Below are 55318 nucleotides of genomic sequence, written 5' to 3' on the forward strand. Positions count from 1 at the left end.
CGGGGTCGCGGCGCTCTCGGGCCCCTACCGGACGACGGCGACCACGGTGGAGTCCCGCGGCGCCCGCGCCGGGGTGACCCTGCGCGCGGCCCCGGTGGAGCCACCGCAGACCGGGCGGCCGCTCGTCGGTACGGGCACCTGGCTCACCGCGCCGGACGAAGGCTCGGGCCCGGCCCCTGGCACCACCCCCGGCTCGGGACCGACCTCCGGCTCGGGACCGGCCTCGGGCGTCGGCTCCGTCGTGCTGGAGACCTCGGTCGCGCGGGCCCTCTGGGCGGAGCCCGGCGACACCGTACGCGTCACCGGGCCGGACGGCGCCCCGCACCTGCTGCGGGTGAGCGGGACGGCCGACGCGGCCGAGCCCCGCTACCAGCCGGGCGGCGCGGCGGGCATCGGCTGGGTGCTCCCCGCCACCCTCGAGGAGATCGCCCGGGGAGACACCGGACAGAGCGTGGGGCTGCGCCTGGAGGACCCGGACGACACGGACTTCATCGTCCAGCGGGCGGTCACCGTACTCGGCGCCGACCGGGTCGCCGAGGTCACCAAGTGGCAGCAGGCCCGCGCCGACGCGGGCGGCGACGACCGGCTCCTGGGCGCGATGTTCGCCGTCTTCGGCCTCGGCGCCCTGCTCGCGGCGGCACTGGCCGCGTCCGGGGCGATCGGAGCCCGCGTCCGGGGCCAGCTGCGGGACATCGCCGTCCTCAAAGCGATCGGCTTCACCCCCGGTCAGGTCGCCCGCGGCTTCCTCGTCCAGCACCTGGCCTTCGCCCTCCTCGGCGTGGCCCTCGGCACCACGGCGATCGCCCTGCTCGGCGCCCGGATACCCGGGCGGATCGGGGAGGCCGCCGCCGTCTGGGAGGACCTGCCCGGCCACACCGCCCTGATGATCGGCATCCCCGTCGGCGCGGTGCTGCTGATCGCTGCCTCCACCGGACTCTCGGCCTGGCGGGCCGGACGGGTGCCCCCGGTGCCCGTGGCCCGGGCGGCGCTGCCGACCGCCGCGCCGATGACCGCGCTCGGGAAGCGGGCGCTCGGCGTGCGGGTGCCGCCCGCCCTCGTCCTGGGATGGCGCGCGGCGTTCCCCCGGCGCGGCCGCACACTGGTGCCGGTGGCCCGGCTCGCGCTGCCGCTGGTCCTCATCACGGTCGCCCTCGTCTCCTGGTCGACCCTGGACCAGTTCCGCAGCCGTCCCGCGCAGATGGGGCTGGCCGCGGCCCTGACCGTACGCGCCGAGCAGCCCACCGGGCGGTCGGACGAGGAGCTGGAGAAGACCCTCGCGGCGGTCCCGGACGTCGAGGCCGTCCATCCGGGCGCCGAGATGGCGGCCCTCGTCCCCGGACAGACCGGCACCATCACGCTGCGCGGACTGGGCACCGCCGGCCGGCCCTACCCCTCCGCCGTGGTGGAAGGGCGCGCGGTCGCCGGCCCCGACGAGGCGGTGGCTGGCCAGGGGCTGCTGGACCTGCTCGGCGTACGGGTCGGAGACTGGGTGCGGATGACGGTCGGCGGACGGCCGCAGATCCTGCACCTCGTCGGCCGCACCATCGAGCCCGAGTCCGGCGGCCGGGTGATCACCACGACCCTCGACGCACTGCGCGAACGGGACCCGCAGGTGCGACCCGCCTACCACGCCCTGGTGTTGCGCGAGGGAGCCGATCCCCGGGCCGTGAGCGGCGCCCTCGCCGCGGCCACCGGCGGAAGCCTCGAAATCCGAGAGACACCCAACCCGGCCGACCGGCTGGAGCCCGCGCGCGGGGTGATCGGCGCCCTGATCGCGGTACTGGGCCTCATCGGGCTGATCGAACTGCTGACCCTGATCGGCACCGGCGTACGCGACCGGGGCCGCGACCTGCTCGCCCTGAAGGCGATCGGGCTCACGCCCCGGCAGATCGGCGCGATGATCGTGACGGCCGCCGGCCTGACCGCGCTCGCAGCAGCGCTGGTGGGCACCGCGGTGGGCCTCTTGTCCGGCACCTGGCTGGTGGACACCCAGGGCGCGTCCAGCGGCATCGGCGCGGGCATCGCCCAACCGCCTCCGCTGCCGGTCCTGTTGACGATGATCGTTGCGGCGGTGCTGGGTGCGGTCGCGGCAGCGGCCCTGCCGGCGACGCGGACGGCCCGCCGCCGCCTCGCGGACTCGCTCAGCGAAACCCTCTGAGGTCCCCGGGAGGGACCGTCCGTCCGGCGCGGCCGCAGCCGCGCCGGACGGACCGGGACCCCGGGGGACTACAGCCGCCCTCCGGTCGTCCACAGGCGGGACATCGCATCCGCCAGGGCGGGGTACCGGGCAGCCTCGCAGAGCATTTCCGAGAGCACGAGCATGCCGTAGGCGGTGCTCCGAGGATCGTCGTTGCGGTGCAGTCGGATGACGGCGAGGCTCAAGTGCCGTCGCCCCAGCATGATTCCGGCGCGCCGGACGGCGGCGGCCGTTTCGAGGGAGGCGCGGTCCCCGCCGAACGGCAGGGTCTCCGTCCGGTCGATGCCCTGCGGCGCGACCGCGTCCCGCACGTGGTGCACGGAGGCCTCCGGCCGGGCCAGGCCGTCCTCGACGAGGTTCCGGAATCCGGCGATGCGCAGGCTCGTGTTGCGGGGACGGAGTTCTATGAACAGCTCGACGAACAGCCCCCGGAGTTTGATGTGCAGGGGAAGATGGGGCATCTCCCCCTCCTTGCGCCCCGCTCCGCCGAAGAATCCCTGCGCGTCCTCCGCCTTCGCGCGGATGGTCGACGTCAGGGACCGGTACTCGTGCGCCGTGGCCTGCGCCGGGGAGAACAGGATGGGCATCAGCATGGCCGGACCGCCGGGGGAGAGGGCCAGGACCCGGACTCGTCGTCAGTGGTCCGACCGCAAGGGACTGGGCTGGACTCACACATACGCTCACCACCTTCGCCATCGTTGCGACCACCGAGGGACTCCACACCCTCATCGGGGGTCGGGTTCGGTCCGATGCGGACCTTTGTAGTCGTCGGGATCCGGGTGGCGAGAATTGTTGGCTGCCACTGCTAAGAATTCGGCGCGCGGAACTCGCCCGCCGGATGCTGTCGGTCTTTCATGAATGCCGGTGACAAGCCTTGTTGGCAATGCGCCGGCCGTCGTCGACGAGGACCGGCAGGAAGACGTCGGTGAACGTGTCCGCGCCGTGGACGAGCGTCTTCGGCTCTGCGCGACGCGCATGCCTCCTGCTCGCCGCGCACGTCTCCTTCCGGGGCGGCGGGCCGGCGGATCAGCCTCGTCCGCTCTTCAGCCGCCGGAGCACCTCGTCGCCCAAGCGGCGCTGCAGATCTGCCAGTTGGTCGTCCGTCAGGCCCTGGAGGTCGCCCGGTGCGCCCGCGCCGCCTCCCGCGCCCTTCGCGGCCTCCTCCTGTTGCTTCTGCTGCTCCCTGCGTTTGAGCTCCTGTTCCTCGGGGGAGCCGGGCGCCGCGTAGGCACATCGGATGAGGGCGCCGTCGGCGGCCTTGAGGCAGGTGGCCTCGCGCCCGTCGACCGGGCCCCTGCCCTCCACCCGGTAGCGGATGTTCTGCTCGCTGCCGACGGTGGCCGTCCACGTGCTGCCCCCGGTGGGGACGACCTCGAACACCTGGTCGTCGTTGTAGCAGCAGACGTCCCGGTACTCGGCCTTGATGAGCGCCACGAGCGCCTTCGGCGACGACCAGGCCGGATCGAGGCGGTGCACCGTCATCGGCGCGAGGGAGCCGCCCCGGTGACGGGTGGGCACCGTGGAGACGGCCACCACCGAGCTGGCCTCGCCCTGGGGGGTGAGGGGGGTGACGTACGCACTGCCGGCGGCGTCGCCCGCGCCCGCGGCGCCGTACCGCAGGGTGAACTCGGACTCGTTGCCCTCGTTGGCGCCGTCCTCGGACGCGTCCCAGCCGCTGCGCTCGAACCACCAGTCGCTGAAGCTGCCCACCGCCGCCGTGCCCTCCCGCTGGCGGGCGGAGAGACTCAACGGGTAGGAGGGGCCCGGGACCGCGGACGTGTCCGTGGTGACCGTGAGTTTCCCGGTCCTGCCGTCGTAGAGGGCCACGCCGGCGGGGCGTTCGGTCACGACGAGGACGCCGGTCTGGCGCTTGAGGGGGACCACCACGACCGGCGTGCCGTTCGAGCACGTCACGTAGGCGTCGTCGGCATCGAAGCGGACCCACCGCTTCACGGCGGAGATCTTCCGGCCGAGGTTGTGGCCGAACCAGCCGCTGATACGGGCGTCGGCCTTCGCCGTGTCGAAGGGACAGCGCACCTGGCTGCGACCGCTGCCGCCCAGCGGAACCTCCTGCACGAGGCCCACCTCGTACCCGGCGAGCCAGCCGCGCCGCTCGACGAGCGTGCCGAAGCGGTCGGAGTCGGGCAGATAGGTGATGTCGGAGATCTCACCGGTGACGTCGCCGAGGTGCGGGGCGGCCTGCGCCTTGCCGACCAGGTACGGGGAACGGGCGGAGAGCGCGGGGACCGGGTCGGTCACGATCTGCGCGGTGGCCATGTACGCGCGGTCCTGGAGGTAGGCCCCGTACACCAGCCAGCCGACGGCGAGCGCGAGTCCGAGGACACCACCGAGCCACGCCAGGACGGCGGTCGTGCCCGCCCCGCCGAGGGAACGCCCCGTACGCCGCCGGATCTGCCGCACCACCAGGGCGGTCGCGACGCAGCACGCCACCGCCAGCAGGGGCAGGGCGAACCACGAGAGGAGCTTGCGCAGCTCCCAGACCGCGATCGTCGTGTAGTAGGAGGCGTACCACAGCACGAACCCCGCCACCAGCAGGGTCAGTCCCCATCGCCATACCCGGCCCATCGGCCCACCCCCGCCCCCGGACCGGGCCCCCGCCCGGTGTCGCAGGCTCGATTCTGCACCCGGGGCCGGGGTTCTGTCACCGGCCGGGCGCCACCGGCGGGTTCAGCAGTGCTGCGGCCGCGGCGATGAAGGCGACGGAGGCTTCCTTGGCCGCGTGCCGCCGTACGTCCAGCTCGGTCCGGTCGGCCGCCCTGCGCAGCGCGTACGTGGCGTCCGCGGCCCGCTGGGCGGCGACGGCCAGTTCGGGGACGAGGACCTGGAGGCGGATGTGGGGCGCGGTGACCGCCGCCCGGGTGTCGTGGGACCTCGTCTCGGCCTCCAGTTGGTGCTCGGCCCCGGTGGTCCCGGCCAGCGCCAGGCGCTCCCGGTGGAACATCGCCGAGCGGTGCGCGTCCAGGGCGGCCGCGAACTCGGTGACGGCGCCGAGCATGTCCTGACGGTGGCCGACGGCGCGCTCCTCGGCCCGTGCGCTGCGCGCCGAACGGTGCTGGAGGAGTCCGGCGGTCAGCGCGCCGGCGAGGGTTCCGAGTACGGCGACGATCGAGGGCCATATGGACATCACGGGGCGGGTCCTCTCGGGCGGGGGCACACTCCATGATCACTTGCCCAGGGCGGCCGCCCGGCACACGTGAGCCGGACCCGGGCGGGGGCCTCCCGGTCATGACGGAAGGCCCCGGGTCGCGGGGCCTTCCGTGTGCCCGTGGCGCCTTCGCGCCGCAGCGTGTTGCGGCCGGGGTCAGCGCGCCAGGGTGTAGGAGGCCGGGGCGGACTTGTAGGGCGCGAAGCCGGCGTTGTCCTTGCAGCCGAGTTGTTCCCAGGTCTTCTCGTTGGTGACCGGGTCGGTGCCGGTCAGCCGGTACTTGCACGCGCCCTTGATGAAGTTGCCCCCGACGCCGCCGGGGAAGTCGATCTCCTTGTTCCACAGGTAGGGCGACTGGTAGTTGTTCACCCGCGCCGTCGCGTTCACGTCGATGCCGCCGGGCGCGTAGATCTCGTACACCCAGCCGGTCTGCGCCGCACCGTACGTGGCGAACCTCTTCGCCACCGACACGTCGCAGCTGGTGCTGAGGTGGGCGCTGAGCTGGCCCCCGCCCTTGACGATGTACTCCGCCAGCGGGGTGAGCTGGTCACCGCGGGGGGTGAATCCGGTCCGGAAGATCTCCTCGACGGTCTCCCGGGTGTCGCCGCGCCACAGGGTGTTGACGTCGTTGCGCCACTGCCAGCGCTCGCCGGCGGCCTGGGCCGCGACCGAGCGGGCGATCTGCGGGATCGTGGTGGTGCGCCACCAGTCGATGGCACGGTATTCGACGACCGGTCCACAGGGGGCGGTGGTCTCGTCCTCCGCCGCGGGCGCTGCCGCGGCGGACGGGGTGATGGCGGCGGAGAGCAGGAACGAGGCGGCGAGGACTCGGAGAGCGACCTTCAGCATGGCATGACGACCCATCAGTCAAACGGTGGGGGTGAGCGACATCCCCTGTATATAGAGGGGGTACGGGCCGCCGGGCACGGTCGGGCGGATGATCCACTCGCATGGGGGGATCAGTCATATCGGGTGCCCCGTCCACCCTCTCGGCCGACACCGACGTGGGGCAGGGGCCCGAAGCCGGGTAGGCGCCATCCATGAACAAGACAACCCTCGACCCCACGAAGGTCGCCCCCGCCCTGAACGCCGCCTCCGGGTGGTGGCTGAGGACGCTGGGCCGCATCGAACGCACCACGGTGGCCGATCCGGCCGTCCGCGTCCTCCAGCGGGGGATCCGCTCGCTCCCGCTGGGCGACGTGAGGGACCTGCTGAAGGGGAGGCCGCTGGGCCATCCCCTCCATCCCGTCCTCGTCCAGGTGCCCGTCGGCTGCTGGCTCTCCGCCGCGGTGCTGGACCTCGTACCCGGCGAGCGCCGCGGGGCCACGACCCTGACGGCCGTCGGCCTGGCGGGTGTGGCCCCCGCCGCGATCGCAGGCTGGGCGGACTGGGCCGACCAGCCGCCCGAGCAGGCCCGGGTCGGCCTCGCCCATGCCGCCTCCAACGCGGCGGCCGTCGGCTGCTACGCGGTCTCCCTCGCGGCGCGCCTCGGCGGACACCCGGTGAAGGGGCGGATGTGGGGATGGGCCGGGCTGGCGGCGGTGGCCGTGACCGGGGCTCTCGGCGGCCACATCGCCCACCGGCAGGACACGTTCCGGAAGGCGGTCAGCGCCCCCAGCGCAGGGCCGGCGTCTGCACCGGAGCGTCCCACAGCCGCAGGAGTTCCTCGTCCGCCCGGCACAGGGTCACCGAGCACCCCGCCATGTCCAGCGACGTGACGTAGTTCCCGACGAGGGTGCGCGCCACCGGCACGCCGCGGTCCGCGAGCACCCGCGCCACCTCCGCGTGGAACCCGTACAGCTCCAGCAGGGGCGTGGCACCCATGCCGTTCACCAGGGCCAGGACCGGCCCGTCGGCCGGGGCCGCGTCCGCAAGGTCGTCCAGTACGGCGCCCACCGCGAACTCCGCGATCTCGCGCGCCGACATCATCGGCCGGCGCTCGCGGCCGGGCTCGCCGTGGATGCCGATGCCGAGTTCGAGCTCGCCGTCGGGCAGGTCGAAGGTGGGGCTGCCCTTGGCGGGCGTCGTGCAGGCGCTCAGGGCCACCCCGAAGCTGCGGGAGGCGGCGTTGACCCGCCGGGCCACCGCCGCGACCTGCTCCAGCGGAGCACCCGCCTCGGCGGCGGCCCCGGCGATCTTCTCGACGAAGAGGGTGGCTCCGGTGCCGCGCCGGCCGGCGGTGTAGAGGCTGTCGGTGACGGCCACGTCGTCGTCGACGAGGACGCGCTCGACCCGGATGCCGTCCTCCTCGGCGAGTTCGGCGGCCATGTCGAAGTTCAGTACGTCCCCGGTGTAGTTCTTGACGATGAACAGGACCCCCCGGCCGGAGTCCACGGCCTTGGCGGCCCGGAGTACCTGGTCGGGCACGGGAGAAGTGAACACCTCGCCCGGACAGGCGGCGGACAGCATGCCGGGGCCGACGAAGCCGGCGTGCAGGGGCTCGTGACCGGAGCCGCCGCCCGAGACCAGGCCGACCCGACCGCCCTCGCGCGCCCCCTTGCGCACGACGACCCGGGCCTCCGGATCCACGTCCAGCTCCGGGTGGGCGGCGGCCAGCCCGCGCAGGGCATCGGCGACCACGGTCTGGGGACTGTTGATCAGCATTTTCACGCGTCTCTCCCGGTGGAGTTGCAGCTTCGGACTCCGACGGTAGGGGAGTGCGCCCGCGGATACAGGCAGACGGGGGTCCCGGCGTGGCACACGTCGCGCGCGGCGCTCCCCGCCCCGGGCGAAGAGCGAGGACAGGCCGATGGCCGGCACCTCGGGAGGCGCCGGCCATCGTCGGGTCGGGTCGGGTCGGTCAGGCGTCGCCGTCCTGGGCCGCGCCGACGAGTTCTTCGAGCAGGTCCTCCATGGTGACGAAGCCGAGGACGGTGCCCTTGGTGCCGGTGACGGCGGCGAGATGGGTTCCGGCCGCGCGCATGGCGGTCATGGTGTCGTCGAGCGGAGTGTCGAGGGCGACCTCGGTGACGGTGTGCAGGGCGCCGCGCGGGAAGGGAGCGGTGCGGTCCGCGGCGCCGAGGGCGTCCTTGATGTGGAGGTAGCCCAGGATCTCGTCGCCGGGGCCGGTGACCGGCAGACGGGAGAAGCCGTGGGCCGCCGCCGCCCGTTCCAGGCCCTGGGGGGTGATGTCGTGGGCGACGGTGACCACCCGGTCGAGCGGGGTCATGACATCGCCGACGGGCCGGGTGCCGAGCTCCAGGGCGTCCTGAAGGCGTTCGCCGTCCTCCGGAGCGAGGAGCCCGGCGGCGCTGGAGTCCTTGATCAGACGGGCGAGTTCGTCGTCCGTGAACACGGATCCGACTTCGTCCTTCGGTTCGACCTTCATCAGCCGCAGCAGGGCGTTGGCGAAGGCGTTGATGCCGAAGACGAACGGGCGCAGCGTGCGGGTGAGGGCCACCAGCGGCGGGCCGAGGAGCAGGGCGGTCGGCGCCGGGGCGGCGAGCGCGATGTTCTTCGGCACCATCTCACCGACCAGCATGTGCAGGTACGTCGCCAGGGTGAGCGCGATGACGAACGCGATCGGGTGGATCAGTGCCTCGGGGACACCGATGGCCTCGAACGGGGGTTCCAGCAGGTGCGCGATGGCCGGTTCGGCGACCGCGCCGAGGACGAGGGAGGACACCGTGATGCCGAGCTGGGCGGTCGCCATCAGGGCGGACAGGTGCTCGATGCCCCACAGGGTGGTCCTCGCCCGCCGGTCGCCCTTCAGCGCGGCCGGCTCGATCTGGCTGCGCCGTACGGAGATCAGGGCGAACTCGGCACCGACGAAGAAGGCATTGGTGATCAGGGTGAAGGCGCCGATCAGCAACTGGATCGCGGTCATCGGCCCTGCTCCTCGGTGATGGCGGAAACGGCGGGCGCGGTGATCGACACCCGGTCGGCGCGGTGGTGCTCTATGTCGAGTACGGACAGCTCCCAGCCGTCGACCCGCACGGTGTCGCCCTCGGCGGGGATGCGCTCCAGACGGGTGGCGATCAGGCCGGCCAGGGTCTCGTACGGGCCCTCGGGCGCCGTCAGACCGATCTCCGCCAGCTCGTCGAGGCGGATGCTCCCTTCCGCCTCCCACACCTTCCGGCCCTCGTGCTCGGGGCCCTCGATGAGGTCGGGGACCTCCAACGGGTCGTGTTCGTCGCGGACCTCGCCGACGACCTCTTCGATGATGTCCTCGACGGTCGCGACGCCCGCGGTGCCGCCGTACTCGTCGATGACCACGGCCATGGTGCGGGCCCTGCGCAGCCGTCCGAGCAGGCGGTCCACGGTCAGGGAGTGGGGCACGAGCAGGGGCTCGGTGATCAGGTCGGTGACGGGCGTGCCGGCGCGCTTCTCCTCCTCCAGGGCGAGCACGTCGCGGATGTGGAGGGTGCCGATCACGTTGTCCAGGACGTCCCGGTAGACCGGGAAGCGGGAGATGCCGGTGGCCAGCGTCAGGTTCGCGGCGTCGGCCGCGGTGGCGTGGGCCTCCAGGGCCTGTACGTCCACGCGCGGGGTCATCACGTTCTCCGCGGTCAGCTCCGCCAGGTGAACGGTCCTGACGAACAGCTCGGCCGAGTCCGCCTCGATGGCACCCTGGCGGGCCGAGTGCTGGACGAGTGCGACCAGCTCGTCCGGCGTACGGGCGGAGGCCAGCTCCTCGGCGGGCTCCAGCCCGAAGCGGCGCACCAGCCGGTTCGCCGTGTTGTTCAGGTGGCGGATCAGCGGCGCGAAAGCGGCGGTGAAGCCGCGCTGCGGGCCCGCGACGACCTTCGCCACGGCCAGCGGGTGCGAGATGGCCCAGTTCTTCGGCACCAGCTCCCCGACCACCATCAGGACGACCGTGGACAGGGCCACGCCCAGCAGGGTCGCGGTGGCGGAGACGGCTCCGGCGGGCAGCCCGGCGGCCTCCAGGGGGCCCCGTAGGAGGGCGGAGACGGACGGCTCGGACAGCATGCCGATCACGAGCGAGGTCAGCGTGATGCCGAGCTGGGCGCCGGACAACTGGAACGTGAGCTTCTTGGCGGCCTTCAGCGCGCCTTCGGCGCCGCGCTCACCGGCCGCGGCGGCGCGTTCGAGCTCGCTGCGCTCGACCGTGGTCAGAGAGAACTCGGCGGCGACGAACACCGCGCACGCCAGCGTCAGGCCGAGCGCGAGCAGCAGCAGGAGCACTTCGGTCACCGTGCCACCCCCGCTTCCCGGCTCGGAGTCTGCGGGCAGGGCGTGGCACGGCTCGTACTGGGAGGTTCACCCATTGCGGGTCTGCTGCTCCTTCTTCGATCGGCGGACCCGGCAGGGTCCGGTCTGCTGCATGCGGGTGGGACAGTATCCGCCGCACCATGGTAAAGGACGAGTAAAGCTCCTGGCCAGTCCGGGTGTCCCGGCGGGCATGCAGGGGTGTTTTCGGACTTTTCCGGCCGGTCCCGCGTATCGGTCCCGGGGTCCGCCCCGCTGCTCCTATGCTTCTACATGCGTGTAGATAATGCCAGAGCGGGCCGGGTCGGTCCGCTCCGCACCATGAAGGAGTGGACGCCACGATGGTGTTCAAGCGACTGCTCGGTTCGATCGGCGTCGGCGGACCGACGGTGGACACGGCCCTGGCCCCCGGCGCGGTCCTGCCCGGCGGCCGGCTCGCCGGAGAAGTGCGCCTCAAGGGCGGCAGGGCCGCCTTCGACATCGAGCACATCACCCTGGAGCTCACCGCCCGTGTGGAGGCCGAGACCGATGACGGGGAACACGAGGGCGCCGTCGTCTTCGACCGCTTCAAGGTCGGCGGCGGCTTCCGCCTCGACGAGGACGAAGAACGCACCCTGCCGTTCACGGTCACGCTGCCCTGGGAGACCCCCGTCACCGAGCTCCACGGGCAGCCCCTCGGCATCGTCCTGGGCGTGCGGACGGAGCTCGGCGTGGCCGGGGCGAAGGACAAGGGAGACCTCGACCCGCTCAGGGTCGCCCCCCTGCCCGTGCAGGAAGCCGTCCTGGAAGCCCTCGGACAGCTCGGCTTCGGCTTCATGTCGGCCGACCTGGAATACGGGCGCATCGGCGGCACCGGGCAGCAACTGCCCTTCTACCAGGAGATCGAGCTCACCCCGGCCCCGCGGTACGCGCACGCCATGCGGGAGGTCGAGGTGACCTTCCTGGCGAACGCGGGCGGGGTGGAGGTCGTACTGGAGGCGGACAAGCCCCGGGGCCTGTTCTCGGCCGGGCACGACGCCCTGACCCGCTTCACCGTCGGCCACGCCGGCGTCGAAGGGCGCGACTGGACGGCCGAGGTCGACGGCTGGATGCGCCAGCTGGCCGCCGGGCACGGCACCCGCTCCGTTCCCGCGCCGCACGGACCGGCGGACGCGTACGGCACCCACGCCGACAAGGGCGAGCACGGCCACGACCACCACTCCGCGGGTCCGGGCGCGGGAACCGTCATCGCCGCCGGCGCCGCCGGTCTGGCGGTCGGAGTCGTCGGCGGTATGGTCGCGGCGGAAGTCGTCGACGAGGTGGGCGACTTCTTCGAAGGGGACGACGACGAGGACGGGGCGGACGAAGAGGGCTGAGGGGGCTGGGGCCGGGGGGACTACGGAAGACCGACGAGGACCGGGCCGGCGGCGCGGCGTGCGCCGCGGCCGACGCCGAACGAAAGTGACCGCCATGAACCGCCTCCCCCCGGACCCGACGGTGCTTCACCCCTTCCCGGACCAGCCGCGCGTGGTGTTGCTGAAGCCGCTGGTGACGTCCGCTCTGATCGACGTGGGGGAGTACTCCTACTACGACGATCCGGAAGACCCCACCGCGTTCGAGACCCGGAACGTGCTCTACCACTACGGGCCGGAGAGGCTCGTCATCGGGAAGTTCTGCGCGCTGGGCACCGGGGTGAGGTTCATCATGAACGGCGCCAACCACCGTATGGACGGCCCCTCCACGTTCCCCTTCCCCATCATGGGCGGCTCCTGGGCCGAGCACTTCGACCTGCTCACCGGCCTGCCGAGCCGGGGGGACACGGTGGTCGGCAACGACGTCTGGTTCGGCTACGACACGATGGTCATGCCGGGGGTGCGCATCGGGCACGGTGCGGTCGTCGCCTCCGGCGCCGTCGTCGTGGACGACGTTCCCGACTACGGCATCGTCGGCGGGAACCCGGCCAGGCTCATCCGTACCCGCTACGGCGACGACGAGGTCGCCCGCCTGCTCGCGCTCGCGTGGTGGGACTGGCCCGCGGAACACCTCGCGGAACACGTCCGGACCCTCATGTCCGGCACGGTCGCCGACCTCGAGGCGATCGCCCCCGGCGGCTGAGCCGCCCGCCCGCCCGTCCCCGACGCGGTCCTACAGGGGAGTGGCGGCTTCGAGGATGAAGAACAGCGTGAGCGCCGCGTTCGCCGAGGACAGCGCCGACGCGGTGGTACCGGCCGCCGCCCCCCAGGCGGCCACGCCCACCGCGGTGAAGGCGGGCGGCCACAGCGACGCGGCGGGCGGGGGCGCGAGCAGCGCGGCGACCCGCCGCGGCACCGGGCCCGGGGCGGCGAAGCCGGCCAGGGTCGCGACCGGCATGCCGCGGGAGACCAGGGCGGCCTTGCCGACCGCCCGGGCCACGGTGCGGCGGCTGCCGACGCGGACGGCCGCCTCCTCGTCCGCCCAGCGCTCGGCGGTGTACATCACCGCCGAGCGCAGCGGGCGCAGGAACGGGTTCGCCCGTGCCGCGAGTTGGACGGTCAGCAGGAAGCGGTGGTGGCGGGCCGTGAGATGGGCGCGCTCGTGGGCGAACAGGGCCCGGCGTTCGGATGGGCCGAGAGCGGCCAGCATGCCCGTCGTGACCACGATCCGGTCCCGCCTGCCGGGCAGGGCGTAGGCGTACGGGGCCTCGTCGGGAAGCACCGCCACCGGCGTGGCGGGCAGCCCGGCCAGTGCCTGTCCGGCGCGGCGGAGGACCCGGTGGTGGCGCCAGGCGGCCCGTGCGCAGGAGGCGAGGACGGCGATCAGCGCGGGGATGGCGGCCTTGCCGGCGATCTCGTCGTAGGGCACGGCTTCCCGGACCTCCGGGTCCGACCAGCCGTCCGGCAGCGGGTTCCCGGGCAGTTGGGCCGTACCGACCACCATCAGCAGCGCCAGGCACAGCGTGCTGCAGACGGCCAGGACGGCGGCGACGCCGGTCAGTAGCCAGGTGGCGGCACGCGGGTGGAGATGGTGCTCGGCCAGGCGCGCGACGGGCCAGGCCGTCAGCGGCAGGACCAGCGGCAGGAAGACGAAGACGCCCATGCCGGTCAGTCTTCCCCTTCTTCGGGGATCTGGGCCAGCAGGTCCCGCAGTACGCGCTCGTCGCCGGGAGGCAGGGCGGTGACGAAGCTGGCCAGCACCGCCTCCCGGTCCGCCTCGGCGTCCAGTACCTTCCGCATCCGCAGCGCGGCCAGTCCCGACTCGTCCGCGACCGGCGTCCACTCGAAGGAACGGCCCGCGCGCCGTCGGGCGACGGCGCCCTTGGCGTGCAGTCGGGTCAGGATGGTCATCACGGTGGTGTAGGCGAGGCCGCCGCCGAGGTGCTCCTGCACCCAGGCCGCGTTGGCGGGCCTGGGCGCGGCGTGCAGGGCGGCCAGCACCTGTGCCTCCAGCTCGCCCTGGCCCCGGCGGCGGGAATGCCGGGCGCCGCCGCTTTCGATCCGGTCCGTCATGCCGTCACCCTCCCCGCCGTTCGGCCCCGCCGACCGTCGCGGGGCGGTTCATCGTACTGACCGGTACCCCTCGCCGTCCGCCGGTGCCGGTGCGCCGTCGGCGCCCGCGGCCGCAGCGTGGGTCTCCCACAATATTTCTACACTAATGTAGATTTCAGGCTCCGGCACCTGGCGCCCCGGAACCACCGCGTTCCGGGGCCCGGACACGAGAGGGATGCGACATGGGTGTGAGCCTGTCCAAGGGCGGCAACGTCTCGCTGAGCAAGGAGGCCCCGGGACTGACCGCCGTACTGGTCGGCCTGGGCTGGGACGTCCGCACGACCACCGGCACCGACTACGACCTGGACGCGAGCGCACTGCTCGTGGGGGAGTCGGGCAAGGTCGCCACCAGCGGCAACTTCGTCTTCTACAACAACCTCAAGAGCCCTGACGGATCGGTCGAGCACACCGGTGACAACCTCACCGGCGAGGGCGAGGGCGACGACGAGGTCATCAAGGTCGACCTCGCAGCCGTCCCCGCGGACGTCACGAAGATCGTCTTCCCCGTCTCCATCCACGAGGCCGAAAGCCGCGGTCACAGCTTCGGCCAGGTCCGCAACGCCTTCATCCGCGTCGTCAACCAGGCGGGCGGCACCGAACTCGCCCGCTACGACCTCTCCGAGGACGCCGCGACCGAGACCGCGATGATCTTCGGTGAGCTCTACCGCAACGGCGCGGAGTGGAAGTTCCGCGCGGTCGGCCAGGGCTACGCCTCCGGCCTGGCCGGCATCACGGCCGACTTCGGCGTGTAGCGGGCCGGTCGGGGCGGGGCGGTTCCGCGCGCACCCGCCCCGACCGACCGGCACCCGGAGGCGGCCGGGCGGGTGCACGCCCCGGAGGAGGGTCGAAGGACCCGTGCAGACCCGTGGAGACCCGCGGGGCCTGCGCCCGGCGCTCCATAACAGGAATGCGCCCCGACCCGAGCCCTCAGGTCCGCGCTTTAGCCGAAGTTGCTCAAGGAACTCCTCGCCGAGGTCGGCAGCACTATCGTCCACATCCCGTCATGACCTCGAGACGATCGAATTCCGGGCGGCGGTGCCGCCGCTGACGACCGCCACTTCGGAGACTGACTGTCCATGCACTTTGGAACGCCCCCCGCGAGAATGTCACTGACGGTCCTCGCGCTGGTTGCCTCCCTGCTCGCCCTGGTCCTCGGCGGCGCCGGCCCGGCCTCCGCCCACGCCGCCCTCAGGGGTTCCGACCCCGCGGAGGGCTCCGTCCTCGGTACGGCGCCGAAGCAGGTCACGCTCACCTTCACGGAGTCGGTCGGCTTCTCCGACGACTCGCTGAGAGTGCTGTCCCCGGACAACGAGCGGGTGAACCCGCGCCCGGCGCAGCACGTGGACGGCAAGGACGACACCGCCCGGGTGGAGCTGTCGGACGGACTCGCGCAGGGGACCTACACGGTGGCCTGGCGCGTCGTCTCCGCCGACGGCCACCCGATCTCGGGCGCGTTCATCTTCTCCATCGGCAAGCCGTCCGGCACCGCCGCCGTGGTCGCGACGGACTCCATCGAGGACACGGCGGCCGCCCGCCTGTACGGGATCCTCCGCCATGTCGCCTACAGCGGACTGGCCCTGCTGGTCGGAGCCGTCTCCTTCGTCCTGCTGTGCTGGCCCACCGCGGCCGCGCTCCGCCCGGTCCGCAGGGTGCTGACGGTCGGCTGGGTGGCGCTGGTGGTGTCCACCGCGGCCCTGCTCCTGCTCCGCGGCCCCTACGAGACGGCCGGATCGCTGGCGTCGGCGTTCGACCCGTCCCAGCTGGGCCGGACCGTGACCGGAAGACCCGGGATCGCACTGCTCGTACGGCTCGCGCTCCTCGCGGGCGCCGCGGTGCTGCTCAGGCGGGCAGCGGCACGCCTCGGCCGTCACCACGACGACGGAACGACGGCGGGTGACCTCGGTACCCGCGCCCGGGTCGTCGCGGCAGTGCTCGCGTCGGCCCTGGCGTTCACCTGGGCCGGGGCGGAGCACGCCTCCGCGGGCATCCAGGTGCCGCTGGCCATTCCCGTCGCCGTGCTGCACCTGCTGGCGATGGGAGTCTGGCTCGGCGGCCTGATCACGCTGGCGACCGTCCTGCGGCGGAGGGCCCCCGGCGGCGGTGAGGTCCCCGCGTCCGCCGTCGGGCGCTTCTCCACCGTGGCCTTCGCGGCCGTCGCGGTCCTCGTCGGCACGGGCATGTACCAGTCCTGGCGGCAGGTCGGCTCCTGGGAGGCGATGTACACCACGTCGTACGGCAGGATCCTCGCGGTGAAGCTCGCCGCCGTGGTCCTCGTACTGGGGGTGGCGTTCCTCTCCCGCCGCTGGACGGCCCGTCTCGACCACGGGGCACTGCCGGCCGCCGAACGGCCGGCGGAATCCGAACCGGTGCGGTTGAGGGTCGTGGAGACGGTCGGTGCGCCGTCCTCCCCGGCGGCACCGGTGGCCGGCCGTATGCCGGACACACCGGCCCCGGGTGAGCCGGAGGACGACACCGGGCCGCCCGCCTCCGCCTCCGCCACCGTCGCCGCCCCCGAGACCGAGGGGCACCGGCGCAGGCTGCGCCGCACGGTGGCCGTCGAAGCCGCGCTCGGCGCCGTGGTCCTGGCGATCACGACCCTGCTCACCGGAACCCAGCCCAGCCGCGCCGCCGACACGACACCGGCCGCCCTCTCCCCGGAGCCGCAGGTGAAGGTGGTCACCGTCCCGTTCGACATGGGGACGGCCGGCCAGAAGGGTTCCGTACAGATCACGCTGGAGCCGGGACGCGTCGGCGTGAACACGGTCGAAGCCGTCGTCTACACCGCGGACGGCGGCTTCGCCACCGTCCCCGAACTGCGCCTCACCCTGACCCAGGACGACCTCGGCATCGGCCCGCTGGACGCCAAACTCAAGAACCAGAAGGGGTACTGGGCCACTTACGACCTGCAGCTGCCCATGTCCGGTCCCTGGACCCTGAGCATCACCGTCCGCACCACCGAGATCGACCAGATCACCGTGCGCGAGACCATCCGCGTCACCTGAAGGTTGTCCCGTGGGCAGGGCCTGGCGTCTCGCGGGATACTGGCGCTAGTTGATGACCTTGTTCCGCTGTGGGGGGCGTTCGTGCTTGAGTTGAGGTGTGAGGCGGTCCGCTGGGCGGACGATGAGCCGTGGCCCGGGGTGGTCGAGGTTCAGTTCACGGACGCGGAAGGACGGCGCTGGTCGCTGTTCGACAAGGCCCCGATCTTCGCGGCGACGGGCGAGCTCGGCCCGGACACGTCGTATCCGGTTGAGGTCACCGTCGCCTGCGCGGTCGCCGAGGATGACGGTCTGACGGGAGACGACCAGGTCGTCACCGTCTCGACCTCGCCGCACGGTGTCACCACGCCCGACGGGCGCGAGGAGTTCACGGTGCGGTGGGACCAGCTCATCCGCTGAGCGCGAGGTTGTGGAGCCGCGCGACGCCCATCATTGGTGTGGTGCACGTCGGCTCCGCACAGGCGGCAGTCCCGCGGGACCTTCCAGTTCCTCATCCGTGAGAAAGCGCGGCAGCCGTTGCGGTTGCCGGGCAGGCGGAAGCGCGGCGGAGCTTACGGGTCAACCTTCAGCCCGGACCCCGCAGCACCGGTTCGTGGCCGGGGCCGGCGCACCGCACCTGCCGGGCGGGCGCCGGCTCCGGCCTGTGCGGTCAGGCCCCGCTACGGCTGCGGCGCATCCACCAGAAGGCACCGGCGGCGACGAGCACCAGCGCGGCGGCGACCACACCGACGGTGGTGCCGGTACCGCTGCCGGCCTCCTCCGCGCTCGTCGCCCGCGCGCCCGCGGACGCGGCGGGAGCCGAGGGGGCAGCCGACTGCTCGGGGGGCGGGGCGCTGCCCGGGGTCGCGGACGGCGAGGGGCTCGGGGCGAGGGGCTTGGCTCCGGGGGCCGCCGCCTTCAGCTGCAGGACGGGGGCGGGGTTGTCGACCTTCTCGCCGTCGGCGGGCACCTCGATCCAGCGGGAGATCTTCCCGTCGCCGTAGGTCTCCAACGTCTTGAACACCAGGGACTTCTCGTCGGGCAGCTGGCGCACGGTGATGCTGTACTCGGCGTCGGTGCCGGTGGCCAGGGCCGGGCCGCCGATGGCGTAGCCGTCGGGCGTGGCCGTCAGCTTCCACTCCTTGGGAGCGTCCCCCAGCGTCACCGCGTCAGGAGCGATGCCCTTGGGGAGTACGACGCGCAACTCCGCGATGCCGGCGGTGTCCGACTCCGCCTCGGAGGTGAAGGACAGCGTGACGTTCTCGGCGAGCGCGCGCGGGTCGGAGGCGGTGACCCCGGCGTGCGCGGCGGCCGGCCCGGCCGCCACGCCCACGACCACCGCGGCGCACACGGCCGTGAAAGCCGGCCTGAGGAGACGGAGCCGGGTGTGTGACCTGTTCATGATGGAGGAACCCTCTCGGTACGCGGGCCGGACCTCACCTTCCGGTGAAGGGGCCGCAGGAATCAGGGGAACGTCTCCTGCGCGTGCGGCAGGAGGCCCCCGGCGCACCACCGCGTGGCAGAGCATCGTCGCCACCGTCGGTCCTGCCGGAGCCCCGCCCGGCGCGGCGGTCACGCTCCGCGGGGCAGGCGGGATCCGAGGCCGGCGTCGGACGCCGAACGCCACGACGGCAGCCGCGACCGCCGCCTGCGCCCAGCGCCCCACCGCTTCCGGTAGACGGCTCAACGCCCGATCCGCCCGGTGCATGAGCAGGGCCATCACGCACCCGGCCACGCAGTGGGCGACGGTCATGGCCCACGTTCCGCGGTGCGCCGTGTGCCCGCTCTCCGCCACGCCGTCGTGGACGTGTGCGGGCAGGGACAGGGCCCGGTGCAGGAGGAGCTGAGCCAACCCGGTGGCCGCCAGAACGTGCCGAGCGGGCAGGGGCGTACGGGCCGCCGGCCAGGAGAGGGCGAAGACGGCCAGCGCCCCGGCCGTCGCCCGCCGCCAGGAAACCGGGTCCTGCGAGGCCAGGTGATGGCCCACGACGGCCAACGCCGAACTGAGCTGTGCGAACAGGGCAGCCCGCAGCCACCGTCCGCTGCGCCACGCGGGCCGCGGACGCGAGCGCGTCCCTGCACGGGTTCCGGTTCCGGCCATGTCGGGGTCATCATCCATCGCACGCCGGTTCGGCCGGTCCCCAACTGTCAATTGCGGAGCAGTTTTCCGAGCCCGGCAGGGTCCCGAAGGGTCCGGCGTCCCGGCATGCGTGTGAACGCGGTGCGTGTCGCGCTCGTCGGCCCGGTCGGCCTTCCCGCCCCGGTCTACCGTTGATCCACGGTCCCGCCCCGCGTCACCCGGAGCGAGAGATCCGGGAGCCGTCGTCGCAGGCAGGCGCCCCGTACGCCTCCACCGACGAGGAGCGAGCAGCAGATGGAACCCACCGCACGGGCGACCGGCCGCCTCCGCCACGCCCGCCGCCGTACGACCGTGCCGGGCAGGCCGATCCGAACCGCCACCGAGCCCCGGAAGCGGTAGGCCGTGACCGGACCGAACCCCCTCGACACCGACCGACCGCGCGATCCGCGGGAGCCGGAGCCGGAGCGGCCGCCCGAGCCCGCCGTCCGCGCCGAGAGCCGCTGGCCGATGGCCGCAGCGGTCATCGCCTCCGCCGTGCTCACCCTGCTCCTTCCCGACGACCTGCGGCTCGGACCGCGGTGGGCGCTCCCGCTCGCCGAAGCACTGCTGCTGGTGGCACTGATCGCGGGCGACCCCGGTCGGATCAGCCGCCGCTCCACCGTCCTGCGCGCGGTGTCGATCGCCCTGGTCGTCGTTCTGGCGGGCAGCGCCATCTGGTCGACCCTCCAGCTGATCGACGACCTCATCCACGGCGGGACCGAGACGAACTCCGCCGGCGCCCTCCTCCTGGCCGGCGGCAGCGTGTGGGCCTCCACCGTCCTCGCCTTCTCCCTCCTGTACTTCGAACTCGACAGCGGCGGGCCGGCCGCCCGGGCCCACCACATGCCCCGCTCCCCGGCGCTCGCCTTCCCCCAACACCTCAACCCCGACGTGAGCCCCCCGAACTGGCGCCCCCACTACGTCGACTACCTCTACCTCGGGTTCACCAACTCCACCGCGCTGAGCCCCACCGACGTGATGCCGCTCGCGCCCTGGGCCAAATGCGTCATGACCCTCCAGTCCCTCGTCTCGCTCATCATCCTGGGACTCGTCGTCGCCCGGGCCGTGAACGTCCTGGCCTGAGGCTCCGGGAACACGCCCGCGTCCGCCCCCCCCGGCCGCCGGGATCACCCGTCCGGTCGCCTTCGGCCGCGTCCTGACCGGCCCCGGCCGGCCGCCGAGCCTACGCTCGGAGGCATCCGTACCGGTCCGCGCGCGAGGCGGTATCCCACCGCCGCATCCCCCGACCGCGTGCGGTGAGCGAAGGGCAGGGCATGTTCGAACGCCCCAACATCCTGTTGGTCGTCACCGACGAGGAACGCTTCTCCCTTCCGCACCCGCCGGGATTCTCCCTGCCCGCACGGGAACGGATCGCGGCGCGCGGGACCACCTTCGAGCGCTACTACACCGCCTCCGCGCAGTGCAGTTCGGCCCGGTCCGTCCTCTACACGGGGCAGCACGTGCCCCTCACCGAGATCTACGACAACGACAACATGCCGTACATCCGCCCGCTCGACCCCGCGCTGGGGACGCTCGGCACGATGCTGCGGTCGGCCGGCTACTACACGACCTACCAGGGCAAGTGGCACCTGTCGAACTGCTACGTCACCGCGGAGCGGCCCGGGCCCACGACCGACGCGCTGGAGCCGTACGGGTTCAGCGAGTTCAACGACTGGGGCGACATCGACGGCGGCGCGTGGGCGGGCCTGAAACTCGACCCCGTGATCGCCGGCCAGGCCGTGCGCTGGCTGCGCAACCGGGCACCGGTCGTCTCGCGGGACCAGCCCTGGTTCATGGCCGTCAACTTCGTCAACCCGCACGACATCATGAGCTTCGACTACGGCAGCCGGTCCCAGGTCCGGCTGCCGCCCGGCCTCGCCCACGCCGTCGTCGCCCGCGCCGCGGCGGACGTCCCCGTCTACCGGCGGCGCTGGGACTTCGACCTGCCCGCCAGCCTGTACGACGACCTGGCGGGCGCGGCTCCGGCCGTGCGGGAGTACGCCAGGATGCTCGACACCGTCTTCGGACCGGTCGCCGGCGACCAGCACTGGTACGACGGCCTGAACTTCTACCTCAACGCCATCCGCGACGTGGACCGCAGCGTCGAGTTCGTCCTCGACGCGCTGGAGGCGTCCGGCCAGGCGGACCGCACCGTCGTGGTCTTCACCTCCGACCACGGCGAGATGGCGGGATCCCACGGCCTGCGGCAGAAGGGCAACCTCATCTACGACGAGAACTTCCACGTCCCCTTCATCATCGCCCACCCCGACCTGACCGGCGGAGCCCGCACCGGAGCGCTGGCCTCCTCCGTCGACATCGCGCCCACCCTCCTGGAGATCGCCGGACTGGACGCCGCCGAGACGGCGACCCGCCACCCGGCCCTGAGGGGCCGCTCACTGATGCCGGCACTCCACGGACGCCCCGTGCGCAAGGGGATCCTCAACGCGGTGGAGTCGATCATGATGCTGGACGCCTCGTTCTGGGCCGAGTTCGCCGACCCCGAAGCGCCGCGGCGCGTCGCCGCCGGAGACCTTCGCCCCGACTGGAACAAGCGCGGCTTCCTGCGCGCCTACTCCGACGAGCGCTACACCTTCGGCCGCTACTTCTCCCCGCTGAACCCCAACCGCCCCGCCGGCATCGAAGCCCTGCTGGCGGCGAACGACGTCGTGCTCTACGACCGCGAGCAGGACCCGGCCGAGATGCACAACCTCGCCGCGGACCCCGCCCACCGCGGGCTCGTCGAGCGCTACCGGGGCCTCCTGGAGGACCTCATCGACGCCGAGATCGGCACCGACACCCACGCCTGGGTCCCCGAACGGCCCCGGCTGCTCGGCTGGCCCCTCTGGCACGGCGACGACGCGCGCCCCGAGACCCTGGCACGGCAAGGACGCTGAAACCCCGCCACTCCAGCCCCACCGGCATCCGCTCCGGCCGCCCGCCGCCCACTCTGTGGAGGCCCGCGGCGGGAGCGACTAGGGTGAAACGAGAAGGCCGCGGGAGAGCCAGGAGCCGTGATGCGCGGACGCCGTCCCGATCCGCCCGACAGCGTGCAGGACCTTCTGGTCGCCCTCGGGCAGCTCGTCGACCAGGCCCTGGACCGGGTCGAGTACCAGCGGGCCAGGGTCGAGCTGGCCGCGGCCCTGCAGCGCCACATGCTTCCGCCCGGGCTGCCGGACCTGCCCGGGCTGCACCTGGCCGCCAGGTACGCGCCGTCGCGCGGCGGCCTGGAGGTCGGCGGCGACTGGTACGACGCCTTCGTCATGCACGACGGGTCACTGGGTCTCACGGTCGGCGACGTGCAGGGCCACGACGTGGAGGCCATCGCCTTCATGGGACAGGTGCGGACGAGCCTGCGCGCCCTCGCACAGGCGACGAGCGACCCCCGAGAGGTCCTGGGCCGGGCCAACGACCTGCTGATCGCCATGGGCTGCGGCCGGTTCGCGACGTGCTGCTTCCTCCGGTTCGATCCCGCCAGCCGCGACCTCACGGCCTCCAGGGCCGGCCACGTCCCGATGGTGTGGGCCACGGCGGGGGGCCGGCACGGCGTGGCGCTCGACCGTGGCGGGCCGCCGCTCGGCGTGGTGTCGGGGGAGCGGTATCCGGTGACCCACCGGCGTCTGACCGAGGCGGGAGTGCTTGTCCTGCTCACCGACGGAGTGGTGGAGGGCCCGCACTACCCGATGGAGTCCGGACTGGCCGAGGTGGCGGCCCTGGTGCGCGCCGGATTCGACGCGGATCCCGACGTGCTGGCCTCCGCGGTGGTGCGGGTGGCCGACCTGACCGGGCACCGCGACGATGCCGCGGTCCTCGTCGTCCGCTACGACGGCCCTTAGGGGGCCGCCCGCAGGGCCGGCACCGCCGGGGGCGGGACTGGGGTCGCCGGTGGCCGGAACTGGGCGCACACTGCTGTCGTGCGCAGCGCAGCGATGGGTCCTCTCGGGTCCACCGCGCTGCGCGTCCTCGCCGTCGCCGCCGTCTACTACGCGGCCGCGCAGATCGGCCTCCTCCACCAGCTGGTACGTGACCAGGTCACCCCCCTGTGGCCGCCGACCGGCGTGGCGCTCGCCGCGCTGCTCATGATGGGGCTGCGCGTCTGGCCGGGCATCGCGCTCGGCGCGTTCCTCGTCAACGTGGTGCTCGGGCCGTCGCTTCTCTCCGTACTGGCCATCACCGCGGGCAACACCCTCGCGCCGGTCTGTGCCTGTCTGATGCTCCGCCGAGCCGGGTTCCGGAACGAACTCGACCGGCTGAGGGACGTACTGGCCCTGGTCTTCCTCGGCGCGCTCGCCGGGATGCTGATCAGTTCGACCGTCGGCAGCGGCGTGCTGGTCCTCTCCGGAGCGCTGGAGGCCGGCGACTTCTGGCCGACGTGGTCGGTGTGGTGGACGGGGGACGCGATGGGGATCCTGGTCGTCACACCGTTCCTGCTCGTGCTGCGCCGGGCCCGGTGGCCGTCGCGGGCGGGGCCCGGCCGGTGGCTCGAAGCGGTGGCGCTGGCGCTGGGCACGGTCCTCGTCACGCTCGTGGCGACGCGGACGCCCGAGTCGAACCTGCTCTTCCTCGTCTCGCCGTTCCTGATCTGGGCGGCGTTCCGCTTCCGGCTGGCCGGCGCCGCGCCGTGCGCCCTCGTCGTGTCGACGCTGGCGATCATGGCCGCCGCGGCCGAAAGAGGCCCGTTCGCCAGTGACGACGTCTTCGCGAACATGGTCACGCTGCAGGCCTTCAACGGCACGACGGCCCTGACGGCACTCCTCCTCGCGGCCGTCATCACCGAACGCGACACGACGCACGAGGAGATCAAACGGGTCTGCGCGCGGCTCGCGGAGATGGTGTCCCGGATGGAGCCCGGACCCGAGTCGTACGAGTACCCGCCCGAGAAGGACCCGCCGCCATGAGAGCCCGGCGGGGCGTCATCCCGCGCCGGTGAGTGCGCCCGCGAGGCCCGCGGCCGCCCAGGCGGCCGCCGGGGTCAGCGCCCGCCCCGAAGGCGCCTGAGCATGCCGCGGGCCTGTTCCCGCTTGCGCGGGTCGGAAGCCGTGCGCCGCAGTGAGGAGATCGTCCGCTGCCCCTGCGGGCTGCGGCTGAACTGCTTGATCTTTGCGAAGAGTCCGGACATGAGCCCTCCCTGGGTGGTCGATCGGCTGCCTGGCCGCGTGCCCCGGGATCCTCCCCCCAAACGGTGGCCGCGGGCCGAATGTGCCCACGGCCCGCTGCCGACCGGGCCGAGTCCTGCTCACGTCCGATCCGGGGGTGCATAAGGTGACGCCATGTCTGCCAATCTGAGTTCCGCAAAGGCTGCTGCCGCGCTCCGTACGTCGGCGCGCGTGTCCGCCGAATTGCTGGTGGTCCTGGTCATGGCGGCGGTGGCCCTGTGGCTCCTGAGCCGGATGTGGTCGGTCGTCTGGCCCCTCATAGTCGCTCTGTTCCTCACCACCCTGACCTGGCCCCTGGCCGATTTCCTTCGTCGACGGGGGTGGCCGGCCGCGCTGGCGGCCTCGGTGGTGACCGTGCTGTCCCTCCTGGTGGCGGCCGGCATCGCGGCCCTGATCGCCGTACCCGTGGCCTCCCAGTCGGGTGAACTGGCCGACGGCGTCACCGCGGGCATCCAGCGGCTGCGGGAGTGGGCGGCCGGGCCGCCGCTGAACATCGGCGACGACCAGATCAGCGGTGCCTCCAAGGCCGCGATGGACCGCCTCCAGAACAGCGTCGGCACCGCGGTCTCCACCGTGGTCACGGGGGTCAGCACCATCTTCAACGGTCTGATCACCGCCGTCCTGGCGCTCTTCCTGATGTTCTTCTTCCTCAAGGACGGCGCCCGCTTCCTGCCGTGGCTCACCCGCCAACTCCCGGGCCGCCTCGCCACCGACGTCCCGGTCGTGGCCGCGCGCAGCTGGCAGACCCTCGGTTCGTTCGTCCGCTCCCAGGCCTTCGTCGGACTCCTCGACGCCGTCTTCATCGGCCTGGGCCTGTGGATCGTGGGCGTGCCCCTGGTGCTGCCGCTGGCGGTTCTGACCTTCGTCTCCGCGTTCGTGCCGATCGTGGGCGCCCTGTTCGCCGGCCTGGTGGCGGTCCTCATCGCGCTGGTGTCGAACGGCCTGACCGACGCGCTGATCGTCCTCGCCATCATCGTCGCGGTGCAGCAGCTCGAAGGAAACGTCTTCCAGCCCATGATCCAGAGCCGCAGCCTCGGTCTCCACGCGGCGGTGGTCCTGCTGGCGGTCACGCTGGGCAGCAGCCTCGCCGGTGTCGTGGGCGCCCTGCTCGCCGTACCGATCGCCGCGCTCATCGCGGTCGTCTGGAACTACCTGCGCGACCAGCTCAGCGAACCACCGCACGAGCCGGAAGCGGGCGACCGGCTCTCCCCGGCTCCCGCCGCGTCATAGGACCGGGACGCGGCAGGGCACGGCTCCGTGGGGACTCTGCTTCCCCCGATCGGGGGAAGCAGAGCTCGCGGAGGTGACGCCCCGCTCCTCGGGTGCACCCCCTGCCGCCGCGAAGTGGCTGGTCAGGGGCGCTCGTACGGCTGTGCGGCTCGGCGGGGCGGCTCGTTCCGGTAGCCTGCCGCAGTAACCCGGCAGGTGCGGGCCGAGAGCCCGGTGGGATGGAGATCGGCCATGGCCATGCGATTCGACTGCTCGACGGCTTCGACCCGGGCCGACGGCCTGAGTTCGGCCGCCCTGGCGGTACGGCGGGGCGAGCTCGTGGTACTCCCGACCGACACCGTCTACGGCATCGGTGCCGACGCCTTCAACGCCGACGCGGTGGACCGGCTGCTGGGCGCCAAGGGCCGCGACCGCGCGATGCCCTCACCGGTCCTGGTCGCCTCCCCGGACGCCCTGCACGACCTGGTGGCCGATCTCCCCAAGCAGGGGTGGGCCCTGGTGGAGGCGTTCTGGCCGGGCGGACTGACCCTGGTCGCCCGCCACCTGCCCTCGCTGACCTGGGACCTGGGGGAGACCAACGGCACGGTCGCCGTCAGGATGCCCTCCCACCCCGTCGCCCTCGCGCTGCTCTCCGAGACCGGGCCGATGGCCGTCTCCAGCGCCAACCTGACCGGCCGGCCCTCCCCGCAGGACTGCGACGCCGCGCAGGGCATGCTGGGCGACTCCGTCTCCGTCTACCTCGACGGCGGGCCCACCGAGGCCGCCGTCGCCTCCTCGATCGTCGACCTCACGGGCCCGGCACCGGTCCTCAAGCGGGCCGGCGCCATCAGCGCCCGGGCCCTGCGCGCCGTCGTCCCCGATCTGCTGGAGATGTGACCCTCGGCGGGTGGCGGTCCGGGCGGCGTCGTAGCCTGCGGTCATGAGTACCTCCCTGTCACCCACCCCGTCCGAGGCCTTCGAGCTGCTGCTGGCCGGCAACCGGCGCTTCACCGCGGGCGCGCCCGAACACCCGAACCAGGACGCCGCTCGCCGCACGGAGACCGCTCCGGCCCAGCGTCCCTTCGCCGTCCTCTTCGGCTGCTCCGACTCCAGGCTCGCCGCCGAGATCATCTTCGACCGCGGAATCGGTGACCTCTTCGTCGTCCGCACCGCGGGCCACGTCGCGGGCGCCGAGGTCCTGGGCAGCATCGAGTACGGGGTGAGCGTGCTGGACTGCCCGCTGGTCGTCGTGCTCGGCCACGACACCTGCGGTGCGGTCGCCGCGACCCGCGCGGCCCTGACGGACGGCGTCGGCGCCACCGGCTACGTGCGCGACGTCATCGAGCGCGTCACCCCCAGTGTGCTGGCCGCCCGCGCCGCCGGACTCACCGAGGAGGACGACATCATCGCCGAGCACATACGCCACACCGTCGACCTGCTCCTGGACCGCTCCCGCGTCCTCGCCGACCAGGTCGCGCAGGGGCGCGCCGCCGTGGTGGGCCTGTCCTACCGCCTGGCCGACGGCAGCGCCCAGGTCGTCACCACCCGCGGACTCGCCCACGAGGTGCCGGCCTGACCCCTGCGGTTCCCCGGACGCCCGAACGCCACCGGCGGGCAGCGGCGTCCGCCGGGCGTCGGCCGGTCACCATGTCGCGGCCGGCGCCCCGGCCCCGTGGCGCGCCCAGGTCTCACCGAGGCGCGCGATCCGGTGCGCGGCGGCCATGCCGCGCAGGGAGGCGACCTTCCCGTCGGTGACCTCGAACGCGACGGCGCCCACGACCCGGTCGCCGACCACGGCGAGGACGGCCGGGGAGCCGTTGACCCACGCGATGTGGAAGGCGGGGGAGCCGCCCGCCATCCGCCGCTTCGCGTCAGTGGGCCGGAAACCGGCCCGTACGGACGAGGCGATGCGCTCGGGCGTCCGGTGCCGCAGCAGCCGCTTCGCCAGTCCGGCGCCGTCCGAGACCGCGGTCGCGTCGGCGGTGAGCAGCGCGACCAGCTGTTCGGTGCGCCCGGACACGGCGGCGGTCAGGAACTCCTCGACGATCCGCCGCGCGGCGGCCCGGTCCACCTCGCCGCCGCCACGACGCTCGGCGGCGATCCGGCGTCTCGCCCGGTGGACGTGCTGCTGGCTCGCGGACTCGGTGATGTCGAGGATCCCGGCGATCTCCGCGTGGGGGTACGAGAAGGCCTCGCGCAGGACGTAGGCGGCCCGCTCGACCGGCGAGAGGCGTTCCATGAGGGTCAGCACCGCCAGGGACACCGATTCGCGCTGCTCGAAGGTGTCGGCGGGGCCGAGCATCGGGTCGCCGTCGAGGAGCGGCTCGGGCAGCCACTCCCCGACGGCGCGTTCGTGGCGCGCCCGGGCCGAGCGGAGCCGGTCGAGGCAGAGGTTGGTGACGACCTTGGTCAGCCAGGCCTCCGGCACGTCGATGTGCTGCCGGTCGGCGGCCTGCCAGCGCAGGAACGCGTCCTGCACCGCGTCCTCGGCGTCGGCGGCCGAGCCGAGCAGGCGGTAGGCGAGCGAGGCCAGCCGGCCCCGGCCGGCCTCGAACCGATCGATCGCTGCCATGTCCATGCCGATGAGCCTATGCGGCGGCCCGGGCACCGGTCCGGTCGGGCGCGCCGGCCGCGGCGGCGAGGCGGTGCCGGCGCTGCGGCACGCCGAAGGTCGGGTGGGCGATGCCGAAACCGGCCCCCATGAGCACACCCGCCTTGAACCGGGCGGCGGTCCGGCCGCCGAGGTACCAGGCCTTCGGCCGGACGTCCCCGTCCACCATCTGGAAGATCCCGTCCCGCCGCCCCAGGCTGATGTGGTTGCCGTGGTACTTCAGCCCGGTGGTCGGGACCTCGGCGCCCGTGAGCCGCGCGATGATCGCGGCGGTCGCCTGCGTGGCGGTGAACCCGGCCGAGGCACAGGACATCGGCAGTGGCCGGCCGTTGTCCCCGATCGCGTGGGCGCAGTCACCGACGGCGTACACCTCCGGGTGCGAGACCGAGCGCATGGTGCGGTCGACGACGATCCGGCCGGTCCCGGTGACCTCCAGGCCGCCCGCGGCCGCGACGGGGTGCACCGCGAACCCGGCGGACCACACGGTCACGTCGGCGGGGAGGGCCATACCGCCGACGGTGAACGCCCGGGTCGGCTCGACGGCTTCGACGCGGGTGTGTTCGTGGACGGTGATCCCGAGCCGGTCGAAGGCCCGGCGCAGGTGCCGGCGGGCCCCCGGGGAGAGCCAGGCGCCCGGCTCGCCGCGGGCGGCGAGCGCGACCGAGAGGTCGGGCCGGGATTCGGCGAGCTCGGTGGCGGTCTCGATGCCGGTCAGCCCCTCGCCGACGACCAGCACGGTGCCGCCCGCGCCGAGGCGGGACAGCCGCTCGCGCAGCCGCAGCGCCGACGGCCGTCCGGCCACGTCGAAGGCGTACTCGGCCACGCCCGGCACGTCGTGGCGGGCGGCGGCACTGCCGAGCGCATGGACGAGCGTGTCGTACGCGAGCTCGCGGTCGCCGTTCTCGCCGGTCACGGCGACCGTTCCGCGTACGGGGTCGACGCCGGTGACCCGCGCCAGGTGCAGCCGGACCCCGGTGCCGGCGAACACATCGGCGAGCCCGCGCACCGCGAGGTCCTGGCCGGCCGCGAGCTGGTGCAGCCGCATCCGCTCGACGAAGTCGGGCACGGGGTTGACGACGGTGATCTCGACGTCGGCGGAGGAGAGCCTGCGGGCCAGGATCCCGGCGGCGTAGGCCCCGGCGTATCCGGCGCCGAGTACGACGATGCGGTGCTTCATGGCGTTGCTCCTGTCTCGTTCGCGTGCCCCTTGAACGGGACGCCGCCCCGATTGCTGACAGGAAGCGGATGTGACGTGGCTCACAGACTCAGTCGTCCTTCTCGCCGGTGCCGGCACCGGTGGCGGTGAGCGAGGCGACGAGGAGGCCTGCGAGTGCCGCCCAGAGCGCGGCGGTGGGGCCGGCCGTGGCCCATCCGAAGGCGCCGAGCACCACGGCCGTGCCGACTCCGATCGCCCAGGCGCGCCGGTCGGTCAGGAAGGCCCGCTGTCCGCGCGTGCTCCCGGGGGCGCGCAGCTCCGCGACCGCGGTCCTGATGACCAGGGCGGCCACGATGATCGCCACGGTGAGCAGGGTGACCGCCATGCCGCCTCCGGAAGGGTGACCGCCATGAGTCCGCCGGCACTCCAGTGTCCCACGGAGGCGGTCGGCGGCGCGGAGACGAGCGGGTGAACGTCACCCGCACGACGCAGGTCCGTCAGGTCCGGCCCGCCGGGGCTCCCGAAAACGCAACGGCCCGTGTCCGCCGGCGACGCCCCAACGCCCTGGCGGCACTGGCGTACTGCTGCCGCGACAGCCGCACCGCGGCCGTCGCCCGAGTCCAACTGCCCAGCACGGCCCGGTCCGTTGCAGCAGAATCCCGACGAGTAACATCACCTGGTCCTGCCCCCGCACCACCGTTCTGGAGTCCCCCCATGAACCACCCCTCCGGCTTCCCGCTCTCCCGTCGCGGCCTCATACGCGCCGGGGCCGGCGCCTCGCTCGCCGGGCTCGGGCTCGGCATCGGCGCGCAGAGCGCGTCCGCCGCCACGGTGCCCGCCACCAAGCGGTTCGATCTCGCGCAGCCGTCGTACGACCTGTTCCGCTCCAAGGACACGCACGGTGCCCGGGTCCAGCAGAGCTTCGCCTTCGACTGGGTGAACAAGTTCCTGTTCGTCGCCACCAAGCGGAGCGGGAGCACCGAGGCCGACGGCGACCTGTGCATCAACAAGATGGACTTCGACGGCAACTACCTCTCCTACATGCACCTCGACGGCTTCGGTCACGGCGTCGCCTTCGCCGCCCTTCCGGACGGATCCGGCACCGAGCTGTGGATCGAGTGCGCCGCCGATGGGGGGTTCGGCACCGCGCTCGCCCCCGTCCGCTACACGGCCAACACCACCCTGGCCTCTCCGGCCGCCTCCGCCGCCTACCGGCCGATCCCCGGGGCCGCCGAGTACACCTGCTCCGTCGACCCGGTGTACCAGCGCATGATCGTGCGCTACCACACCAGTGCGGGCAAGCGCATCGCCGTCTACCCCCTCTCCGCCTTCCAGACGCGTACCTTCGGCGCGCCGCTCGTCGACTTCAAGCAGCCGGCCATCCCCGGAACCGCGCAGGGCTACGCCCTCTACGGCTCGTACATGTACTACCTGACCGGTGACGCCTACCCCGAGCCCGGTGACCCCGTCGGCGACGGCAACACCTACCTCACCAGCATCGACATCAACACCGGCACGGTGAAGCAGGGCCCCGTCCTCACCAAGGCCGGCTCCACCCTCCACCACCGCGAGCCCGAGGGCCTGGCCGTCTACCGCACCGACGCCGGCGAGAGCCGCCTCTTCCTCGGCTTCGCCACCGGCGAGGTAGGCGACCGGCGCTCCAGCATCTTCTACAAGAACGCGCTGGTCTGAGTCCCCCGCATCCGGTGCCCGGCCGCCGGGCACCGGATGCGGAGTCCGGTCAGAACCCCGCCGGTTCCTCCGCGTGGTCGGCGGGCTCCACCTGGATCGTGGGGTGCGTGACGCCGTACCGCTCGGCGAGGATCCGGCGGCTCTCGTCGAGGACGGCGTGCCAGTCGGCGCCGTCCTTGATCATGACGTGGGCCGATGCCGCTTCCATGCCGCTGGTGATGGTCCAGATGTGCAGGTCGTGCACCTGCTGGACACCGGGGACGGCGGCGAGGTCCCGTTCCGCCGCCTCGACGTCGACGTCGGGCGGGGCCACTTCCATGATGATCCGCAGGGCCTGGCGCATCAGCTTCCAGGTGCGCGGCAGGATGAAGAGTCCGATGGCGGCGCCGATGATCGGGTCGGCGTACTCGAAGCCGGTGGTCCAGATGACGAGGGCCCCGATGATCACGCCGACGGAACCGAGCATGTCGGCGAGGACTTCGAAGTAGGCGCCCTTGACGTTGAGGCTCTCCTTGGCGCCCGCGGTGAGCAGGCGGAAGGAGATGAAGTTGATGACGAGGCCGATGACGGCGACGACCAGGACCGGGAGGCCGGGGACTTCGGCCGGGTCGCGGAAGCGTTGCACGGCCTCGTAGAGGACGTAGAAGGCCACGCCGAACAGCAGGAGGCCGTTGATGATCGCGGCCAGCACTTCGAGACGGTAGGTGCCGTACGTGCGCCGGCCCGACGCCGGCCGCTTCGCGAGACGGATGGCGGCGAGGGCCAGCCCCAGGCCCAGGACGTCGGTGCCCATGTGGGCGGCGTCGCTGATCAGGGCCAGCGAGCCGGTGATGACGCCGGCCACGACCTCCACCAGGGCGTACGCCGCCGTGATGGAGAAGGCGATTGCCAGGGGTTTCTGATGGCGCTCGCCGGCGCTGCCGATCCGCGGGCCGTGGGCGTGCCCGTCGCCGCCGCCGTCCCCCGGCGAGGAGCCGTGGCTGTGGCCGTGTCCCATGGTGCGGTACCTCCTGGTCCGTCTGTCTGTTTGCGCCGGCCGATCCGGTGGTCAGCCTGGCAGGGGTGGGCCCGCGGCCCCGGACGTCGCGGTCGGGCGGGCGTGGCGGCCCACGCCGGGGACGAACCTGCCTGCCCGCGCCGTGTAGCCGGCGTAGGCGGGGCCGTGTACCCGGGCCAGGTACGGTTCCTCCACCACGCGGACCTGGAGTTCGACGGCGAGGACGAGCACGAGCCACGCGAGGGCGGCAAGGGCGTTCGGGACCATCAGGGCGAGCCCCGCGGCGGTCACGGTCATGGTGGTGAAGACCGGGTTGCGCACGTACGCGAAGAGGCCGGAGGTCACGAGTTCCGTGCGCTCGGCGGCGTCCACTCCGACGCGCCAGGAGGCGCCCATCCCGCTCTGCGCGACCAGGGTGGCGGCCATTCCCGCCAGGGCCGCGGCCAGCCCCGTCCAGCGAAGGGCCGTACCGTCGCCCGTGCCGGGCAGCGCGGGCATTCCGGCCAGCGCGGCGGCGGGAGCGGCCGCCCCGCCCAGGAGCGCGAGGACGAACAGGACGCCGGCCCACCACGCGGCGGATCCGGGCCGGCCCGAGATGCCGCGGAAGCCGGCGTCCCCGGTGCGGCGCCGCTGCACGGCGGCCCGGACGCCGAACGCCGTCAGCGCCCATACGGCGAACAACGCCAGTGCGGTCCAGGCCCACATGGTCACCGCTCCTCCTTCGTCTTTCCGGTGGTGGATGCGCAACAGCCCCTGCCCCGCCAGGCGTCGCGGCCTTCCTTGACGGCGATGGCGGCGATCACGAGTGCGGCGATCGGGTCCGCCCAGGTCCAGCCGAGGGCGGCGTTGAGGACGAGGCCGGCGAGGACCGCGGCGGAGAGGTAGGTGCACAGGAGGGTCTGCCGGGAGTCGGCCACGGCGGACGCGGAGCCGAGCTCCCGCCCCGCCCGGCGCTGGGCGGCGGACAGGAACGGCATGACCGCGAGCGACAGGGCGGCCAGGGCGATGCCCGGCGCGGAGGGGGACGCCTCGCCCGTGCCGGTCAGAGACCGGGCCGCGTCGACGGTGACGTAGGAGGCGAGCGCGAAGAAGGAGACGGCGATGATCCTCAGGGCCCGGTGCTCGCGGGCCTCCCGCAGGGCGTGTTCCTTGGCGGAGAACTGCCAGGCGACCGCTGCCGCGGAGGAGACCTCGATGACCGAGTCGAGGCCGAATCCGACCAGCGCGGTCGAGGAGGCCAGGGCGCCCGCGGTGAGGGCGACGCCGGCCTCGACGACGTTGTACGCGATCGTCGCCGCCACGAGCAGGCGTATGCGGCGCGTCAGCACGTCGCGCCGGGCGGGCGACGGGCCGAGCGCCAGGGCGGCCATCAGCAGCAGCCCTTCTCGTCGGCCTCGGCGCAGGTCCGGTCGGCGGCGACGGTGACGACCGCGGAGCGGAGGTCGTCGAGGGCGTGTCCGAGGCGTGCGTCGGCCAGCTCGTAGCGGGTGCGGCGGCCTTCGGGGACGGCGACCACGAGGCCGCAGTCCCGCAGGCAGGCGAGGTGGTTGGACAGCCGGGTGCGGGAGATGCCCAGCCTGTCGGCGAGGTCGGAAGGGTGCGCCGGGGCCTCGCGGATCTCGAGGAGCAGGCGGCAGCGGATCGGATCGGCCAGCGCGCGTCCGAAGCGCGCCAGGACCTCGATGTCTTCGGCGGTGTTCAGCACACTTCGACAGTACACCGATTCTTGAATTCAGGAAGTCCTGAACTATTTTGCGCGGGGCATCACCGGATCTCCAGGACGTCGGCGACGGGCCGGCGGGGTGTCTGGGGGCCCTGGGGTCCGTATCCCAGGCGCAGGACCATCTGGACGTGCCCCATGGCGTCGAGCGGGTCGCGGGCCGTCCATCGCAGTTCCGGCCACTCCAGGGGCTGGGAGGTCATCGAGGTGGCCAGGCCGTCGGCGGTGGCCCGGAGCAGGACGCGCTCCAGCGCCTGCCCGGCCCGCAGCCAGTCGGCCCGGGTGTCCGTCGGGGTGCCGAGCAGGGCGAGCCGGGGCCGCTCCTCGAACACGGCCCAGCCCCGGTCCGCCACGGGGGCGTCCCGGCCGAAGTCCCGTACGGGGGAGGTGCCCCGGGAGCTGCGCGGGCCGAACGCGTCGGCGGGAACGCCGTCGCGGCGGGCACCGGACGCGGCGTTCGCCGGGGAGACCCAGGCGGAGGTCTCCGCCCGGACGAGCGGGTCGATGTCCTCACGCTGTTCCGCGTCCCGCACGAGGCCGAGCACGGTCTCCAGGTGCCAGCCGCCGACGACGGTCAGCCGGCAGCCCTCCCAGCGGGCGGCGCCCCGCAAACCGTCCAGGAGGGCCTCGGGCACCGGTTCGTCACTGAACGGGAAGCGGCTGGTGTGCCGGCGCCGGAGAGCGGCGTACAGGTCGGCCGGCTCGTCGTGGTCGTCGTCGCAGGGTCCGCCGATCGCCGCCGTCGCCAGCAGCCAGGGCTGCGACGCATCGGGCAGCAGCCGCACGAGCGTCCGGAGTCCGTGCCGTGCCGCGGAAACGCGCAGGTTGAACAGGGCTGCCCCGCAGCCGAGATGGAGCGCCCGGTGCTGCGGATCGGTGCGCGGCATGGCGCGTTCCGCATCGCCGTACAACTCGATGACGTCGTCAGCCGCGCGGAAGACGAACTTCCACGGCTGGGCGTTGTGCATGGAGGGGGCGGTCACGGCGTCGCCGACGAGCCGGGCCGCGCTGTCGGGGTCGAGGCGTGCGGAGGTCATGGCGCTGTCCTGTGGGTGTGTGTGCTCGTACGGTCCGCTTCCGGCCCTGCGCCCGGTCACCACATCAGCGCGTGGCCGGCGCGTCCGTTCCGGGCGGTCGGTGTGTCGTCGGTCCGGGCCGTGACGTGGGACGCCACGGAGACGACCCCGTCGAGCTGTTCGACGAGGCGCAGGAGTACGCGGAGCCGGCTGAGGTGCTCGATGCGGCCTTCCAGGGTGACGACGCCGTCCACCACGTGGACGTCGATGTCGCCGGGCGGCACGTCCAGCACCTCTGTGAGGACCTCGTCGGCGACCCGCCGGCGGATCTCGGAGTCCGGGCGCACGAACAGGCGCAGCAGGTCCCTGCGGGTGACGATGCCGACCAGCCGGTCCTCCTCGTCCACGACCGGCAGCCGCTCGATGCCCCGGCGGGTCATGAGCCGGGCCGCGTCACCGGCCGTCTCGTCGGCGCGGACCGTGACCGCGGGGGCGGACATGACGTCGCGGGCCGTGGGCGGATCCGCCGGCGCCGCGTCCTCGTGGAACGGGTGCGGGGCCGGTGCCGTGCGGGCCAGGAGGTCCGTCTGCGAGACGACACCCACGACGCGGTCCTCGCCGTCGAGGACGGGCAGTCCGGAGACGCCGTACTGGGCGAGGAGCTTGGCGACGTCCTTGAAGGCGGTCTCCGGAGCCACCGAGACGACCTCGTCGGTCATCAGATCCGCCACCTTGATGTGCTTCATGACGTCCTCCTGCTCCGCCGTGTCACGCGGGGAACGTGCGTCCGGGTCGTGGTGTCCCCCCACCATGCGTCCGTACCGTCCGGCGATCGAGGGCCGAACGGTCCCCACCCGGGGCCGTACGGTCCGGGCGCACGCGACCGGGCGTCCGGACGGAAGGGGGACCTTCGGTCCCGATCGCGGCCCCGGGCGGCCCTGCGCACGCCGCGGCGCCGGTGCCAGCGTGAGGGGTGTCCCTCATCGGGTTCTCGGTTGGGAGGAACCGTGGAAAGCACATTCCGTACCCCGGACACCAGCACGGTGGTCGTGGGCGTCGACGGCTCGGCCCCGGCCCGTACCGCGGCCATGTGGGCGGCCGGGGAGGCCGTACGCCGCGACCGCCCCCTGCACATCGTCCACGGAGCCGACACCGACGGCCGGGCGCTGTACGTGCCGGCGGAGACCCTTGAACAGGTCCGCCACAACGGCCGCAGGCTCCTCGACGACACGGAGAAGGCCGTGACGGCCGAGTACCCGGGTCTGCGCGTGAGCACCGAGTTCAGCCCGGCGGACGCCGTCGGCAGCCTGCGACGGGCCGCCGCCCTGCGCGGCACCGTCGTGGTGGGCAACCGGGGCCTGGGCGGATTCAGCTCCCTCCTGCTCGGCTCGGTCGGCCTGGACCTCGCGGGCGCCGCCACCACTCCCGTCATCGTCGTCCGCGGCACCGAAGGGGCGGAGGAGACCGGCACCGTCCTCGCCGCCGTCCGTGACGAGCACGACCTCCTGTACGCCCGGTACGCCGCCCGCGAGGCCGAACTGCGCAAAGGATCCCTGCGGCTCCTGCACGTGTGGAACGTACTGGAGTCCGTCGGGGAGGTGGTCGGCATGCTCGACGACGTCGACGCCATCGCGGGTGCGCACGCGGACGCCCTGCGGGCGGTCAGCGACGCGGTGTGCGAGGAGTTCCCCGATCTCGACGTGCGGGCCGACGCCGAGAAGGGCGTCTCCGTGGCCGGAGTGCTGGTCGAGGCGTCCCGCCGGGCCGACCTGCTGGTCATGGGCGGCCGCCGGGTCCCCGGAGCCCTCGGCCTCACGCGCAGCCTGGGACGGGCCGCGCACAGCCTCCTGCACCACGCGCACTGCCCCGTCCTGCTCGTCCCCCGCACCGGAGCCGACTTCGGCGGCACGTGACGGCCGAGCCGTGGTCGGCGGGTGCGGGGTCTTCGTCGGCACTACCGTGGAACGAGGTGGCCCTGGACCGCCTGGCGTCGGCCGGAGGTGGGACATGAGCGCGGACGGCCGGCCCGCATCCGGCGGCGTGCCGCGGTTGCGGCTCGACGAGCTCCTCGACGAGCTCCAGGTCCGCATGGACGAGGTCCGCGGCACCCGGGACCGGCTGAACGGGCTCCTGGAGGCCGTCATGTCCGTCGGCCGGGAACTCGACCTGCCCCAGGTCCTGAACGGCATCGTCGAGGCCGCCGTCGTCCTCGTGGACGCCGAGTACGGCGCGCTGGGCGTGATCGGCGACGACCGCAAGCTGGCGGAGTTCCTGCCCGTCGGCATCACGGACGACCTCCGGGCCCGGATCGGCGACCTGCCGTCCGGCCACGGCATCCTCGGCGAGCTGATCCGCCACCCGGAACCCCTGCGCCTGTCCGAGCTGGCCGAGCACCCGGCCTCGTACGGCTTCCCGCCCCACCACCCGCCGATGCACTCCTTCCTCGGCGTCCCCATCCGCGTGCGCGAGGACGTCTTCGGCAACCTCTACCTCACCGAGAAGCGCGGCGGAGCCGAGTTCGACGCCGAGGACGAGGCCGTCCTGTCCACGCTCGCGGTCGCCGCGGGCATCGCCATCGAGAACGCCCGCCTCTTCGAGGAGGTCCGCCTGCGCGAGCGCTGGCTGGAAGCGAGCTCGGACATCACCAGCGCCCTCCTCTCCGGCGCCCCCGAGGAGGACGTCCTCGCCGGCATGCTGGAGCGGGCCAAGGACATCACCGGTGCCGACCTGGGCGTCATCTACCTCGTCGGACCCGCCGGGGAGCTGCGCGGTTCGATCGCCCTGGGCCACCGGGCCGAAGCGCACCGCGGCATCGTCCTGCCGAGCACCGGCGGCACCCTGGCCGAGGCCGCCCTGGCCGCCGCGGGCCTGGTCACGGTCGCCGATGTGTCGGCCGATCCGCGCGTCACCGTGCAGCCGGAGCGGTGGACGGGCTTCGGCCCGGCCGTGGGGGTCACCGTCGGTACCGGGGAACGGCCCGGCGGCATCCTGGTCCTGGCCCGCCGCCACGGCCGACCGGCCTTCGCCACGGCCGAGGTCGCCTCGCTGCCCGGATTCGCCGACCAGGCCGCCCTCGCGCTGGAACTGGCCGACCGGCGCCGCGACGCCGAACAGCTGAGCCTGCTCGAAGACCGCGACCGCATCGCCCGGGACCTGCACGACCTGGCCATCCAGCGCCTCTTCGCCACGGGCATGACCCTGCAGAGCGCCCAGCGGTTCGTCGACCACCCCGAGGCGTCCGAACGGCTCGCCCGTGCCGTGGACGACCTCGACGACACCATCAAGATCATCAGGTCCACCATCTTCGGGCTGCGCGACCGGCAGTCACCCGGAGCGGCCCCCACGCTGCGCTCTCGCACCGTCCGGGCCGTGGACGGTGCCGCCGAGGGCCTCGGGTTCTCGCCCGCCCTGCGGATGGAGGGGCTGATCGACACCGAGGTGCCGCCCGCCGTCGCCGACGACGTCCTCGCGGTCCTCGGAGAGGCCCTGGCCAATGTCGCCCGGCACGCCCGGGCCACCCGGGCGGAAGCCTCGGTCGTCGCGCGGGACGGCGTCCTGACCGTGACCGTGACGGACAACGGCGTCGGTGTGGCCGGGGGCGGCCGGCGCAGCGGACTGCGCAATCTCGCCGAGCGCGCCGAACGGCTCGGCGGCCGGATGCGGGTCACCGCGCGGGAGGCGGGTGAGGCCGGTACCCGCCTCACCTGGAGCGTTCCGCTCACCTCACCGCCGGGCGGGCCGCCCCGTCACAGGTAGCTGCCGCTGCCGTAGGGCGCGTACAGGTCGAGCAGGCGGACCCGGGCGGCCTGCAGGCGATGGGCCAGGACCTGTCCGACCCAGTGGCCGAGGGCCGCGCCGAACGCGGTGTCGGCGTCCATCAGCTCGCGCACGCGCACGGCGTCGAACTCGTGGGCGCGCACCGGTGTCATGGCCTCGGCCCCCAGCCGCCAGGTGTACGGGGCGAACAGCCACGAGCAGCCGACCAGCTCGCCGGTGCCGAGCCTCTCGATGACGGCCGCGCGCCGGCCCGGCACATGGACGTCCAGGGTCACCGTGCCGGAACGGACGATCCAGAACCGGTCGGCGCGACCGCCCTCGCGGAAGAGGTGCGCCCCCTCGTCGAAGTTGACCTCACCGGCCAGCTCCATCAGGCGGCTACGGCAATCGGCCGGCAGCGCCGCGTTGAAACGGATGGAAGAGGTGGAATCCATCAGAAAAAGCCTCCCTGGTTCACGTCCGATGCGGCTCCGGACCGGCAGCTGGTCAACGTCTCGGCGCGGCCTCGCCGCCGTGCCCCTGGTCGTGGACCTGCGCGGCGATGACGGCTGCCTGGACCCGCCGTTCGACTCCCAGCTTTCCCAGCAGCCGTGAGATGTGGTTCTTGACGGTCTTCTCCGAGAGGTAGAGCCGTTTCGCGATCTGGCGGTTGGTGAGTCCTTCGCCGATGAGTTCGAGTACGGCCCGCTCCCGCTCGGAGAGGGCGGCCAGACGGGTGTCCTCGGGTGTCCCGGCCGCCTCCGGGGCGCGGAGGGAGCGCATCAGGCGGGCGGTCGTGGCCGGGTCGAGCATGGACTGGCCGGTGGCGACCGTCCGCACCGCGGCGACCAGGTCGGTCCCCTTGATCTGCTTCAGCGCGTAGCCGGCCGCCCCCGCCATGATCGCGTCCAGCAGGGCGTCCTCGTCGTCGAACGACGTCAGCATCAGGCAGGCCAGCTCCGGCAGCCGCGAGCGCAGCTCCCGGCAGACCGCGATCCCGTCACCGTCCGGCAGCCGGACGTCGAGGACGGCGACGTCCGGACGGAGGGCCGGTCCCCGGGCCAGGGCCTGGTCCGCCGTGGCCGCCTCGCCGACCACGGTGATGTCGGCCTCGGCGTCGAGCAGGTCCCGCAGCCCGCGCCGCACCACCTCGTGGTCGTCGAGGAGGAACACCCTGATGGGAGCCTCCGCAGAGGCGCCCGTTACGTCGGACATGTTCGCCGCCTGATCCGCCTGATCCGCCTGATCCGCGTGACGCCGTAACTGCTTCCACCCGAATTGTCTCAGGAGGGCGTCGAGCCCACCCGCCGGTCCACCGGGCACGGGCCGGGACGTCCGTCGACCGGGCCGATGCCCACACCCTGGTCCCCGGCCCGGGGCGGCCGGCAGGGGAGGACCGTCCCTCGGGGAGGGACGGTCGGCCCTTTCACACCCCCGACCGGTCCGAGGAAGGTGAATCCCGGTGGCGACCGGTCCTTCCCCCGGCCGGCCGCCGCCCATCCCTGCCCGGCCACCCCGACGCCCCGCGCGTCAGTACGGAGGACAGACCCGTGAAGCACACCCTCGTCGTCGGAGTGGACGGCTCCCCGGAGAGCAGGGCCGCTGCCGACTGGGCCGCACGGGAAGCCGTGCTCCGCAACCTGCACCTGCACGTGGTCCACGCCTGGCTGTGGCAGCCGCTCGCCGTCCCGGTCGTCCAGGACCGTGCCGTCGAGGCCCGCCGGGCCCAGGAGATCCTGGAGGAGGCCGAGGCCGGGCTCACCCGCCGCCACCCGCGGCTCGCGCTCACCGCCGAAGTGGTGCCCGACGTCCCCGTGCCGGCGCTGCTGCGCGCCGCCAAGGGCGCGGAGATGCTGGTGCTCGGCTCCCGCGGGTACGGCGCCGTCGCCGGCTTCCTGCTCGGCTCGTACGGGCAGCAGCTGATCGCCGCCGCCGAGTGCCCCGTCGTCTCCGTCCGCGCCGAGCAGGGCGGGCCGGTGTCCGCGGCCGACGGGGCCGAGGTGGTCGTCGGCCAGCAGGGCGGCGCGGAGGAGTCCGCCGAGGTGCTGCGCTTCGCCTTCGAGGAGGCCGCGGCGCGCGGGGTCGCGCTCCGCGCGGTCCGGGCCTGGAGCCTGCCCCCGGTCTACGCGGGGAGCCCCGGCTCGCTGTGGATCGCCGACCGGCTCGGCGGGCTGCAGCCGTACGAGAAGGCCGCGCTGGAGCAGGCCCTGGAACCGTGGCGGGCGAGGTACCCCGAGGTGCAGGTCGTCGCGCACGTCCAGCAGGGGAGCGCGGGCCAGGTGCTGCTGTCCGCGGCATCGGACGCCGGGCTGCTCGTCGTCGGCCGGCGCGTCCGCGACGCGGTGCTGGGCTCGCGCATCGGGTCGGCGGCCCACGCCGTCCTGCACCACGCCGTCTGCCCCGTGGCCGTCGTCCCGCACCGCTGAACCCCGGGGGACGGGCCTGCCCGTCCCTACTCCGGAGCGGCCACCGGGCGCCGTCCGGGCGGCGTCAGCGCGTGGCTGGCGATGACCGCGGCCTGGACGCGCCGCTCCACGCCGAGCTTCACGAAGAGCCGGGAGATGATGTTCTTGACGGTCTTCTCCGCGAGGAACAGCCGCTTGCCGATCTCCCGGTTGGTGAGACCCTCGCTGACCATCAGGAGGATCTCCTTCTCCCGGTCCGTGCAGCCGGGAAGCCCCGGGACCTGCTCCTCCTTCGGCGTCTCGCCGCGCATGCGGGCCATCAACCGCGCGGTGGCCCCGGGGTCGAGCATCGACTGGCCGGCGGCCACCGTCCGTACCGCGGTCACCAGGTCGGTGCCGGTGATCTGCTTCAGCACGTAGCCGGAGGCCCCGGCCATCACGGCGTCCAGCAACGCCTCCTCGTCGTCGAACGACGTCAGCATCAGGCAGGCCAGTTCGGGCATGCGGGAGCGCAGCTCACGGCACACGCTCACCCCGTCGCCGTCCTGGAGCCGCACGTCCAGGACCGCGACCCGGGGGCGCAGCGCGGGGATGCGGACCAGCGCCTGCTCCGCCGTACCCGCCTCGCCGACCACCGTCAGGTCGGGCTCGGCGTCCAGCAGGTCGTGCACCCCCCGCCGGACCACCTCGTGGTCGTCGAGCAGGAAGACGCTGATGGGCTCGGTCGCGCCGCCCGCGCTCGCCGCGGGGGAGGGAGCACCGCTGCCGGTCATGACACAACTCCTTGGCCTGGGTACGTGCCTGACGCACGCATACCGGCATCCTGCCTCCCGCACGGCCGAACGGACAGGGCCGATCGGCCCTGATCGGCGCCGCCGTTCCCGCGGGGAGGTCCCGTTCCCGCGGGGAGGTCCCGGCAGGCCCTGCGGAAAGGGACCTTCGGCCCTGTTTGCAGGGCCTGCCGGCACCTCCCCGCGGGCCGCCGCACCGGATGGACTGGGAGCACAAAGGGAACCGGGCGACTCCAACAGAGCCGCACGCAGCGCGGAGGACGCCATGAGGACCGCCCTGATCGACCTGAAGACCGTGGCCCGGGACGACCGCGGGCTGAGAATCGCCCTGGCCGGAGAACTCGACTTCTTCACGGTGGAGCACGTGGGGCCGCGCCTGCGCGAACTCGCCGAGTCCGGCCACCGGACCCTCGTACTGGACCTGCGCGGCCTCTCCTTCTGCGACAGCGCGGGCATAGACCTCTTCACCCGCCTCGACCGGCGCTGCCGTGCGGCGGGAACCCGGCTCCTGCTGTGCGACGTACCGCCCCAGGTGATCAAGTCCATGCGGGTGCTCGCCGCCGATCGCGACCTGCGGTTCGTCGTCTCGTGACCGCGCAGCCGTCCCCGTCCGCGGCCCCCCGGCACATGCGGGAACTGGACCGGGCCGAGGCCCTGGGGCTCCTCGCCTCGGTGTCGCTGGGACGCATCGTCTTCACCCGGCACGCCCTGCCCGCCGTCCGGCCCGTGAACCACTTCGTCGACGGCGAGGACATCATCGTCCGCATCCACGAAGGCGGGGCCCTGGGCTCACTGGCGGCCCCGGCCGAGGATCCCGGGGTGGTCGTGGCCTACGAAGCGGACGTCATCGACCCCGACACGCACCTCGGCTGGAGCGTCGTCGTCACCGGCTACGCGCGCCCGGTGGCCCACGCCGACGACGCCGACCGCTACGCGGACGTGCTGCGCCCCTGGGCCGGACCACCGACGACCGGCGCGTTGCGGATCCGCCCGGACCTCGTCACCGGATTCCGGCTGGAGGCACGAGCGTCCCGCCCGGCGCCCGCGCCCAGGGCCTGAAACCGGGTACCTGAGAACGGGCAGGTGAGACCGGGCACCTGGAGCCGGGCACCTGCGTCCGGCGCGAGCCCCTGCCTCAGGCGCCGCCGGGCAGCGGTGCCCGCCACACGAGCTTGCTGCCGCCCTCCTGCGGGCTCTCGACGCTGAACGACCCGCCGACGCCCCGCGCCCGCTCATCGAGGTTGCGCAGACCGCTCCTGCGCCCCTGGGCCGGAATGCCCGCGCCGTCATCGGAGACGGTCAGCACGACTTCCCCGCTCCCCGCCCTCAGGCTCACGCCGACCCGGGTGGCCCGGGCATGGCGTGCGGCATTGCTGAGGAGCTCGCCCAGGACCGCCATGACGTGGTCGGCGATCTGCGGCGGCACGTCGGTGTCGAGCAGGCCCTCCATGCTCAGGCGCGGCGGGTGGCCGAGGGTGGTGGCCGCTTCGCCGACGGCACGGGCCGCCCGGGCCCGCAGGCCCGGTCCGTTCTCCCGGTCCCTGGTCCGCAGTCCGAAGATCGTGGACCGGATGATCTTGATGGTCTCGTCCAGATCGTCGACGGCCCGGCCGACCCGCTCGGCGGCTCCCTCGTGCTCCACGAGCCGGGCCGCGCTCTGCAGGGTCATCCCGGTGGCGAAGAGCCGCTGAATGGCCAGGTCGTGCAGGTCACGGGCGATCCGGTCGCGCTCCTCCAGCAGCGCTATCTGCTCGGCGTCGCGGCGCCGCTCCGCCAGCTCCAGGGCCAGCGCCGCCTGGCCCGCGAAGGCGACGAGCGGCTCCAGCTCCCCCTCGACGAACGCCGGCTCCCCCGCGCCGCGGGCGAGCAGCAGGACACCCCGGCTCTCCCCGCCCGCCGTGCCCAGCGGGACCGCCACGGCGGGCCCCAGCCCGTCCCGCTCCCGGACCTGGGCCTCGGCCGGGTAGCGTCCGTCGTCCGCGGACACCGCGGCGGTGACCGGCCTGCCCGCCCGGTGCGCGGTCCCCGAGAGCGTGCCGGCGAAGGGGATGACGAGGCCCTGCCGCGCGGCCCCGTCTGCGCCGGCCGCGAACTCCACGACCAGGCCGTCGACCCCGGCCACGGGCATGGCGATGTCCGCGAGCCGCGCCGCGGTGATCTCCTGGGCGCGGCGGGCGATGAGCTCCAGCACCGCCGGGCGCGAACTCCCCGACAGCAGGCTCCCGGTGATCTCGGCATTGGCCCTCAGCCAGCGCTGCTGTCGCTGCGAGCCCTCGTAGAGCCGTGCGTTGTCGATCGCCACCCCCGCGGCCACCGACAGGGTGGAGATGACGGCCTCGTCCTCGGTGTCGAAGTCCACCCCGCCCCGCTTGTCGGTGAGGTAGAGGTTCCCGAACACCTCGTCGCGGACCCGGATCGGCACGCCCAGGAACGTCCGCATGGGCGGGTGGTGGGCCGGGAACCCGTACGACGACGAGTGCGCGCCGAGGTCCGTGAGGCGCAGGGGCTCCGGGTGGTGGATGACCTCCCCGAGCAGCCCGTGGCCGGCCGGCAGCGGCCCGATCCCGGCGATCTCCTCGTCGGTGAGTCCGACGGTCAGGAACCGGGCGAGCGTGCGACCGTCCGGGCCGATCACCCCCAACGCCCCGTACTCGGCGTCCACCAGCAGCGCGGCCGCCTCCACGATCCGCCGGAGCACCTGGTCGAGATCGAGCTCCCGCCCCACCGAGACCACGGCTTCGAGGAGGCTGTGCACCCGGTCACGCGTACCGCGCACGGCGTCGATGCGCACCTGCAGCTCGTCCAGCAGCTCGTCCAGCCGCATGCGCGGCACCTGCGTCAACGGATTCCCCGTCCCCACGTGCTTTCCCTCCACCCACCGTCAGAACCCGGCCCGGGCAAGCGTATCGACCCGCCGTCGACCCAAGGACCTCCCCGCGGGATCGCCGTGAGGCGGCCGCAACGGTCAGGCGGCGGCCCCGAGGCGGGCGGCCAGCCAGTCGAAGACCCGCTGCTCGAACAGGGCCCGACCCAGGGGTTCGCAGTGCAGGTCCGCGCCCTCCGCTGCCGTGAACTCCACGAACGCCTTCTCGCCCGGCAGGGCCTCGTGGAGCCGCAGGCCGGGCCAGAACTGTTCGCCCTCCGGCGAGGTCACCAGCAACGGCGCCGTGATCCGGTCCAGCACCCCCGTCAGGTCGTACCGGCCCATCTCGGTGAGCAGATCGAACGGGGAGTCGATCCCGTACGGCTTGGCCCGCCACCGCCAGTAGGCGGCGAACTCCGCGTCCTCCGCCATCCCTTCGCGCATGACCCCGTCGAAGGCGTCCCGGTCGCCCGAGTCGAACAGCTCGTGCAACTCCGGCGGGAAGTTGTTCCACCAGCTGTCCACCACGCGCACCACACCCGGGTCCGCGACGCCCGCCGCGATCCGGTGCTCGAATGCGAGCGCCCGGGGCACCCAGTATCCGGCCTGGCTGATCCCGGCCAGCACCAGCCGTCCCGGCGCGATGTCGCCGCGGCCCAGCAGGAAGTCCACCACCGGCGTGATCACGTTCTCCCAGTCCGGGCGGAACGGCATCCGGTGCTCGAACAGCATCGCCTGCTGCCCCGGGCCGTCGAACAGGAGGGCGTTCCAGCCGCGCGCCACGGCCGGCGCGCCGAGCATCGTCCACGCCGTGCTCACCGGGCCGTCGCTGCCGTTGTTCACGATCACCGTCGGCACGTCCGCGCCACCCGCCGCGGACCGGAAGAGATAGCCGGGCAGTCCCGTCCCCTCGTACGGCACCGACACCCGCTCCGCGGCCGGCTCCCACGCCGCCGCGAACCGGTCGAAGCACTCCCGGTGCTCACGGAACACCGGGAGCAGCCGTGTCTCGTCGTCCAGCGCGTCGGCGGAGACCAGCCCCGTCCCGAAGTAGCCCGCAGCCCGCAGCCACGCCTCCCGCGCGCTCGTCCGCAGCCCCGCCGCGGCCGCCCGTTCCCCGTCCGACCGGACGCGCCGGGCCAGCTCTGTCCAGCCCTCGAACCACGCGGTGCCGTCCGCCTCGCGCAGCGCCGAGGCGGTCGCCAGCACCTCGCCGGGATCGGAGCCCTTCTGCCAGGCAGCCCCCAGCAGCGCCTTCACCTCGAAGTCGAACTGTTCGTTCTCACAGAACCGGTACGCCACGATGCCTCCCGGGAACACACCACCACCGTACGAGGGCCCCCGGGCGACCGCACGCCGCGCGGCTCAGTGCCGGCCGCGGCGCGCCCACTCCTCGGCCAGCAGCCGGTAGGAGCGGACCCGGTCCGCGTGGTCGTGCGTGATGGTGGTGATCAGCAGCTCGTCCGCTCCGGTGGCCTCCTGGAGCCGTTCCAGGTGGTCGGCGACCGTCCGCGGCGAGCCGACGAACTGCGTCTCCACCCGGTCGGCGACCAGCTCCCGGTCCGCGTCCGTCCACGGCAGTGCGCGGGCCTCGGCGGGCGTGGGATAGGGGATGGCGCCCTCGGCCGTGCGGATGCTGCGCACCCACGGCGCGTACCCGGCGGCCAGTTCGCGGGCCGTCGCGTCGTCCCCGGCCACGACCACGTCGGCGGACACCGTCACGTACGGCCGGTCCAGGTCGGCCGACGGCTTGAAGGCAGCCCGGTACCCCTCGGCGGCCTCCAGCACGGTGGCCGGGCTGACGTGGTAGTTCGCCGCGAACGGGAGCCCGTTGCGCCCGGCGGTCTCCGCGCTGATCCCGCCGCTGCTGCCCAGGATCCACACCTGTACGTCGGCCCCCTCGCCGGGGACGGCGTGCGCCTCCAGGCCCTCCGGCGTGCGGTACTCGCCGCGCAGCAGGGCGAGGACGTCGTCGATCTGCTCGGCGTAGTCCTGAGGTACGGCGCCGGGCAGGTTCAGCAGCTTCTGCTGGAGCGCCACCCGGGGGTGGCCCAGCAGGTGCGCGAAGGAGAACCGGGCCGGTATGCGCAACCCGCCCGGGGTGTACCCGTCCACGACCGGGGTCACGGGCGGCGCGGGCTCGCCGGACCGCGCGGGCGGAGCCCCGGCCGAGCGGCCCAGGCCCAGGTCGAGCCGTCCCGGGTGCAGGGCGTCGATCAGGCCGAACTCCTCGACCGTGGACAGCGCGGTGCGGTGGCCGAGCTGGACGGCGCCGGAGCCGATCCGGATGGTGCTCGTCGCCGCGGCGGTCAGGGCCAGCACCACGGCGGGCGAGGTCCCGGCGACCCCCGGGTTCAGGTGGTGCTCGGCGAACCAGTAGCGGGCGTAGCCGAAGGACTCCGTCCGCCGGGCGAGGTCGATGCTGTGGTGGAGGGCCTCGGCGGCGGTGGAACCGGACGGGACCGGGACGAGGTCGAGGACCCCGAGGGGGATGCCGGACATGGCCTTGCTCCTTGGAAGTCGGGAAAGGAAGGATCGGGGATCGCACGGCGCAGCACCGGGGCGATCTCCGCCTGGAAGAGTTCGAGCGAGGCACGGTGTGCCGCCGGGTCGAGCCCGCCCGCCTCGGCCTGGAGGTGCAGGGCGGTGTGGCCGAACTCCTCGTGGTAGCGGTGGACCTTCTCGATCACCTGCTGCGGGCTGCCGATCAGCGCGGAGCTGCGCTCGACGAAGTCCTCCAGCGTCGCGAAGACGGGAGCCAGGCCCTGCTGTTCGTGGAAGGCGAGGTAGCGGGCGAACGCCGGACGGTACGCCCGGACCGCCTGCTGCGAGGTGGGGGCCGCGTGGTAGCCGGCCGTGCCCGCGCCGACGACCGCGTGCGCCGGATCGTGCCCGTAGTGCTCCCAGCGCTCCCGGTAGTGGCGGATCAACTCGGCGTACGGGCCGATCGGATGGGTGACGTTCGCCGAGAACAGCGGGTCCCCGCAGCGTGCCGCGAGATCGACGGACTCCCGGCTCGTGGCACTGCCGTGCCAGACCCGCAGGTTCCGCTGGAACGGCCGGGGCAGCACCTCCGCCGCGGCCAGGGCGGGGCGGAAGCGCGGCTCGGCGGTCACCTCGTCCTCGCGCCAGATGCGCCGGAACAGGTCGTAGCCCTCGGCGTTGCGTTCCCACTGGTCCTCGGGCGTCACGTGGAACAGCTCGCGCTGCGCCGTGCCGTTGCCCTTGCCGATCATCAGCTCCAGGCGCCCGTCCGAGAGGTGGTCGAGCGTCGCGTAGTCCTCGTACGCCCGCACCGGATCGAGCAGGCTCAGTGTGGTGACGGCGGTGAACAGCCGGATCCGGCGGGTCAGCGCCGCGATGTGGCCGAGCACGACGGGAGGCGACGACGACAGGAACGGCCGCTCGTGGCGCTCGCCCACCCCGAACCCGTCGAAGCCGAGCTCCTCCGCCAGCCGCGCGGCGGCGACGACCTCGCGGAACCGCTCCCGCGTCGGCGTGAGGACCCCGGTCACCGGGTCCCGGGAATCCGCGATCAGGGTGATGGCCAGGAACTTCACGAGGCCGCGGCCTCTCGGGCCGGCTCCGCGCCCGGCTCCGCGCCCGGCCGCGCGCCGCGCCCCGCGCCCGGGTCGGTCAGTCCGAGGTGGTCGCGCAAGGTGGTGCCCGCGTAGTCGGTGCGGAAGACACCCCGCTCCTGGAGCAGCGGCACCACGGTGTCGGCGAAGACGTCGAGGCCGCCCGGGGTGATGTGCGGGACCAGGATGAAGCCGTCGGCGGCGTCCGCCTGCACCAGGGCGTCGATCGCGCCGGCGACGGTGGCGGGGGAGCCGATGAAGGTCTGCTCGGAGGTGGTGGAGATGACGAGTTCGCGGATCGACAGGTTCTTGGCCTCGGCGAGCGCCCGCCACCGGCGGGCGGTCTCCAGGGGGTCGCGGAACTGGCGGACGCTGGCCCGTCCGAGGGCGATGGTGTTCTCCCCGGGCAGGGGGTCGACCTCGGGCAGCGGACCGTCCGGGTCGTAGCCGGACAGGTCGCGGTTCCACACGTGCTCCAGGTACTTGATCGCGGTCTGCCCGCTGACCTGGAGGCGGCGCACCTCGTACGCGGCCTCGTGCGCTTCGGCGTCGGTGTCGCCGAGGACGAAGGTGGCCGCGGGGAGGATCTTCAGCTGGTCGTGGGTGCGGCCGTACGCGGCCAGGCGGCGTTTGACGTCCGCGTAGAACGCCCGGCCCTCGTCGAGGGTTCCGTACCGGCCGAAGATCGCGTCGGCGGAGGCCGCCGCGAACTCCCGGCCCTCGTCGGAGTCCCCGGCCTGGAAGATCACCGGCCTGCCCTGCGGGCTGCGCGGCACGTTGAAGCGGCCCTCGATGTCGAAGTGCTGCCCCTGGTGCGCGAACGCCCCGGCCCGGCCGTCGCGCAGGAAGCGGCCCGACGCGGCGTCGGCGACGACCGCGCCCGCCTCCCAGGAGTCGAACAGCTCGTGCGCGGTGGCCAGGAACTCCCGGGCGCGGGTGTAGCGGTCCTCCCGGGGCAGGAACCCGCCGCGGCGGAAGTTCTCGCCGGTGAAGGCGTCCCAGGAGGTGACCACGTTCCAGGCGGCCCGGCCCTCGGAGAGGTGGTCCAGCGAGGCGAACTGGCGCGCCACCTCGTACGGTTCGTTGAACGTCGAGTTGATCGTGCCGGTCAGGCCGAGACGGTCGGTGACGGCCGCGAGCGCGGCGAGCACGGTGAAGGTGTCGGGCCGTCCCACGACGTCCAGGTCGTAGATCTGCCCGCCCTGTTCGCGCAGGCGCAGCCCCTCGGCGAGGAAGAGGAAGTCGAACTTTGCGCGTTCCGCGGTCCGCGCGAAGTGGACGAAGGAGTCGAAGTCGATGTGGCTGCCCGCCGCGGGATCGCTCCACACGGTGGTGTTGTTGACCCCGGGGAAGTGGGCGGCGAGATGGATCTGCTTGGGCGCCTTGCGGCTCATGGTGCGTCCTTCCGGGGATCAGGAGGGCAGGAGGGGATCAGGAGGCGCGGCGCGCGGCCGCGGCCGTGGCATGGCGGCCGGCGGGCCGGTCGAGCCCCAGCAGACCGCGCAGGGTCTCGGCCCCGTACTCCCGGCGGAAGAGGCCGCGCCGCCGCAGTTCCGGCACGAGGGCGCGGGTGATGGCGGGCAGGTCGTGGGCGATCACACCGGGCCGCAGCCGGAAGCCGGACAGGCCCGCTTCCTGTCGCTCCTGGAGCAGATCGGCGAGCTGGGACGCAGTTCCGGTGAACACCGGGGCGCCGCCGCCCTCGTACGGGTCGCCCGCGAGGGCGTCCAGCCGGCCGAGGCGGTCGGCGGCGGCCGCGGCGTCCTCGTCCAGGAACACGGTCAGCTCCCCGAACAGGTGCAGCGGCTGCGCACCGGGCCCGGCCGACTCGCGCAGCCGCCGGACCGCCGCGACCGCGGCGCGCGCCCCGGCCGTGTCGCGGGAGGGGAGGAACCCGACGTCCGCGGCCCGGGCTATGAGCCCGTAGGCGGCGCTGTCCGTCGCCCGGGCGGTGACCACGGGCTGGCCCTGCGGCGGGCGGGGCGTGATCGACGGCCCGCGGACGCTGAAGTGCTGCCCCGTGAAGTCGATGTGGTGCAGCTTGTCGCGGTCGACGAACCGGCCCGTGGCCACGTCGCGGATCTCGGCGTCGTCCTCCCAGCTGTCCCACAGCCGCCGCACCACCTCGACGTGGTCGCCGGCCTCCTCGTGCAGCTCGTCCTCCTGGAGTGGAACCGGACGGCGCCCGAAGTGCCGTTCCTCGTGGGGGAGTCCGCAGACCTGGACGTCCAGGCCGGCACGGCCGCGGCTCACGTGGTCGAGGGTCGCGACCGCCTTGGAGACGTGGAACGGCTCGGTGTGGGTGGCGGTCACCGCGGGCACCAGCCCGATGCGGCCGGTCAGCGGGGCGATCCGGGCCGCCGTGAGCACGGCGTCCAGGCGCCCGCGGACCCGGTCCGTCCGCTCGTCCTGGGCTCCCGGCGAGGCCGACTGGAGGGAGAGGGCGTCGTCGAAGGTGACGAAGTCGAGCAGCCCGGCCTCGGCCTCGGCGACCACACCGGCCCAATAGCGGGCCGTGAACAATTCGGCGGGCCGGGCACCCGGCTCGCGCCAGGCGACCGGGTGCCCGCCGGCGCCGTCGAGCGCGACGGCGAGATGGATTTCGGACACGGCAGACATCGCCTTCCTGACAGGCCGGACGGAAAGGGGGGAAGAGAATGCGGCGCCCGCGGAAAAGAGGGGGCTTTTCGAAGACGCTACGCCCTATCGAAGTGCCGTTCAACGACAGTGGTATTAAGGGAGTTTGGCGGATTCGTTTCCCGGCGCCCGGACGGCCATGAAGGAGGGCCGGCGGCGCAGCGTGAAACCGATCGCCTCGTAGAGCCGGATCGCGCCGGTGTTGGCCGCGGAGGTGTGCAGGAAGGGGACTTCGCCCCGCTCCCGGATGCCCGCCGCCACGGCCCGCACCAGCCGTGTCGCCAGACCCCGCCCCCGGTGCCCGGGGTGCGTGCACACCGCGCTGATCTCGGTCCAGCCGGGCGGGTGCAGCCGCTCCCCGGCCATCGCGATCAGCCGGCCCCGGTGACGGATGCCCAGGTACGTGCCGAGCTCGACGGTGCGGGGCAGGAACGGCCCCGGCTTCGTGAGTTCGATCAGGGCGAGGGCCTCCGGCACGTCGGCGGGCCTCAGCCGGACCGCCTCCGGGGCGGGTTCGGCGCGCAGCGCGGTGTCCACCAGCTGGACGCCCTCGATGACGCCGACCGTCTCCCAGCCCTCGGGAGGGCTCAGCACTCCGGCGAGCGAGGCGACCCCGCCCGGGCCGACCAGCGCTGCCAGGTCGGCCCAGGAGCGGGGGTCGGCCGGGTCGGCGAGGGCGGCGAAGGGCGAGACGTCCCGGTCGTAGCGGGCGGCGCGGGAAGCGCCGGGCCGCAGCCCGCCCGGGTGTTCGGCGAAGACGGAGTGGGCGCCGGACAGGGAGGCCCACGCCGGGTTGTCCAGAACGTGCGGGGCGGCCGTGGTGCCCGGGCGGGCGGCGGTGCCCTCGCCCGCGCTCATGAGTTGGTCAGGGGCAGGCCGGGCGGGTTCACCTGGGAGGCGGTGACGGCCTCGTTGGACAGGTTCCAGGCGGCGAGCAGCTGCGGGTACTGCCCGTTCTTGATCAGGTGGTCGATCGCCCCCGCCACCGGCGCGGCCAGCCCGCTGTCCTTCTTCGCCGTCGCGGCGATCAGCCCCTGGAGGGTCTCGCCGGCTCCGGAGAACGAACCGGCGTTGCGCGTGGGGGCGTTGCCGCTCACGGTCTGGGTGATGTGGTAGGCGATCGAAGGGTTCGGGCCGAAGTTGAGGTCGATCTTCCTGCCGCTCAGGGCCAGGCCGACGCTGTTGGCGTCGGGGAAGTACTTGACCTCCAGGTCCTTGCCCTCCGACTGCAGCTTCTTCTGCCACTCCAGGAGGATCTTCTCCTGGTTGGTGCCCCGGCTCACCGCCACGGTCCTGCCCGCGAGGTTGCGGTAGTCGCCGCCGAAGTTCCAGGTGCTGTCCTTCAGCGCCTCGAAGGCCAGGTTGTCCTGCCGGTAGGACGCGAAATCGTACTTCTTCTTGCGCTCCTCGGTGACCGTGACGTTGGTGAAGGCCACGTCGACCTTGCCGCTGTCGATGCCGACGAAGAGGTTCTCCCAGGTGGAGTTCTTGATCACGGGCTTCAGCCCCAGGGTCGCGGCGACCAGCCGGCCGAGGTCCGGCTCCGCGCCCGTGAGGGTCTTCTGGTCGGTGCCGACGTAGGCGAGGGGCGGGAAGCCGGCGGGCAGCGCGCCGACGCCGATGACCAGCTCGCCGCGTTCGCGGACGGCCTGCGGCAGCTGGGCGCGCAGGGACTCGACGACGGGAGCCGGCAGTTCGACCTGCCGGGCGGCCCCGTTGGAGACGGCGCCGACGGTCACCGTGCCCGACGGGCCGTTCCCGGTGGCCTTCGCGTCGCCGCCGCATGCCGTGAGGCCGGTGGCGAGGGCGGCCGTCGCGGTCACCGCGCCGAGGCCGCGGACGAGTCTGGTGCGCAGGGTGGACCGGAGTTGCATGGCGTTCCTTCTCGATCGTGCGGAAAGACGGGGAAAGGGGGGTGTCGTGCGGGTGGGGGAGTGGACGGGCAGTGGGTGGGGAGGGGACGGCGGGCCACCGCGGCGCCGTCAGAGCACCTTGCTGAGGAACTCCCGCGTCCGAGGATGGGCGGGATGGTCCAGCACCCGAGCGGGCGGGCCCTGTTCGACGATGCGGCCCTCGTGGAGGAAGACGACCTCGTCGGCGACCTCGCGGGCGAAGCCGATCTCATGGGTCACGATCACGAGGGTGGTGCCCCCGGTGGCCAGGTCCTTGATGACGGAGAGCACCTCGCCGACCAGCTCGGGGTCGAGCGCCGAGGTGGGTTCGTCGAAGAGGATGACGCCGGGCCGCAGGGCCAGGGCCCGCGCGATGGCCACCCGCTGCTGCTGCCCGCCGGACAGCTGCCGCGGGTAGGCGCCGGCACGGTCCCCGAGGCCGACGCGCTCCAGCAGTTCCCGCGCCCGGGCCCGCGCCTGCGCCCGCGGCAGCCTGCCGGTGGCCACCGGGGCCGCGGCGACGTTGTCCAGCAGCGTCAGATGCGGGAAGAGGTTGAAGTTCTGGAACACGAAGCCGATCCGGCTGCGCTGGGCGAGGATCGCCTTGTCCCCCAGTTCCTTGAGCCGGCCGCCCCCGCCGTGCCGCTGGACGCCGATCAGCTCGCCGCCGACGCTCACATGGCCGGCCTCGGGCTTCTCCAGGTGGTTGAGGACCCGCAGCAGGGTGGACTTGCCGGACCCCGAGCGGCCCAGGACGACGGTGACGGTGCCCGGTGCGACGCTCAGGCTCACCCCGTCGAGGACCCGACGGCCGCCGAACGACTTGTGCACGCCGTGCACCTCGATGCCGGCGGGTGGTGCGGAGTCGGCTCCGACGCTCGCGGTCACTGGGCCGGTCACTGGGCCTGTCACGGGGCCGGTCACTGGGCCGTCTCCTTCCGGAAGCGGATCTTCAGACGCCCCAGGTGTGCCCGGGCCCGCTGGAGGGGGGTGGGCGGTACGGTGCGCAGCGCCCCGCGGGCGTAGTACCGCTCGACGTAGAACTGCACGACGGAGACCAGGCTGGTGAGGATCACGTACCAGACGGTCGCCACCAGCAGCAGCGGCACCACGTCGCCGGGATAGGTGCTCGCCAGGCTCTGCACCGAGCCGAACAGGTCCAGCAGCGAGACGTAGAAGACGAGCGAGGTGGCCTTGAGCAGGCCGATGAGCTGGTTGACGTAGGAGGGGACGATGGAGCGCAGCGCCTGCGGGAAGACGATCCTGGCGAACTGGTAGCGCCGGGGCAGCCCCAGGGCCGCCGCCGCCTCGTGCTGCCCCTGGTCGACCGAGAGCACCCCGGCCCGGACGATCTCGGCCGCGTACGCCGCCTCGCACAGGCTCAGGCCGACCACCGCGACGACGATGTCGGTGGCGAGCCGGGACTCGTCGAAGGTGAAGAAGGCGGGCCCGAAGGGCACCCCGACGCTGAGCGTGGGGTAGAGGGCGCTGAAGTTGTAGAGGAAGAGCAGGACGACGATCAGCGGCACGGAGCGGAAGAGCCAGATGTACGTCCAGCTCACCGACCGCAGGACCACGTTGCCCGAGAGCCTGCCGAGGGCGAGCAGCACACCGCCGGCCAGGCCGAGGACCGCACTGTACGCGGTCACCTGGAGGGTGATGAGCAGCCCGTCCAGGACGACCGGGCGCAGGAACCAGTAGGCGAACCGCTCCCACTGGTAGAAGGGATTGGTGATCAGTCCGTGGGAGGCCTGGGAGACCAGCACCAGCACGACGAGGGCGGCGGCCCACCGCCCGGGCCGACGGAGCGGGAGGACCCGCTCGGACGGCCCGGAGGTCCCGGAGGACCCGGTGGGCGCGGAGAGGAGAAGTGATTCGGTCAAGGGGCACTCCAGCGGCTTCGACGAAGCGCAGAAACGGAAAAGCAGCCGTCATGCCGAAGGGAAGAGGCCGCCGATGTATGTGGCTGCGGCGTAAGCTAGGCAGCGGGGTGAAGGAGTGTCAACGGCCCTGATGTCGATATCCGTTGAAGCGAATGCCGATTTCATCCGCCGTACATACAACGCCTCTTGGTGAAATGAAATACGGCGCATCTTCACTCGAATGTGGCGGCCGCCTCTCGCAGCGCGCGGGCCACGAGCGCCGGGTCGTATGCCAGCTCCTTCACCACGTCCGGGTGGTCCCGGGCGATGTCGGTGGTCTCGGTCGGATCGGTGCGCAGGTCGTAGAGGGCCCATTCGCCGTCGTCGTAGGGGGTGCCGGGACGGTGGAGCGTGACGAGCTTGCGGCCGTCGCGGTAGTGGCTGCGGTTGCCCGACATCGCGCAGTACTGCTCGGTGTGGGCGCTGGGGAGCCCCCCCGTCGTGGAGGACGGGGGCGAAGCTGGTGCCGTCCGGCTCCTGGGCGGGCCGTCCGCGCCATTGCCCCGGGCGCGGCACGCCCGCGAGTTCGAGGAGCGTGGGCGTGACGTCGGTGACGTACTGGTACTGCTGCCGGCGGGGGCGGGGGAGGCGCCGATCCGTGCGGGCGGACCGGCGGCCGGCCCCCGGGCGGGGCCGTCAGGGGGAGCGGCGGCCGGCGCGGTCAGGCGCGCCGTCGAGGAGTTCCCGTACCAGTGCGGCGACCTGGTCGGTCTCCAGCAGGAACCCGTCGTGCCCGTGCGGCGAGCGGATGACCCGTACCCCGCCCGCGCCGGGGATGCCGTCCGCCA

General features: G+C 73.3%; 53 protein-coding genes and 2 pseudogenes (2 of these 55 only partly in view). 20 read left to right on the forward strand and 35 right to left on the reverse strand.

Annotation, left to right across the window (positions count from 1 at the left end; all coding sequences use genetic code 11):
* Window positions 1-2158, forward strand: partial view of an ABC transporter permease gene (locus tag AB0O53_RS25605; protein ID WP_350995478.1) — the 3' portion only. The gene continues 227 nt to the left of window position 1, outside the view; the window shows 2158 of its 2385 coding nt (coding positions 228-2385); its start codon lies beyond the left edge, outside the window; it ends in the stop codon at window positions 2156-2158.
* 68 nt (window positions 2159-2226) lie between these two features.
* Here AB0O53_RS25605 and AB0O53_RS25610 read toward each other — a convergent pair whose 3' ends face one another.
* From AB0O53_RS25610 to AB0O53_RS25630, 4 genes are all read right to left on the reverse strand, one after another.
* Complete coding sequence (locus AB0O53_RS25610) at window positions 2227-2790, reverse strand: ribosome-inactivating family protein (protein ID WP_350995480.1); 564 nt, start codon at window positions 2788-2790, stop codon at window positions 2227-2229.
* Between the two features lie 433 nt (window positions 2791-3223).
* The gene (locus AB0O53_RS25620; protein ID WP_365198522.1) at window positions 3224-4783 is read right to left on the reverse strand and encodes an AzlD domain-containing protein; all 1560 of its coding nucleotides are present in this window, start codon (window positions 4781-4783) and stop codon (window positions 3224-3226) included.
* 76 nt (window positions 4784-4859) lie between these two features.
* Complete coding sequence (gene kilB / locus AB0O53_RS25625; RefSeq protein ID WP_365198524.1) at window positions 4860-5342, reverse strand: plasmid transfer protein KilB; 483 nt, start codon at window positions 5340-5342, stop codon at window positions 4860-4862.
* Between the two features lie 177 nt (window positions 5343-5519).
* Window positions 5520-6227 (reverse strand): scabin-related ADP-ribosyltransferase, encoded by a 708-nt coding sequence (locus AB0O53_RS25630; protein WP_350995486.1) that lies wholly within the window; start codon window positions 6225-6227, stop codon window positions 5520-5522.
* Window positions 6228-6403: 176 nt separating this feature from the next.
* Between AB0O53_RS25630 and AB0O53_RS25635 the strand changes: the two genes are divergently transcribed.
* Window positions 6404-7081, forward strand: coding sequence for a DUF2231 domain-containing protein (locus AB0O53_RS25635; protein ID WP_350995487.1), 678 nt, complete (start codon window positions 6404-6406; stop codon window positions 7079-7081).
* On the opposite strand, the gene dhaK is transcribed toward AB0O53_RS25635, so the two are convergent.
* From dhaK to AB0O53_RS25650, 3 genes are all read right to left on the reverse strand, one after another.
* A complete protein-coding gene (gene dhaK, locus AB0O53_RS25640; protein ID WP_350995488.1) occupies window positions 6969-7973 on the reverse strand; it encodes a dihydroxyacetone kinase subunit DhaK in 1005 nt (334 codons plus the stop codon). The two genes, AB0O53_RS25635 and dhaK, sit on opposite strands and share 113 nt — an antisense overlap.
* Before the next feature lie 190 nt (window positions 7974-8163).
* A complete protein-coding gene (locus AB0O53_RS25645; RefSeq protein ID WP_350995490.1) occupies window positions 8164-9189 on the reverse strand; it encodes a hemolysin family protein in 1026 nt (341 codons plus the stop codon).
* Window positions 9186-10517 (reverse strand): hemolysin family protein, encoded by a 1332-nt coding sequence (locus AB0O53_RS25650; protein ID WP_350995491.1) that lies wholly within the window; start codon window positions 10515-10517, stop codon window positions 9186-9188. The genes AB0O53_RS25645 and AB0O53_RS25650 overlap by 4 nt, the downstream gene beginning before the upstream one ends.
* Before the next feature lie 356 nt (window positions 10518-10873).
* Between AB0O53_RS25650 and AB0O53_RS25655 the strand changes: the two genes are divergently transcribed.
* Window positions 10874-11887, forward strand: a complete 1014-nt coding sequence (locus AB0O53_RS25655) for a sporulation protein (protein ID WP_365198647.1) — start codon at window positions 10874-10876, stop codon at window positions 11885-11887.
* Between the two features lie 94 nt (window positions 11888-11981).
* Window positions 11982-12626, forward strand: a complete 645-nt coding sequence (locus AB0O53_RS25660) for a CatB-related O-acetyltransferase (RefSeq protein ID WP_365198527.1) — start codon at window positions 11982-11984, stop codon at window positions 12624-12626.
* 30 nt (window positions 12627-12656) lie between these two features.
* On the opposite strand, the gene AB0O53_RS25665 is transcribed toward AB0O53_RS25660, so the two are convergent.
* Both AB0O53_RS25665 and AB0O53_RS25670 read right to left on the reverse strand, forming a co-directional pair.
* Window positions 12657-13586, reverse strand: a complete 930-nt coding sequence (locus tag AB0O53_RS25665) for a M56 family metallopeptidase (protein WP_365198530.1) — start codon at window positions 13584-13586, stop codon at window positions 12657-12659.
* Window positions 13587-13591: 5 nt separating this feature from the next.
* Window positions 13592-13996: a BlaI/MecI/CopY family transcriptional regulator gene (locus AB0O53_RS25670; protein WP_365198533.1), complete on the reverse strand. Its 405-nt coding sequence runs from the start codon at window positions 13994-13996 to the stop codon at window positions 13592-13594.
* A 221-nt stretch (window positions 13997-14217) separates the two neighbouring features.
* Between AB0O53_RS25670 and AB0O53_RS25675 the strand changes: the two genes are divergently transcribed.
* From AB0O53_RS25675 to AB0O53_RS25685, 3 genes are all read left to right on the forward strand, one after another.
* Window positions 14218-14787, forward strand: coding sequence for a TerD family protein (locus tag AB0O53_RS25675; protein ID WP_350995499.1), 570 nt, complete (start codon window positions 14218-14220; stop codon window positions 14785-14787).
* Window positions 14788-15138: 351 nt separating this feature from the next.
* Window positions 15139-17037, forward strand: coding sequence for a copper resistance CopC/CopD family protein (locus AB0O53_RS25680; RefSeq protein WP_365198536.1), 1899 nt, complete (start codon window positions 15139-15141; stop codon window positions 17035-17037).
* An 81-nt stretch (window positions 17038-17118) separates the two neighbouring features.
* Window positions 17119-17433: a hypothetical protein gene (locus AB0O53_RS25685; protein ID WP_365198538.1), complete on the forward strand. Its 315-nt coding sequence runs from the start codon at window positions 17119-17121 to the stop codon at window positions 17431-17433.
* 250 nt (window positions 17434-17683) lie between these two features.
* On the opposite strand, the gene AB0O53_RS25690 is transcribed toward AB0O53_RS25685, so the two are convergent.
* On the reverse strand, window positions 17684-18415 hold the full coding sequence (locus AB0O53_RS25690; protein ID WP_350995505.1) for a DUF1775 domain-containing protein: 732 nt from the start codon (window positions 18413-18415) through the stop codon (window positions 17684-17686).
* Window positions 18416-19495: 1080 nt separating this feature from the next.
* Here AB0O53_RS25690 and AB0O53_RS25695 point away from each other — a divergent pair.
* The 4 genes from AB0O53_RS25695 to AB0O53_RS25710 all read left to right on the forward strand — a co-directional run bounded on the left by AB0O53_RS25695 (window position 19496) and on the right by AB0O53_RS25710 (window position 24027).
* The gene (locus AB0O53_RS25695) at window positions 19496-20215 is read left to right on the forward strand and encodes a hypothetical protein (RefSeq protein WP_350995507.1); all 720 of its coding nucleotides are present in this window, start codon (window positions 19496-19498) and stop codon (window positions 20213-20215) included.
* A gap of 191 nt (window positions 20216-20406) precedes the next feature.
* A complete protein-coding gene (locus AB0O53_RS25700; protein WP_350995509.1) occupies window positions 20407-22026 on the forward strand; it encodes a sulfatase family protein in 1620 nt (539 codons plus the stop codon).
* 120 nt (window positions 22027-22146) lie between these two features.
* Window positions 22147-22965: a PP2C family protein-serine/threonine phosphatase gene (locus AB0O53_RS25705; RefSeq protein WP_350995511.1), complete on the forward strand. Its 819-nt coding sequence runs from the start codon at window positions 22147-22149 to the stop codon at window positions 22963-22965.
* Window positions 22966-23058: 93 nt separating this feature from the next.
* Window positions 23059-24027 (forward strand): MASE1 domain-containing protein, encoded by a 969-nt coding sequence (locus tag AB0O53_RS25710; protein WP_350995930.1) that lies wholly within the window; start codon window positions 23059-23061, stop codon window positions 24025-24027.
* Window positions 24028-24101: 74 nt separating this feature from the next.
* Here AB0O53_RS25710 and AB0O53_RS25715 read toward each other — a convergent pair whose 3' ends face one another.
* On the reverse strand, window positions 24102-24248 hold the full coding sequence (locus tag AB0O53_RS25715) for a hypothetical protein (protein ID WP_350995513.1): 147 nt from the start codon (window positions 24246-24248) through the stop codon (window positions 24102-24104).
* A gap of 151 nt (window positions 24249-24399) precedes the next feature.
* On the opposite strand from AB0O53_RS25715, the gene AB0O53_RS25720 reads away from it, so the two are divergent.
* The 3 genes from AB0O53_RS25720 to AB0O53_RS25730 all read left to right on the forward strand — a co-directional run bounded on the left by AB0O53_RS25720 (window position 24400) and on the right by AB0O53_RS25730 (window position 27070).
* Window positions 24400-25515: an AI-2E family transporter gene (locus AB0O53_RS25720; protein WP_350995515.1), complete on the forward strand. Its 1116-nt coding sequence runs from the start codon at window positions 24400-24402 to the stop codon at window positions 25513-25515.
* Window positions 25516-25746: 231 nt separating this feature from the next.
* A complete protein-coding gene (locus AB0O53_RS25725; RefSeq protein ID WP_350995517.1) occupies window positions 25747-26391 on the forward strand; it encodes an L-threonylcarbamoyladenylate synthase in 645 nt (214 codons plus the stop codon).
* Between the two features lie 43 nt (window positions 26392-26434).
* The gene (locus tag AB0O53_RS25730) at window positions 26435-27070 is read left to right on the forward strand and encodes a carbonic anhydrase (protein WP_350995519.1); all 636 of its coding nucleotides are present in this window, start codon (window positions 26435-26437) and stop codon (window positions 27068-27070) included.
* 66 nt (window positions 27071-27136) lie between these two features.
* Here the strand turns inward: AB0O53_RS25730 and AB0O53_RS25735 are convergent, their stop codons facing one another.
* The 3 genes from AB0O53_RS25735 to AB0O53_RS25745 form a co-directional block, all read right to left on the reverse strand.
* Entirely contained in the window at window positions 27137-28072 is a 936-nt protein-coding gene (locus tag AB0O53_RS25735; RefSeq protein ID WP_365198544.1) for a sigma-70 family RNA polymerase sigma factor, read from the reverse strand.
* A gap of 10 nt (window positions 28073-28082) precedes the next feature.
* Window positions 28083-29282: an NAD(P)/FAD-dependent oxidoreductase gene (locus AB0O53_RS25740; RefSeq protein WP_350995526.1), complete on the reverse strand. Its 1200-nt coding sequence runs from the start codon at window positions 29280-29282 to the stop codon at window positions 28083-28085.
* An 88-nt stretch (window positions 29283-29370) separates the two neighbouring features.
* Complete coding sequence (locus tag AB0O53_RS25745) at window positions 29371-29646, reverse strand: hypothetical protein (protein ID WP_350995528.1); 276 nt, start codon at window positions 29644-29646, stop codon at window positions 29371-29373.
* Between the two features lie 329 nt (window positions 29647-29975).
* On the opposite strand from AB0O53_RS25745, the gene AB0O53_RS25750 reads away from it, so the two are divergent.
* Window positions 29976-30953, forward strand: a complete 978-nt coding sequence (locus tag AB0O53_RS25750; protein ID WP_350995530.1) for a phage baseplate protein — start codon at window positions 29976-29978, stop codon at window positions 30951-30953.
* Between the two features lie 49 nt (window positions 30954-31002).
* Here the strand turns inward: AB0O53_RS25750 and AB0O53_RS25755 are convergent, their stop codons facing one another.
* From AB0O53_RS25755 to AB0O53_RS25780, 6 genes are read right to left on the reverse strand one after another with little or no spacing between them, the layout of a single operon-like run.
* Window positions 31003-31950, reverse strand: a complete 948-nt coding sequence (locus AB0O53_RS25755) for a cation diffusion facilitator family transporter (RefSeq protein WP_350995532.1) — start codon at window positions 31948-31950, stop codon at window positions 31003-31005.
* A 51-nt stretch (window positions 31951-32001) separates the two neighbouring features.
* The gene (locus AB0O53_RS25760; protein ID WP_350995933.1) at window positions 32002-32655 is read right to left on the reverse strand and encodes a methyltransferase family protein; all 654 of its coding nucleotides are present in this window, start codon (window positions 32653-32655) and stop codon (window positions 32002-32004) included.
* Window positions 32656-32657: 2 nt separating this feature from the next.
* The gene (locus AB0O53_RS25765; protein ID WP_365198549.1) at window positions 32658-33320 is read right to left on the reverse strand and encodes a cation efflux transmembrane domain-containing protein; all 663 of its coding nucleotides are present in this window, start codon (window positions 33318-33320) and stop codon (window positions 32658-32660) included.
* Complete coding sequence (locus tag AB0O53_RS25770) at window positions 33320-33655, reverse strand: ArsR/SmtB family transcription factor (RefSeq protein WP_350995536.1); 336 nt, start codon at window positions 33653-33655, stop codon at window positions 33320-33322. Before AB0O53_RS25770 ends, AB0O53_RS25765 begins: the two co-directional genes overlap by 1 nt.
* A gap of 59 nt (window positions 33656-33714) precedes the next feature.
* Complete coding sequence (locus AB0O53_RS25775) at window positions 33715-34707, reverse strand: Acg family FMN-binding oxidoreductase (protein ID WP_350995538.1); 993 nt, start codon at window positions 34705-34707, stop codon at window positions 33715-33717.
* A 56-nt stretch (window positions 34708-34763) separates the two neighbouring features.
* Entirely contained in the window at window positions 34764-35432 is a 669-nt protein-coding gene (locus tag AB0O53_RS25780) for a CBS domain-containing protein (protein ID WP_350995541.1), read from the reverse strand.
* Window positions 35433-35693: 261 nt separating this feature from the next.
* Here AB0O53_RS25780 and AB0O53_RS25785 point away from each other — a divergent pair, with 261 nt between their 5' ends.
* On the forward strand, window positions 35694-36599 hold the full coding sequence (locus AB0O53_RS25785; protein ID WP_365198553.1) for a universal stress protein: 906 nt from the start codon (window positions 35694-35696) through the stop codon (window positions 36597-36599).
* A gap of 94 nt (window positions 36600-36693) precedes the next feature.
* Window positions 36694-38442 (forward strand): sensor histidine kinase, encoded by a 1749-nt coding sequence (locus tag AB0O53_RS25790; protein WP_365198556.1) that lies wholly within the window; start codon window positions 36694-36696, stop codon window positions 38440-38442.
* Here the strand turns inward: AB0O53_RS25790 and AB0O53_RS25795 are convergent.
* Window positions 38433-38897: a Crp/Fnr family transcriptional regulator gene (locus AB0O53_RS25795; protein ID WP_350995547.1), complete on the reverse strand. Its 465-nt coding sequence runs from the start codon at window positions 38895-38897 to the stop codon at window positions 38433-38435. The two genes, AB0O53_RS25790 and AB0O53_RS25795, sit on opposite strands and share 10 nt — an antisense overlap.
* A 52-nt stretch (window positions 38898-38949) precedes the next feature.
* Window positions 38950-39657 carry a response regulator gene (locus AB0O53_RS25800; protein ID WP_365198560.1) on the reverse strand — a complete coding sequence of 236 codons (708 nt, stop codon included), beginning with the start codon at window positions 39655-39657 and terminating at the stop codon, window positions 38950-38952.
* A 335-nt stretch (window positions 39658-39992) separates the two neighbouring features.
* Between AB0O53_RS25800 and AB0O53_RS25805 the strand changes: the two genes are divergently transcribed.
* Window positions 39993-40868, forward strand: coding sequence for a universal stress protein (locus AB0O53_RS25805; RefSeq protein WP_365198563.1), 876 nt, complete (start codon window positions 39993-39995; stop codon window positions 40866-40868).
* A gap of 26 nt (window positions 40869-40894) precedes the next feature.
* On the opposite strand, the gene AB0O53_RS25810 is transcribed toward AB0O53_RS25805, so the two are convergent.
* On the reverse strand, window positions 40895-41620 hold the full coding sequence (locus AB0O53_RS25810; RefSeq protein WP_350995552.1) for a response regulator: 726 nt from the start codon (window positions 41618-41620) through the stop codon (window positions 40895-40897).
* Between the two features lie 283 nt (window positions 41621-41903).
* Between AB0O53_RS25810 and AB0O53_RS25815 the strand changes: the two genes are divergently transcribed.
* Both AB0O53_RS25815 and AB0O53_RS25820 read left to right on the forward strand, forming a co-directional pair.
* Window positions 41904-42230 carry an STAS domain-containing protein gene (locus tag AB0O53_RS25815; RefSeq protein WP_350995553.1) on the forward strand — a complete coding sequence of 109 codons (327 nt, stop codon included), beginning with the start codon at window positions 41904-41906 and terminating at the stop codon, window positions 42228-42230.
* A gap of 35 nt (window positions 42231-42265) precedes the next feature.
* On the forward strand, window positions 42266-42697 hold the full coding sequence (locus AB0O53_RS25820; protein ID WP_350995936.1) for a pyridoxamine 5'-phosphate oxidase family protein: 432 nt from the start codon (window positions 42266-42268) through the stop codon (window positions 42695-42697).
* Between the two features lie 76 nt (window positions 42698-42773).
* On the opposite strand, the gene AB0O53_RS25825 is transcribed toward AB0O53_RS25820, so the two are convergent.
* The 12 genes and pseudogenes from AB0O53_RS25825 to metX all read right to left on the reverse strand — a co-directional run.
* Window positions 42774-44462, reverse strand: a complete 1689-nt coding sequence (locus AB0O53_RS25825; protein WP_365198566.1) for a sensor histidine kinase — start codon at window positions 44460-44462, stop codon at window positions 42774-42776.
* 141 nt (window positions 44463-44603) lie between these two features.
* Window positions 44604-45821 carry an alpha/beta hydrolase family protein gene (locus tag AB0O53_RS25830; protein ID WP_365198568.1) on the reverse strand — a complete coding sequence of 406 codons (1218 nt, stop codon included), beginning with the start codon at window positions 45819-45821 and terminating at the stop codon, window positions 44604-44606.
* 45 nt (window positions 45822-45866) lie between these two features.
* Entirely contained in the window at window positions 45867-47003 is a 1137-nt protein-coding gene (locus AB0O53_RS25835) for an LLM class flavin-dependent oxidoreductase (RefSeq protein ID WP_365198570.1), read from the reverse strand.
* Between the two features lie 20 nt (window positions 47004-47023).
* Window positions 47024-48061: pseudogene (locus AB0O53_RS25840) on the reverse strand (LLM class flavin-dependent oxidoreductase); the annotation flags it as partial.
* The gene (locus AB0O53_RS25845) at window positions 48058-49473 is read right to left on the reverse strand and encodes an NtaA/DmoA family FMN-dependent monooxygenase (RefSeq protein ID WP_365198573.1); all 1416 of its coding nucleotides are present in this window, start codon (window positions 49471-49473) and stop codon (window positions 48058-48060) included. The pseudogene AB0O53_RS25840 and the gene AB0O53_RS25845, both read right to left, overlap by 4 nt.
* A 37-nt stretch (window positions 49474-49510) precedes the next feature.
* Complete coding sequence (locus AB0O53_RS25850) at window positions 49511-50698, reverse strand: LLM class flavin-dependent oxidoreductase (protein ID WP_365198575.1); 1188 nt, start codon at window positions 50696-50698, stop codon at window positions 49511-49513.
* 114 nt (window positions 50699-50812) lie between these two features.
* Entirely contained in the window at window positions 50813-51574 is a 762-nt protein-coding gene (locus tag AB0O53_RS25855) for a GNAT family N-acetyltransferase (protein ID WP_350995563.1), read from the reverse strand.
* Window positions 51571-52590, reverse strand: a complete 1020-nt coding sequence (locus tag AB0O53_RS25860) for a transporter substrate-binding domain-containing protein (protein WP_350995565.1) — start codon at window positions 52588-52590, stop codon at window positions 51571-51573. The genes AB0O53_RS25855 and AB0O53_RS25860 overlap by 4 nt, the downstream gene beginning before the upstream one ends.
* 108 nt (window positions 52591-52698) lie before the next feature.
* Window positions 52699-53496, reverse strand: coding sequence for an amino acid ABC transporter ATP-binding protein (locus AB0O53_RS25865; RefSeq protein ID WP_365198579.1), 798 nt, complete (start codon window positions 53494-53496; stop codon window positions 52699-52701).
* A gap of 32 nt (window positions 53497-53528) precedes the next feature.
* Complete coding sequence (locus tag AB0O53_RS25870) at window positions 53529-54491, reverse strand: amino acid ABC transporter permease (protein ID WP_365198582.1); 963 nt, start codon at window positions 54489-54491, stop codon at window positions 53529-53531.
* Window positions 54492-54760: 269 nt separating this feature from the next.
* A pseudogene (locus AB0O53_RS25875) lies at window positions 54761-55121 on the reverse strand (arylsulfatase); the annotation flags it as partial.
* A 45-nt stretch (window positions 55122-55166) separates the two neighbouring features.
* A protein-coding gene (gene metX, locus AB0O53_RS25880) for a homoserine O-acetyltransferase MetX (RefSeq protein WP_350995570.1) crosses the window boundary here: on the reverse strand, window positions 55167-55318 show its end. It continues 925 nt past the right edge of the window; the window shows 152 of its 1077 coding nt (coding positions 926-1077); the start codon falls outside the window, past its right edge — the gene reads right to left on this strand; the stop codon is at window positions 55167-55169.

This window comes from Streptomyces erythrochromogenes (assembly GCF_040684695.1).
Taxonomy (GTDB): Bacteria; Actinomycetota; Actinomycetes; order Streptomycetales; family Streptomycetaceae; genus Streptomyces; species Streptomyces erythrochromogenes_C.

Excerpts from the sequence above, each read along its gene's own strand:
- AB0O53_RS25610 (WP_350995480.1), bottom strand. The coding sequence starts at position 2,790 with ATGCTGATGCCCATCCTGTTCTCCCCGGCGCAGGCCACGGCGCACGAG.
- AB0O53_RS25620 (WP_365198522.1), bottom strand. The coding sequence starts at position 4,783 with ATGGGCCGGGTATGGCGATGGGGACTGACCCTGCTGGTGGCGGGGTTC.
- kilB (WP_365198524.1), bottom strand. The coding sequence starts at position 5,342 with ATGTCCATATGGCCCTCGATCGTCGCCGTACTCGGAACCCTCGCCGGC.
- AB0O53_RS25630 (WP_350995486.1), bottom strand. The coding sequence starts at position 6,227 with ATGGGTCGTCATGCCATGCTGAAGGTCGCTCTCCGAGTCCTCGCCGCC.
- AB0O53_RS25635 (WP_350995487.1), top strand. The coding sequence starts at position 6,404 with ATGAACAAGACAACCCTCGACCCCACGAAGGTCGCCCCCGCCCTGAAC.
- AB0O53_RS25645 (WP_350995490.1), bottom strand. The coding sequence starts at position 9,189 with ATGACCGCGATCCAGTTGCTGATCGGCGCCTTCACCCTGATCACCAAT.
- AB0O53_RS25655 (WP_365198647.1), top strand. The coding sequence starts at position 10,874 with ATGGTGTTCAAGCGACTGCTCGGTTCGATCGGCGTCGGCGGACCGACG.
- AB0O53_RS25660 (WP_365198527.1), top strand. The coding sequence starts at position 11,982 with ATGAACCGCCTCCCCCCGGACCCGACGGTGCTTCACCCCTTCCCGGAC.
- AB0O53_RS25665 (WP_365198530.1), bottom strand. The coding sequence starts at position 13,586 with ATGGGCGTCTTCGTCTTCCTGCCGCTGGTCCTGCCGCTGACGGCCTGG.
- AB0O53_RS25670 (WP_365198533.1), bottom strand. The coding sequence starts at position 13,996 with ATGACGGACCGGATCGAAAGCGGCGGCGCCCGGCATTCCCGCCGCCGG.
- AB0O53_RS25675 (WP_350995499.1), top strand. The coding sequence starts at position 14,218 with ATGGGTGTGAGCCTGTCCAAGGGCGGCAACGTCTCGCTGAGCAAGGAG.
- AB0O53_RS25680 (WP_365198536.1), top strand. The coding sequence starts at position 15,139 with ATGTCACTGACGGTCCTCGCGCTGGTTGCCTCCCTGCTCGCCCTGGTC.
- AB0O53_RS25690 (WP_350995505.1), bottom strand. The coding sequence starts at position 18,415 with ATGAACAGGTCACACACCCGGCTCCGTCTCCTCAGGCCGGCTTTCACG.
- AB0O53_RS25700 (WP_350995509.1), top strand. The coding sequence starts at position 20,407 with ATGTTCGAACGCCCCAACATCCTGTTGGTCGTCACCGACGAGGAACGC.
- AB0O53_RS25705 (WP_350995511.1), top strand. The coding sequence starts at position 22,147 with ATGCGCGGACGCCGTCCCGATCCGCCCGACAGCGTGCAGGACCTTCTG.
- AB0O53_RS25710 (WP_350995930.1), top strand. The coding sequence starts at position 23,059 with ATGGGTCCTCTCGGGTCCACCGCGCTGCGCGTCCTCGCCGTCGCCGCC.
- AB0O53_RS25715 (WP_350995513.1), bottom strand. The coding sequence starts at position 24,248 with ATGTCCGGACTCTTCGCAAAGATCAAGCAGTTCAGCCGCAGCCCGCAG.
- AB0O53_RS25720 (WP_350995515.1), top strand. The coding sequence starts at position 24,400 with ATGTCTGCCAATCTGAGTTCCGCAAAGGCTGCTGCCGCGCTCCGTACG.
- AB0O53_RS25725 (WP_350995517.1), top strand. The coding sequence starts at position 25,747 with ATGGCCATGCGATTCGACTGCTCGACGGCTTCGACCCGGGCCGACGGC.
- AB0O53_RS25730 (WP_350995519.1), top strand. The coding sequence starts at position 26,435 with ATGAGTACCTCCCTGTCACCCACCCCGTCCGAGGCCTTCGAGCTGCTG.
- AB0O53_RS25735 (WP_365198544.1), bottom strand. The coding sequence starts at position 28,072 with ATGGACATGGCAGCGATCGATCGGTTCGAGGCCGGCCGGGGCCGGCTG.
- AB0O53_RS25740 (WP_350995526.1), bottom strand. The coding sequence starts at position 29,282 with ATGAAGCACCGCATCGTCGTACTCGGCGCCGGATACGCCGGGGCCTAC.
- AB0O53_RS25745 (WP_350995528.1), bottom strand. The coding sequence starts at position 29,646 with ATGGCGGTCACCCTGCTCACCGTGGCGATCATCGTGGCCGCCCTGGTC.
- AB0O53_RS25750 (WP_350995530.1), top strand. The coding sequence starts at position 29,976 with ATGAACCACCCCTCCGGCTTCCCGCTCTCCCGTCGCGGCCTCATACGC.
- AB0O53_RS25755 (WP_350995532.1), bottom strand. The coding sequence starts at position 31,950 with ATGGGACACGGCCACAGCCACGGCTCCTCGCCGGGGGACGGCGGCGGC.
- AB0O53_RS25760 (WP_350995933.1), bottom strand. The coding sequence starts at position 32,655 with ATGTGGGCCTGGACCGCACTGGCGTTGTTCGCCGTATGGGCGCTGACG.
- AB0O53_RS25765 (WP_365198549.1), bottom strand. The coding sequence starts at position 33,320 with ATGGCCGCCCTGGCGCTCGGCCCGTCGCCCGCCCGGCGCGACGTGCTG.
- AB0O53_RS25775 (WP_350995538.1), bottom strand. The coding sequence starts at position 34,707 with ATGACCTCCGCACGCCTCGACCCCGACAGCGCGGCCCGGCTCGTCGGC.
- AB0O53_RS25780 (WP_350995541.1), bottom strand. The coding sequence starts at position 35,432 with ATGAAGCACATCAAGGTGGCGGATCTGATGACCGACGAGGTCGTCTCG.
- AB0O53_RS25790 (WP_365198556.1), top strand. The coding sequence starts at position 36,694 with ATGAGCGCGGACGGCCGGCCCGCATCCGGCGGCGTGCCGCGGTTGCGG.
- AB0O53_RS25795 (WP_350995547.1), bottom strand. The coding sequence starts at position 38,897 with ATGGATTCCACCTCTTCCATCCGTTTCAACGCGGCGCTGCCGGCCGAT.
- AB0O53_RS25800 (WP_365198560.1), bottom strand. The coding sequence starts at position 39,657 with ATGTCCGACGTAACGGGCGCCTCTGCGGAGGCTCCCATCAGGGTGTTC.
- AB0O53_RS25810 (WP_350995552.1), bottom strand. The coding sequence starts at position 41,620 with ATGACCGGCAGCGGTGCTCCCTCCCCCGCGGCGAGCGCGGGCGGCGCG.
- AB0O53_RS25815 (WP_350995553.1), top strand. The coding sequence starts at position 41,904 with ATGAGGACCGCCCTGATCGACCTGAAGACCGTGGCCCGGGACGACCGC.
- AB0O53_RS25820 (WP_350995936.1), top strand. The coding sequence starts at position 42,266 with ATGCGGGAACTGGACCGGGCCGAGGCCCTGGGGCTCCTCGCCTCGGTG.
- AB0O53_RS25825 (WP_365198566.1), bottom strand. The coding sequence starts at position 44,462 with ATGCGGCTGGACGAGCTGCTGGACGAGCTGCAGGTGCGCATCGACGCC.
- AB0O53_RS25835 (WP_365198570.1), bottom strand. The coding sequence starts at position 47,003 with ATGTCCGGCATCCCCCTCGGGGTCCTCGACCTCGTCCCGGTCCCGTCC.
- AB0O53_RS25845 (WP_365198573.1), bottom strand. The coding sequence starts at position 49,473 with ATGAGCCGCAAGGCGCCCAAGCAGATCCATCTCGCCGCCCACTTCCCC.
- AB0O53_RS25850 (WP_365198575.1), bottom strand. The coding sequence starts at position 50,698 with ATGTCTGCCGTGTCCGAAATCCATCTCGCCGTCGCGCTCGACGGCGCC.
- AB0O53_RS25855 (WP_350995563.1), bottom strand. The coding sequence starts at position 51,574 with ATGAGCGCGGGCGAGGGCACCGCCGCCCGCCCGGGCACCACGGCCGCC.
- AB0O53_RS25860 (WP_350995565.1), bottom strand. The coding sequence starts at position 52,590 with ATGCAACTCCGGTCCACCCTGCGCACCAGACTCGTCCGCGGCCTCGGC.